Annotated in this window: 44 protein-coding genes (2 of these 44 cut by a window edge); 20 read left to right on the top strand and 24 right to left on the bottom strand. The window is 65.0% G+C overall.

What is annotated here, in order from left to right:
• Both IWX85_RS12930 and IWX85_RS12925 read right to left on the bottom strand, forming a co-directional pair.
• On the bottom strand, positions 1 to 566 hold the start of the coding sequence (locus IWX85_RS12930) for a HAMP domain-containing sensor histidine kinase (protein WP_196870012.1). It extends 805 nt beyond the left edge of the window; only the first 566 of its 1,371 coding nucleotides appear in the window; it begins with the start codon at positions 564 to 566; its stop codon lies off the left edge, out of view.
• On the bottom strand, positions 563 to 1,255 hold the full coding sequence (locus IWX85_RS12925; RefSeq protein WP_196870011.1) for a response regulator: 693 nt from the start codon (positions 1,253 to 1,255) through the stop codon (positions 563 to 565). Before IWX85_RS12925 ends, IWX85_RS12930 begins: the two co-directional genes overlap by 4 nt.
• Positions 1,256 to 1,321: 66 nt before the next feature.
• Between IWX85_RS12925 and IWX85_RS12920 the strand changes: the two genes are divergently transcribed.
• Positions 1,322 to 2,086 (top strand): phosphatase PAP2 family protein, encoded by a 765-nt coding sequence (locus IWX85_RS12920; protein ID WP_231379745.1) that lies wholly within the window; start codon positions 1,322 to 1,324, stop codon positions 2,084 to 2,086.
• Here the strand turns inward: IWX85_RS12920 and IWX85_RS12915 are convergent.
• The 7 genes from IWX85_RS12915 to def form a co-directional block, all read right to left on the bottom strand.
• Positions 2,028 to 2,876, bottom strand: a complete 849-nt coding sequence (locus IWX85_RS12915; RefSeq protein WP_231379744.1) for an alpha/beta hydrolase — start codon at positions 2,874 to 2,876, stop codon at positions 2,028 to 2,030. The two genes, IWX85_RS12920 and IWX85_RS12915, sit on opposite strands and share 59 nt — an antisense overlap.
• A 119-nt stretch (positions 2,877 to 2,995) precedes the next feature.
• Positions 2,996 to 4,429: a pyruvate kinase gene (gene pyk, locus IWX85_RS12910; protein WP_036808080.1), complete on the bottom strand. Its 1,434-nt coding sequence runs from the start codon at positions 4,427 to 4,429 to the stop codon at positions 2,996 to 2,998.
• 213 nt (positions 4,430 to 4,642) lie between these two features.
• Complete coding sequence (locus IWX85_RS12905; protein WP_196870009.1) at positions 4,643 to 5,842, bottom strand: phosphoglycerate kinase; 1,200 nt, start codon at positions 5,840 to 5,842, stop codon at positions 4,643 to 4,645.
• 207 nt (positions 5,843 to 6,049) lie between these two features.
• Entirely contained in the window at positions 6,050 to 6,385 is a 336-nt protein-coding gene (locus IWX85_RS12900; RefSeq protein ID WP_196870008.1) for an AzlD domain-containing protein, read from the bottom strand.
• The gene (locus tag IWX85_RS12895) at positions 6,382 to 7,152 is read right to left on the bottom strand and encodes an AzlC family ABC transporter permease (protein ID WP_370584277.1); all 771 of its coding nucleotides are present in this window, start codon (positions 7,150 to 7,152) and stop codon (positions 6,382 to 6,384) included. The genes IWX85_RS12900 and IWX85_RS12895 overlap by 4 nt, the downstream gene beginning before the upstream one ends.
• Before the next feature lie 6 nt (positions 7,153 to 7,158).
• Positions 7,159 to 8,121, bottom strand: coding sequence for a methionyl-tRNA formyltransferase (fmt, locus tag IWX85_RS12890; RefSeq protein WP_036808071.1), 963 nt, complete (start codon positions 8,119 to 8,121; stop codon positions 7,159 to 7,161).
• Between the two features lie 58 nt (positions 8,122 to 8,179).
• Complete coding sequence (gene def, locus IWX85_RS12885; protein WP_036808068.1) at positions 8,180 to 8,701, bottom strand: peptide deformylase; 522 nt, start codon at positions 8,699 to 8,701, stop codon at positions 8,180 to 8,182.
• Between the two features lie 197 nt (positions 8,702 to 8,898).
• Between def and IWX85_RS12880 the strand changes: the two genes are divergently transcribed.
• The 3 genes from IWX85_RS12880 to IWX85_RS12870 all read left to right on the top strand — a co-directional run bounded on the left by IWX85_RS12880 (position 8,899) and on the right by IWX85_RS12870 (position 11,911).
• Complete coding sequence (locus IWX85_RS12880; protein ID WP_036808065.1) at positions 8,899 to 10,122, top strand: LysM peptidoglycan-binding domain-containing protein; 1,224 nt, start codon at positions 8,899 to 8,901, stop codon at positions 10,120 to 10,122.
• Between the two features lie 88 nt (positions 10,123 to 10,210).
• Positions 10,211 to 11,362: a DNA-processing protein DprA gene (dprA, locus tag IWX85_RS12875; RefSeq protein ID WP_196870007.1), complete on the top strand. Its 1,152-nt coding sequence runs from the start codon at positions 10,211 to 10,213 to the stop codon at positions 11,360 to 11,362.
• A 24-nt stretch (positions 11,363 to 11,386) separates the two neighbouring features.
• Positions 11,387 to 11,911 (top strand): DUF494 domain-containing protein, encoded by a 525-nt coding sequence (locus IWX85_RS12870; RefSeq protein WP_036808059.1) that lies wholly within the window; start codon positions 11,387 to 11,389, stop codon positions 11,909 to 11,911.
• A gap of 87 nt (positions 11,912 to 11,998) precedes the next feature.
• Here the strand turns inward: IWX85_RS12870 and IWX85_RS12865 are convergent, their stop codons facing one another.
• From IWX85_RS12865 to IWX85_RS12845, 5 genes are all read right to left on the bottom strand, one after another.
• Entirely contained in the window at positions 11,999 to 14,230 is a 2,232-nt protein-coding gene (locus IWX85_RS12865; RefSeq protein ID WP_231379752.1) for a DUF1631 family protein, read from the bottom strand.
• A 104-nt stretch (positions 14,231 to 14,334) separates the two neighbouring features.
• Positions 14,335 to 15,288 carry a protein translocase subunit SecF gene (secF, locus tag IWX85_RS12860; protein WP_036808053.1) on the bottom strand — a complete coding sequence of 318 codons (954 nt, stop codon included), beginning with the start codon at positions 15,286 to 15,288 and terminating at the stop codon, positions 14,335 to 14,337.
• 41 nt (positions 15,289 to 15,329) lie between these two features.
• Positions 15,330 to 17,207, bottom strand: coding sequence for a protein translocase subunit SecD (gene secD, locus IWX85_RS12855; RefSeq protein WP_196870005.1), 1,878 nt, complete (start codon positions 17,205 to 17,207; stop codon positions 15,330 to 15,332).
• A gap of 91 nt (positions 17,208 to 17,298) precedes the next feature.
• A complete protein-coding gene (gene yajC, locus IWX85_RS12850) occupies positions 17,299 to 17,643 on the bottom strand; it encodes a preprotein translocase subunit YajC (protein WP_036808049.1) in 345 nt (114 codons plus the stop codon).
• 210 nt (positions 17,644 to 17,853) lie between these two features.
• Complete coding sequence (locus IWX85_RS12845) at positions 17,854 to 21,474, bottom strand: indolepyruvate ferredoxin oxidoreductase family protein (protein ID WP_196870004.1); 3,621 nt, start codon at positions 21,472 to 21,474, stop codon at positions 17,854 to 17,856.
• Positions 21,475 to 22,090: 616 nt separating this feature from the next.
• Between IWX85_RS12845 and IWX85_RS12840 the strand changes: the two genes are divergently transcribed.
• Together IWX85_RS12840 and IWX85_RS12835 are read left to right on the top strand one after the other, a co-directional pair.
• Positions 22,091 to 22,624 carry a hypothetical protein gene (locus tag IWX85_RS12840; RefSeq protein ID WP_231379742.1) on the top strand — a complete coding sequence of 178 codons (534 nt, stop codon included), beginning with the start codon at positions 22,091 to 22,093 and terminating at the stop codon, positions 22,622 to 22,624.
• 37 nt (positions 22,625 to 22,661) lie between these two features.
• Entirely contained in the window at positions 22,662 to 25,364 is a 2,703-nt protein-coding gene (locus IWX85_RS12835; RefSeq protein ID WP_196870002.1) for a YadA-like family protein, read from the top strand.
• 138 nt (positions 25,365 to 25,502) lie between these two features.
• Here IWX85_RS12835 and IWX85_RS12830 read toward each other — a convergent pair whose 3' ends face one another.
• Positions 25,503 to 25,841, bottom strand: coding sequence for a hypothetical protein (locus IWX85_RS12830; protein WP_196870001.1), 339 nt, complete (start codon positions 25,839 to 25,841; stop codon positions 25,503 to 25,505).
• Between IWX85_RS12830 and IWX85_RS12825 the strand changes: the two genes are divergently transcribed.
• A complete protein-coding gene (locus IWX85_RS12825; protein ID WP_196870000.1) occupies positions 25,825 to 26,325 on the top strand; it encodes an Lrp/AsnC family transcriptional regulator in 501 nt (166 codons plus the stop codon). The genes IWX85_RS12830 and IWX85_RS12825 overlap by 17 nt on opposite strands.
• Positions 26,326 to 26,470: 145 nt before the next feature.
• Here IWX85_RS12825 and IWX85_RS12820 read toward each other — a convergent pair whose 3' ends face one another.
• From IWX85_RS12820 to IWX85_RS12810, 3 genes are all read right to left on the bottom strand, one after another.
• Positions 26,471 to 28,438 (bottom strand): PhoX family phosphatase, encoded by a 1,968-nt coding sequence (locus tag IWX85_RS12820; RefSeq protein ID WP_196869999.1) that lies wholly within the window; start codon positions 28,436 to 28,438, stop codon positions 26,471 to 26,473.
• Between the two features lie 128 nt (positions 28,439 to 28,566).
• On the bottom strand, positions 28,567 to 28,920 hold the full coding sequence (locus IWX85_RS12815; RefSeq protein ID WP_036808029.1) for a hypothetical protein: 354 nt from the start codon (positions 28,918 to 28,920) through the stop codon (positions 28,567 to 28,569).
• An 18-nt stretch (positions 28,921 to 28,938) separates the two neighbouring features.
• Complete coding sequence (locus tag IWX85_RS12810) at positions 28,939 to 30,177, bottom strand: murein transglycosylase A (RefSeq protein ID WP_196869998.1); 1,239 nt, start codon at positions 30,175 to 30,177, stop codon at positions 28,939 to 28,941.
• Between IWX85_RS12810 and IWX85_RS12805 the strand changes: the two genes are divergently transcribed.
• Positions 30,125 to 30,271, top strand: coding sequence for a hypothetical protein (locus IWX85_RS12805; RefSeq protein ID WP_196869997.1), 147 nt, complete (start codon positions 30,125 to 30,127; stop codon positions 30,269 to 30,271). The genes IWX85_RS12810 and IWX85_RS12805 overlap by 53 nt on opposite strands.
• 10 nt (positions 30,272 to 30,281) lie before the next feature.
• Here IWX85_RS12805 and IWX85_RS12800 read toward each other — a convergent pair whose 3' ends face one another.
• From IWX85_RS12800 to IWX85_RS12785, 4 genes are read right to left on the bottom strand one after another with little or no spacing between them, the layout of a single operon-like run.
• On the bottom strand, positions 30,282 to 30,908 hold the full coding sequence (locus tag IWX85_RS12800) for a response regulator transcription factor (protein ID WP_196869996.1): 627 nt from the start codon (positions 30,906 to 30,908) through the stop codon (positions 30,282 to 30,284).
• Between the two features lies 1 nt (position 30,909).
• Positions 30,910 to 33,003, bottom strand: coding sequence for a nitrogen regulation protein NR(II) (locus IWX85_RS12795; protein WP_196869995.1), 2,094 nt, complete (start codon positions 33,001 to 33,003; stop codon positions 30,910 to 30,912).
• A gap of 4 nt (positions 33,004 to 33,007) precedes the next feature.
• Complete coding sequence (locus IWX85_RS12790) at positions 33,008 to 33,814, bottom strand: carbon-nitrogen hydrolase family protein (RefSeq protein ID WP_196870025.1); 807 nt, start codon at positions 33,812 to 33,814, stop codon at positions 33,008 to 33,010.
• Between the two features lie 2 nt (positions 33,815 to 33,816).
• Positions 33,817 to 38,022 (bottom strand): YhdP family protein, encoded by a 4,206-nt coding sequence (locus tag IWX85_RS12785; protein ID WP_196869994.1) that lies wholly within the window; start codon positions 38,020 to 38,022, stop codon positions 33,817 to 33,819.
• A 74-nt stretch (positions 38,023 to 38,096) separates the two neighbouring features.
• Between IWX85_RS12785 and glnE the strand changes: the two genes are divergently transcribed.
• The 5 genes from glnE to IWX85_RS12760 all read left to right on the top strand — a co-directional run bounded on the left by glnE (position 38,097) and on the right by IWX85_RS12760 (position 48,782).
• Positions 38,097 to 41,360 (top strand): bifunctional [glutamate--ammonia ligase]-adenylyl-L-tyrosine phosphorylase/[glutamate--ammonia-ligase] adenylyltransferase, encoded by a 3,264-nt coding sequence (gene glnE / locus IWX85_RS12780; protein ID WP_196869993.1) that lies wholly within the window; start codon positions 38,097 to 38,099, stop codon positions 41,358 to 41,360.
• 48 nt (positions 41,361 to 41,408) lie between these two features.
• Positions 41,409 to 42,137, top strand: coding sequence for a CerR family C-terminal domain-containing protein (locus tag IWX85_RS12775; RefSeq protein WP_036808011.1), 729 nt, complete (start codon positions 41,409 to 41,411; stop codon positions 42,135 to 42,137).
• The gene (locus IWX85_RS12770; protein ID WP_196869992.1) at positions 42,134 to 43,708 is read left to right on the top strand and encodes an efflux transporter outer membrane subunit; all 1,575 of its coding nucleotides are present in this window, start codon (positions 42,134 to 42,136) and stop codon (positions 43,706 to 43,708) included. The genes IWX85_RS12775 and IWX85_RS12770 overlap by 4 nt, the downstream gene beginning before the upstream one ends.
• A gap of 31 nt (positions 43,709 to 43,739) precedes the next feature.
• The gene (locus IWX85_RS12765) at positions 43,740 to 44,927 is read left to right on the top strand and encodes an efflux RND transporter periplasmic adaptor subunit (RefSeq protein ID WP_196869991.1); all 1,188 of its coding nucleotides are present in this window, start codon (positions 43,740 to 43,742) and stop codon (positions 44,925 to 44,927) included.
• Positions 44,928 to 45,647: 720 nt separating this feature from the next.
• Positions 45,648 to 48,782: an efflux RND transporter permease subunit gene (locus tag IWX85_RS12760; protein WP_196869990.1), complete on the top strand. Its 3,135-nt coding sequence runs from the start codon at positions 45,648 to 45,650 to the stop codon at positions 48,780 to 48,782.
• An 803-nt stretch (positions 48,783 to 49,585) separates the two neighbouring features.
• Here IWX85_RS12760 and rfaE2 read toward each other — a convergent pair.
• Entirely contained in the window at positions 49,586 to 50,080 is a 495-nt protein-coding gene (rfaE2, locus tag IWX85_RS12755) for a D-glycero-beta-D-manno-heptose 1-phosphate adenylyltransferase (protein WP_196869989.1), read from the bottom strand.
• Positions 50,081 to 50,087: 7 nt separating this feature from the next.
• Entirely contained in the window at positions 50,088 to 50,945 is an 858-nt protein-coding gene (locus IWX85_RS12750) for a ferritin-like domain-containing protein (protein WP_196869988.1), read from the bottom strand.
• A gap of 224 nt (positions 50,946 to 51,169) precedes the next feature.
• On the opposite strand from IWX85_RS12750, the gene IWX85_RS12745 reads away from it, so the two are divergent.
• The 7 genes from IWX85_RS12745 to IWX85_RS12715 all read left to right on the top strand — a co-directional run.
• Positions 51,170 to 51,760 carry a glutathione peroxidase gene (locus IWX85_RS12745; protein ID WP_196869987.1) on the top strand — a complete coding sequence of 197 codons (591 nt, stop codon included), beginning with the start codon at positions 51,170 to 51,172 and terminating at the stop codon, positions 51,758 to 51,760.
• Between the two features lie 289 nt (positions 51,761 to 52,049).
• Positions 52,050 to 53,393, top strand: a complete 1,344-nt coding sequence (locus IWX85_RS12740; protein ID WP_036807961.1) for an NAD(P)/FAD-dependent oxidoreductase — start codon at positions 52,050 to 52,052, stop codon at positions 53,391 to 53,393.
• The gene (locus IWX85_RS12735; RefSeq protein ID WP_196869986.1) at positions 53,390 to 54,175 is read left to right on the top strand and encodes a DUF1365 domain-containing protein; all 786 of its coding nucleotides are present in this window, start codon (positions 53,390 to 53,392) and stop codon (positions 54,173 to 54,175) included. Before IWX85_RS12740 ends, IWX85_RS12735 begins: the two co-directional genes overlap by 4 nt.
• Positions 54,172 to 55,410, top strand: coding sequence for a cyclopropane-fatty-acyl-phospholipid synthase family protein (locus tag IWX85_RS12730; protein WP_196869985.1), 1,239 nt, complete (start codon positions 54,172 to 54,174; stop codon positions 55,408 to 55,410). The genes IWX85_RS12735 and IWX85_RS12730 overlap by 4 nt, the downstream gene beginning before the upstream one ends.
• A gap of 8 nt (positions 55,411 to 55,418) precedes the next feature.
• On the top strand, positions 55,419 to 56,009 hold the full coding sequence (locus IWX85_RS12725; RefSeq protein ID WP_196869984.1) for a chalcone isomerase family protein: 591 nt from the start codon (positions 55,419 to 55,421) through the stop codon (positions 56,007 to 56,009).
• Positions 56,006 to 57,349: an MFS transporter gene (locus IWX85_RS12720; protein ID WP_196869983.1), complete on the top strand. Its 1,344-nt coding sequence runs from the start codon at positions 56,006 to 56,008 to the stop codon at positions 57,347 to 57,349. The genes IWX85_RS12725 and IWX85_RS12720 overlap by 4 nt, the downstream gene beginning before the upstream one ends.
• Positions 57,346 to 57,671, top strand: partial view of a DUF3833 domain-containing protein gene (locus IWX85_RS12715; protein WP_196869982.1) — the 5' portion only. Its footprint extends 244 nt past the window's final position; only the first 326 of its 570 coding nucleotides appear in the window; its start codon is at positions 57,346 to 57,348; the stop codon falls past the right edge of the window. Before IWX85_RS12720 ends, IWX85_RS12715 begins: the two co-directional genes overlap by 4 nt.

Here is a 57,671-nt window from a genome sequence, read left to right as displayed (position 1 = left end):
GCGCCCAGTGCCAGCGCCACCACCGGAAGCAGCCATAAAACGGGCTCGGCGAGCTGGGCGGCCACATCCTCGGCCAGTGCCTCGCGTTCCTCGAACTTCACCAGCACCGTCACCTGCCGGCTGCGCGTGGCATCCCATTGTGAAAAACTGCGCCAGGCCGCAGCCGGGGTTCCCAGCAGCAGGTCGGCAAAACCGTCACGCGGAACAAAGGGAGGCAACGGCGCCTCGCCGGAGCGTGCCAATACATGGCCTGCCGCGTCGCGCACCACCACGCTCAGGGAAAACTGGTAGTCGTGATGTTTCAGGCTGGCCAGCGCCGGCCGGACCATGTTGAGGTTGGCCTGGCGATTCGGCTCCAGGGGACTTTCGATGAAGGGCGGCAAGTCCAGTGTCAGCAACAGCGCCGCCGTTCCCGCCAGATGGCCGTCGGTCAGTTCGCCGGCCTCATGGATACCGGTGCGATGGCCAAAGGCGAAAAATCCGGCCCACACCAGCAGCAGCGCGGCCAGCACGCCCATCACCAGGCGGCGCGTCAGCGAGGCCTGGCGGTCTGCAGGCGGCGTCATGGCGGGTCTTCCCGGGGGATGAAATACCCGACGCCGCGCAGCGTCTGGATCACGCTTTCACCAATCTTGCGGCGCAGGTGATGAACATGGACTTCGACCGCATTGCTGCCCACCGCATCCTGCCAGCTGTAAAGCCGCGCCTCCAGCTGCTGGCGCGACAGCACCCGGCCGCGCGACTCCAGCAGCAGCAGCAGCAGGGCAAACTCGCGCGGCGTCAGCTCCACCGGCTGACCGGCGCGCAGCACGGTGTGCGCCGCCGGGTCGACCACCAGGTCGCCATGCACCAGCAGCGGATGGGCGCGCCCCCCGGCCCGGCGCAGCAGCGCGCGCATGCGGGCTTCCAGCTCGTCCAGGTCAAACGGCTTGACCAGGTAGTCGTCCGCGCCCAGGTTCAGCCCGAGGATACGGTCGGCGACCTGGTCACGGGCGGTCATGATCAGCACCGGCGTCAGGGTGTCGGGCAGGCCGCCTGCGGCTGCGGGCGCCTGCCGGATGCGCTGCACCAGCTGGCTGCCGTCGCCATCGGGCAGGCCCAGGTCCAGCAGCACCAGGTCGAACGCTTCGCTGCGCAGGGCCGCCCACGCGCTGCGCAGCGTGCCGCACACATCGACCGCATAGCCACGCTGCTGCAAACTGGACTTCAGCCCCAGGGCAATGCCCGTGTCATCTTCAACCACCAGGATTCTCATGCGCCTATTGTCACGCCCGTCACTTATTTTTCAGGGCATTGCCGGTCTTTAAGAGTGACTTAAGGCATGTCCGCTACCTTCACAGCACCCGATATGCCTGAAGCCTACATGCCCTACCTGCTGTTTCCTGCGCCCTCCCCCCACACGCACTTTTTACGCTGGACACTGGGCAGCCTGCTGCTGCTGCTGATCTGGGACTTCTCAAGCCTTGACCTGACCATGGCGCACTGGTTCGGCTCTGCCAGCGGCTTTGCGCTGGAAAGCCATTGGCTGTGGCGCAACCTGCTGCACGACGACGTCAGGCTGTGGCCGTGGGTGCTGGAGCTGTATTTGCTGGTCGGCATGTTCCTGCCCCTAGGCAGCCTCAAACGCCTGCCGATGGCGCGGCGGGTGCAACTGGCCTTGACAACGCTGGCCGCGCTGCTGGCCGTCTCGACCATCAAGCTGTACAGCCATACCAGCTGCCCCTGGGACCTGCAGGACTTCGGCGGCGTGGCGACCTATGTGTCGCACTGGGCCTGGGGCACTCGCGATGGCGGCAGCGGCGGCTGCTTTCCGGCCGGCCATGCGTCGGCAGGCTTTGCCTTCATGGGCGGATTTTTTGCCTTCAGGCACGTGCTTCCGAACACTGCCCGGCGCTGGCTGGCCGGGGCGATGCTGGTTGGGTTTGTCTTCGGGCTGGCGCAGCAGGTTCGGGGCGCGCACTACATGAGCCATACCTTCTGGACCGCCTGGCTGTGCTGGACGGTGGCAGCCGGCGTGGATGCAGCGGTCAGCCAGCGGATTGCACAAACCCGGCCACGCGCGCCAGCACCGGCGCCCGGCTTCTGAGGACCTGCGCCATGGACGCCAGCAAGGTGACATGGCTGACGCCGTCGAACAGTTCGGACTCGACCCGAACGCCGCTGGCCCGAAGCCGCGCCGCCATCGCCAGCGTGCTGCGCTGCGGATTGACCACGCTGTCCTCGGCGGGCGCCAGCAGCAGCGCCGGCGGCGAGGCCGGGGACGCATGAATGATCGGCTGGCTGTCGGCGGAGGTCTGTGGCCAGTCGAAGGCCACCCGGGTCTGGGGGTCGCCAATCGGCAGGAAGTCATAAGGGCCGGCCAGCCCGATCCAGCCCGCCAGCCGGGCAGGCGCCAGGCCGACCGCCGCCAGCCAGCGCGCATCCAGGGCGACCATGGCGGCGTTGTAGGCGCCGGCGCTGTGGCCCATGACAAAAATCCGCTGCTCGTCGGCGCCGAATTCAGCCGCATGGTCAACCGCCCAGCGAACCGCACTGGCGCTGTCCTGCACAAAGGCCGGGTAGCGAAACGCCGGACTCAGCCGGTAGTCGGCCACCACCGCCACGATGCCGCGCGACGCCAGCGCCTCGCCGACAAACCGGTAGTCGCCGCGCTCGCCCGACGACCAGCTGCCGCCATAGAAAAACACCACCAACGGTGGGCGGGAAACCCCAGCGGCCGGCTGGTACACGTCAAGCAGCTGGCGCGGGTCGGCGCCATAGGCCAGTCCCTCGGTGCGCCGGTAGCTGTCAGTGGAAACCGTGGCGTTGAGCAGGTCAGCGCCCGAGCAGGCGGTGAGCAGCGCCGGCAGCATGGCGAACCATGCGCGTCTGGGCAATTTTGAAGAAAATGAGGTCATAAGACGCGTGTATACGCACGGCCGGGGCGCATGGATTCAAGCCAGGCCGTGCGCGCATTCGTGCAAGGCTGCACAACCGGTCCGACCCAGCCGCCGCTTCAGGCCACCCGGCAGATCTTGAGCATGTTGGTGCCGCCCGGCGCGCCCATCGGCTCGCCGCAGGTGATGGCGTACACATCGCCGCTCTGCACGATGTCCAGGCGCAGCAGGTGGCCTTCAGCCTGTTCGAGCGCGGTATCGCGGTCGGCGCTGCTGTCCATGAGGATGGGCCGCACGTTGCGGTAAAGCGCCATCTTGCGCTGGGTCTCCAGGCGCGGGGTGAGTGCATAGATGGGCACCCGGATGTCATGGCGGCTCATCCACAGCGCGGTCGAGCCGCTGTCGGTCAGCGCCACAATGGCCTTGGCGCCCAGATGGTGGGCGGTGAACAGCGCGCCCATGGCAATCGACTGGTCGATACGCGCAAAGGTCTTGCCGGAAAAATCGGCGCTCAGCTCCTTGTACTCGGCCTTCTCGGCTTCTTCGCAGATCTTTGCCATTTCCTCGACGGTTTCCAGCGGGAAGCGGCCGGCGGCGGTCTCGGCGCTGAGCATCACGGCATCGGTGCCGTCGAGCACCGCATTGGCCACGTCGCTGACCTCGGCGCGCGTGGGCACCGGATTCAGGATCATGCTCTCCATCATCTGCGTCGCGGTGATGACCACCTTGTCGGCGGCCCGGGCCATCTTGATCATGCGTTTTTGCAGTGCCGGCACGGCGGCATTGCCGACTTCCACGGCCAGGTCGCCGCGCGCGACCATGATGCCGTCGCTGACCTTGAGGATTTCTTCGAGCTTCGGAATCGCCTCGGCGCGCTCGATCTTGGCGATCAGGCCGGGCTTGTGTTTGTAAGGCGCGGCGGCCACGTTGCACAATTGGCGCGCCATTTCCATGTCGGTGGCGTTTTTCGGGAAGCTCACGGCCACGTAGTCGGCCTGGAAACTCATCGCCGTCTTGATGTCGTCCATGTCCTTGGCCGTCAGCGCCGGCGCGGTCAGCCCGCCGCCCTGCTTGTTGATGCCCTTGTTGTTCGACAGCTCGCCGCCGAGTTTGACGGTGGTGTGGACTTCCTCGCCGCGCACCGCATTGACGGTCAGCACGATCAGGCCGTCGTTGAGCAGCAGCACGTCGCCCGCCTTGACATCGCGGGGAAGTTCCTTGTAGTCCAGCCCGACGCCCTTGAGGTCGCCCGGCTCGACGCGGGACGCATCCAGGATGAATTTTTCGCCGGGCACGAGCATCACCTTGCCTTCGGCGAACTTGCCGACGCGGATTTTCGGCCCTTGCAGGTCAGCCATGATGGCGACTTCGCGGCCGGTGCGCTGGGCCACTTCGCGCACCAGGGCGGCCAGGTTGATGTGGTCCTGCGCCTTGCCGTGGCTGAAGTTCAGCCGCACCACGTTGACGCCGGCACGTATCATTTTTTCCAGCAGAACCGGATCACTGGAAGCGGGGCCGAGGGTGGCAACAATTTTGGTGGCGCGACGCGTCATGGGGGATGTCTCCTTGTAATTTAGTTCCCGATTCTCACACGAAATCGGTTACCAAACGGGTACCAAAAAAGCCGCGATTCCGGGCTGAGCGCAGGGTGCAGCGCCAGCTCCACGCCCGGCACGCCAGAAATGTGGTCTGAACTCCTGCTTGCAAGCAAAAAATGCCGTTTGCGCATACTGGACGTGCGCAAGCAGCTATCGAAAACAGAGTATTCAGTGCGCCTCTCCGGCCCGCTTCTGCAAAATCTCGAACGCCGGTAGCGTCTTGCCTTCGAGCACTTCAAGGAAAGCGCCGCCGCCGGTCGAGATATAGCCCACGTCTTTTTCAATGCCGTACTTGGCAATGGCCGCGAGCGTGTCGCCGCCACCGGCAATACTGAAGGCGCTGGACTCGGCAATCGCCCGGGCAATGCCCTCGGTGCCCTTGGAAAAGGCCTCGAATTCAAACACGCCGACCGGGCCGTTCCAGACGATGGTGCCGGCGCGCTTGAGCTGCGCGGCCAGCCGGGCGGTGGTGTCGGGGCCGATGTCGAGGATCAGGTCGTCGTCCTCTACGTCGATCGCCTGCTTGACGGTGGCGGGCGCATCAGAGGCAAAGGTCTTGGCGCACACCACGTCGGTCGGAATCGGTACTTCGGCGCCGCGCGCCTTCATCGCCTCGATCACGGCGCGGGCCTCGGCCAGCAAATCGGGTTCGGCCAGGCTCTTGCCGATATTCAGGCCCTGCGCCAGCATGAAGGTGTTGGCAATGCCGCCGCCGACGATCAGCTGGTCGACGTTCTCGGCCAGGCTTTTCAGGATGGTCAGCTTGGTCGAAACCTTGCTGCCGGCGACGATGGCGACCAGCGGCCGCTTCGGATGGGCAAAAGCCGCCGTGATGGCGTCCATCTCGGCCGCCAGCAGCGGACCGGCGCAGGCCACGGGCGCGTATTGCGCGATGCCGTAGGTCGAGGCCTCGGCGCGGTGCGCCGTGCCGAAGGCGTCATGCACGAAGATGTCGCACAACGCCGCCATCTTGCGCGCCAGCGCTTCGTCGTTTTTCTTCTCGCCCTGGTTCAGCCGGCAGTTTTCCAGCATCATCAGCTGGCCGGGCGCTACCGTCACACCATCGACCCAGTTCGACACCACGGGAATCTCGCGCCGCATCAATTCACCCAGCCGCCGGGCGACCGGCGCCAGCGAATCCGCCGGCTTGAATTTGCCTTCCGTGGGGCGGCCCAGGTGCGACGTGACCATGACCGCCGCACCGGCATCCAGCGCCATCTGCAGGCACGGCACCGAGGCGCGGATGCGCGTGTCCTCGGTGATGGCGCCGCTGGCGTCCTGCGGCACGTTCAGGTCAGCGCGGATGAACACACGCTTGCCAGCCACCTGGCCGCTGGCGCACAAATCGGAAAAACGGATGAAATTCATGGCGACTCGCAAAGTACAAAGGTTGATAAAACCGCCGGCAGGCGGCTGGCTGGAAGAATTGTAGGGGGCGGCCCACGCACGGGGTAACCGCAAAGCGCGTGCCCGCCAACCCAGCAAGGGCCGCGGAACCGGCTTCGCCGGGCCGCAGGCGCAGCGGCCCCCTCGGGGGGCAGCGACCCGCGCAGCGGCGGAGCGTGGGGGCCACATTCACCAGCCCAGGCCAAGGTGCAGCGCCAGGTACACCGCCATGCCGCTCACGATGGTGCCCAGCACACCGCGGCGCCAGAAAAACCAGGCCACGCCGGCCGCCGTGCCGAACAGCCGGGCATCCTGCCAGGTGGCGATGAGGTGGCCCTGCGTCATGACGATTTCGGGGACGATCACCGCCGCCAGTGCGGCAATCGGCGCATAGTCCAGGCCGCGTTTGGCCAGGTCCGGCAAGGTCCAGGGCTTGTCTGACAAAAAGAAAAAACAGCGGGTGATCACCGTCACCCCCGCCATGCCGGCGATGGTCGCGACGGTCCAGAGATCGGTCTCGTTCATGGCGTGTTGCCAGGACCGGCGCCGGGCCCGTGCTGCGGGATCTGCGCAGCCGCGCGCGGGCCGGCCCGTTCAAGTGTCAGGCACACGGCAACCGCCGCCGCGATGGCCACCAGGATGTTGAGCTTGAGCGGTAGCGCAAACGCGGCCACCGCCGCAGCGCCCGCCACCAAGGCCGCGATGATGCGCAGGCGGGTGGTGACCAGCGAGAAAGAGATGCCGAGCAGCGCCAGGATGCCGGCGAAGCCCAGCCCCCAGGCGCTCGGGATGAGATTGGCCAGCGCGATGCCAACCAGGCTGCTGCCCATCCAGTTGACCCAGCACAGCCCGCAATTCCCCGCCAGGTAGGCCTGCTGCGCCAGGCGCTGGCCGGGCTCGTCGCCGGGAGCGGGAAAGCGCTGCACAAACAGCACATAGCTCAGGTCGGTCGTCAGGAAGCCGGTCAGCAGGCGCTGAGCCAGCGGCAGGTGCATCAGGTAGGCGCGCAGGTGCGCGCTGAACACCACGAAGCGCAGGTTGACGCAAAAGGCCGTGGCCAAAATCACCCAGGCCGGCGCGCCCGCGACGAGCAGCGGCATCGCGGCCAGTTGCGCGCTGCCGGCATACACCAGCACCGTCATCAGCGTCGCCTCAATGACGATCATGCCCGACTTGACCATGGCCACGCCGGTCATCAGGCCCCAGGCGGCAAAGCCCGGCGCCACCGCGAACATGTCGCGCGCACCCTGGCGGAATTCAGCGTGGCGGTAATAGGCGGCGCGAAGGAACACCGGCGGTCACTTTCCGAACAGCATGCCGGGCGCCAGTGCAAAGCCGCGCAAGAAGTCGGCGCTGCCCAGGCGCTTGCCGCCAGCGCGCTGCAGTTCGGTGAGCACCAGCACGCCATCGCCGCAAACCACCCGGACGCCATCGGCGTTTGCAGACAAAATCTGGCCTTCCCGCATATCCAGCGGTCGCGAACAGCTATCAATTTCAGAGCGCCATAGCTTCAGGGTGTCTGGCCCCAGCTGCGTGCTGGCGCCGGGAAAAGGCGTCATGGCGCGGATGTGCCGGTCAATGCTGGCGGCCGGCTGCGTCCAGTCCACCGCCGCTTCTGCTTTTTCGATCTTGTGGGCATAGCTCACGCCCTCGGCAGGCTGCCGGACCGGATGCAGTTGGCCGCTGCCAGCGAGTTCCAGCGCCTGCACGACCATCTGCCCGCCCAGCGCCGCCAGCCGGTCATGCAGCGTGCCGGTGGTGTCGGTATCTTGAACCCCCAGTTTCTCCACCAGCAGCATGTCGCCAGTGTCCAGTCCCGCATCCATCTGCATGAGGGTGATACCGGTTTCCCGGTCGCCGGCCTGGATCGCACGGTGGATCGGCGCCGCGCCGCGCCAGCGTGGCAGCAATGAGGCGTGAATGTTCAGGCAACCCAGCCGGGGCAGGTCGAGCACCCACTGCGGCAGGATCAGTCCGTAGGCGGCGACCACCATGGCATCGGCCTGCACCGCTTGCATCGCGTCTCGCGCGGCGGCGGCGTCTTCGGGGTATTTGCCGTCCAGCCGCAAACTTCTGGGCTGGGCGACGGGAATACGGTGGATTTCGGCCCACTGCTTGACGGCGGACGCCTGCAGCTTCAGGCCCCGGCCGGCGGGGCGGTCGGGCTGGCTCAGTACCAGAGGGATTTCAAAACCGGCGCCGTGCAACTCGGCAAGCGCCACACGGGCAAAGTCAGGGGTACCGGCAAAAATAACGCGCATGGGGCGTGATTCTAAAGAGTCGCCGGCATGTCGAAGCGACAACCCCCTCCTCGTCAAGTCAGCGCACCGGTTCGCGTTCCTCGTCTTTTTTCTGTTTGACGAGCTTGGTCCGGATGCGGTTGCGCTTGAGCGGCGACAGGTATTCGACAAACACCTTGCCCATCAGGTGGTCCATTTCATGCTGGATGCAGACCGCCAGCATGCCTTCGGCCGCATGCACCTGGCGCTGGCCGTCGAGGTCCAGCGCCTCGACCTTCACTGCCAGCGAGCGTTCCACGCCGTCGTAGATGCCGGGCACCGACAGGCAGCCTTCGTCGCCGATGCGCTTCTCGGCGCTGGCCCAGACGATTTCAGGATTGATCAGCACCAGCGGCTGGTCGCGGGTTTCGCTCACGTCGATGACCAGCAGCCGTTCATGCACATCGACCTGCGTGGCGGCCAGGCCAATGCCCTCGGCGTCGTACATGGTCTGGAACATGGCGTCGGCCAGTTGGCGCACGCGGTCGTCGATGGAGGCCACCGGCTTGGCCACGGTATGCAGGCGCGGATCGGGATAACGAAGAATGGTGAGTTGGGTCATGGCAGGAATGGGGAGAAGTCGCTATTTTCGCCACTTTTCCTAATTTTCAAAGGCTGCAATCCTCTCAGAATCGTCTAATCATTGCTTAATCAAGGGCTTGGGTACAGAATCGCTGGAAATTTGCGCGGATACAAGCATTGCAAAATGAATTTATTTGTAGCGTAAAGTAAACGCGGACCCTCCCTACAAGCTTCAAGATGCACACAAACTTTGGTCGTTTCCGCACTGTTTCAACGGCCGCTGCCGTCCTGCTGTGCCTGTCAGCCGGCGTGCAGGCCCAGAACTTTCCCGTCACATCGGGCCAGCAGGCCACGGCCGCGCAGGTGGCCCGGACCGGCATTCCCCTGGCCGACCTGATGCCCAATGCGCCTGACAGCTACACCGTCAGGTCGGGCGACACCCTGTGGGCCATCTCGGGCCTGTTTCTTAAAAGCCCCTGGCGCTGGCCCGAACTCTGGGGCATGAACCTGCAAGACATCCGCAATCCGCACCGCATCTATCCCGGCCAGCAGTTGTTTCTCGACAAGCGCGATGGTCGGGCGACCTTGCGCACCCGCCGGGCGGGCAGCGATGGCGCGCCGATGGGCACCGTCCGGGTGTCGCCGCGCACCCGCTACGAGTCACTGGCCGATGCCTCGATTCCCACCCTGGCGCCGCAAGCCATCGAGCCCTTTCTGGCTGAGCCCTTGATTGTCGATGCGCTGGGCTTTTCGCAGGCGCCGCGCATCGTCGCTACCCAGGAAGGCCGGGTGCTGCTCAGCCGTGGTGACCGCGCCTACGCATTGGGCGGCTATGCGGGCGGCGATGGTCCGGGGCGGCCGCTGAGCGACGCGAAGGGGGAGCCGCTGGATTACCGGGTGTTTCGCAATGCCACGGCGCTGAAAGACCCAACCACGCAGGAAATCCTGGGTTATGAAGCGCAATACGTCGGCAAGGCCGAACTGGTACGCGGCGAATACAGCGTCCAGAATCCTGACAAGGACGGCACACTGCAGACTGAACGGGTGCCGGCCACCATCGACATCGTGGCCGCCAAGGAGGAAATGCGGGTTGGCGACCGCCTGATTGCCGAGCCCCCCCGCGAGTTGCGCAGCTATGTGCCGCGCGCGCCTTCGTCGCCCATGGCAGGGCAGATTGTCTCGGTCTACGGCAACGCCGTGGCCTGGGCATCGGAAAACCAGATCGTGGTGATCAACCGGGGAAGCCGCGACGGCCTGGAGCGCGGCCATGTGATGGCCATTCTGAAGGACGGCGAGCGCTTGCGGGACAAGACTGACAGCGCCCGGCCGGACATCAAGCTGCCGAACGAGCGCAACGGCCTGCTGATGGTGTTTCGCACCTTCGACCGGCTGTCGTATGCGCTGATCCTGCAGGCCACGGACGGCATCAAGGTCGGCGACCGTTTCACCAACCCCGATTGAACGGCTTGCGACCGGTTCACGGCGTGCCCATGGTTCTGACCGTGCGCTCCAAGGCACCGGCCCGAAAGGCAGGGTGCTGAGAATGGCCATGGATTCAGATGAACTGCGAGCCTGGCTGCGGCTGGCGCTCACACCCGGCGTGGGCAATGCCACGGCGCGCAAGCTGCTGGCGGCTTTCGGCTCGGCGCAGGCCATCTTCGAGCAAAGCAGTGCAACCCTGCAACAAATCGGTTCTGACAAGCTGGCGAATTCCCTGCGCAGCGAGCCGTCCGGCCTGGCGGTCCAGCGGCAAACCACGATGGACTGGCTCCAGGCCGGAGATGACCGGCGCATCGCGGTGCTGGGTGACCCGGCCTATCCGCCGGTCCTGCTCGACATCGAAGATCCTCCTTTGATGCTTTATATGCTGGGAACGCTTGCCATTTCAATACTTTCTGCTACTGAAAAAATAGCAAAAAGCCTGGCCATCGTTGGCAGCCGCAACCCCACGCCGCAAGGTGAAAGCAATGCCCGGCAGTTTGCCAAGGCATTCGGCGGCGCCGGCATCTGCGTGGTGTCGGGACTGGCACTGGGCATTGACGGCGCCGCCCACGATGGCGCGATGCTCGGCGGTGGCGAGACGATTGCGGTGGTCGGCACCGGGCTGGACCGGGTTTATCCCAAGCGGCACCTGGACCTGGCGCACCGCATTGCCCGGCAGGGCATGATCATCAGCGAATTCCCGCTTGGAACGCCACCGCTGACGGCCAACTTCCCCAAACGCAACCGCATCATTTCTGGCCTGAGCCGGGGAACGCTGGTGGTCGAGGCGGCGCTGCAGTCGGGCTCGCTGATCACCGCCCGGCTGGCGGCCGAGCAGGGAAAGGAAGTCTTTGCCATTCCCGGCTCGATCCATTCGCCGCAGTCGCGCGGCTGCCATGCCCTGATCAAGCAGGGCGCCAAGCTGGTGGAAGTGGCGCAGGATGTGCTCGAAGAGTTGCGGCTGGCCCCCGGCGCTTCCGGCGCAGCGCCTGCGGCCCTGCAGGCGCCGCCCGAAGGCGATGAAGCGGACGAAGCCGCTGGCACCCGTGACGATCCCCTGCTGGCGGCGCTGGGATTCGATGCGGTGAGCCTGGATGCGCTGCAGGCCCGTACCGGCCTGGATACCGCCCATCTGCAGGCTGGATTGCTCGAACTAGAACTCGACGGACAGGTCGTACGCCTGCCTGGCGGACTGTTTCAGCGCATGGCGGCGGGTTGAGCTTATCTGCGTTATATTGAATGCATGTTTGAAGTTCTGGTCTACGTCTACGAAAATTACTGGCAAGGCGCTGCCTGTCCGGAAATCGACAGGCTGGGTCGCAAGCTGATCGCCGCAGGCTTCGAAGCCGAGGAAATCCAGGAAGCGCTGGTCTGGCTCGACGGACTGAACATTGCCGCCAAAGGCACGCAGATCAGCTTGCCGGATGCACCGGATGACCCAGCAGGCGAGATATCGGACACCGGTTCTGTTCCTGGGCGCATGCAGGCGCAGGCCAGCAACAGCCTGCGAATCTACTCCGTTGCCGAACAGACGCACTTGGGCGCGCAAAGCCTGGGATTCGTCTGCTTTCTCGAAACCTCGGGCGTATTACCGCCGCACATGCGCGAAATCGTGATGGACCGGGCCATGGCGGCACCTGGCGACCCCGTGTCGCTTGATGACCTGAAGATCATCATCCTCATGGTGTACTGGAGCTTCGGCGAAGAGCCCGACGCGCTGGTCCTCGATGAATTGTGTGACGACAGCGAAGGCCGCCTCGCGCATTGATCGACGGTTTGGTTGCCAGTGCCTCTGCATTGTGGGCCAGTCCCGCAACCAACCTGTTGCATGGATAACCCCGCCGATGGCCGACGTTTATCCGAAAAGCCGCTCGGGATTGGCGTCCAGCTTGGCCAGGGCATTGCGCGTGGCGCGCACCGTCAGCGCTTCCTCTTCCATAGACACCAGCAGCCCGGCCTGCAGATAGGCGGCCAGCCGGCGCATCTGGATCAGAAAACTGCGACCATCTGCCGCGGCGAACAGGTGCAACTGCTTGCGCTCACTGCACCAGGCGAACTGCACATGGCTGATTTTTCCGTTGTGGTCCAGGTTGAACCAGCTGCCCGGCTGCAATTCCCTGGCCCAGGCGCGCATGGCCTCGGTCGGTTGGCTGCCGCCGTCGGCAATCACCTCGATATGGGCCGAATCGATCCCGATCATCGTGACCAGGCTGTCGGCATCCAGCGGAAAGTCGCCGACATCCTGCTCTGAGAGGTAGTCTTCGAGGTTGGTCAGGCGTCTGGCCATGGCATCAATCTTTTCGACCGGAATCGCATCGGTCTTCGACATGAAGGCGTCCGCCATGGTGGCGCTGATGATCTTCAACTGGGCATCCTGCGCCGCCAGGTCCAGCCCCAGCAGGGTCATGCCCTGGCGCAGCAGCTGCAGCAGCCTGGGCAGCGCGGCAATCACACGCGATCGGTCGCTGCGGTTCGGCTTGGCGCTGGCCGACCAGACCAGATCAGCTGCTGCCTGCTTGAACAGCAGGGTCTGCGCATGCTGTGGGCCATTCTTCATCGCGGCAATCGCCAGCACCTCGGCCCAGATCCTGAACAGAAATTCGCGTGTCTCCTCGCGCACCGGCATGTCATCGAGCATGGTGCGCATCTCGATGGTGTACTGGACGGTCATGGTTTCCTTCTGCTCCAGCTGCTGAGCCAGGCTGACCGCCCGCGCCACGCTGCCCTGCTCGGCAAAGAAGCGGGACAAAAACTTGTCAAATTCTTCGTAGACCAGCTGGAAAACGCGGCGTCCAGTTTCCGGGTACTGCTCGATCACCTGCACGACGCGCTTGATTTCGAGCTCAAGGACATCTCCCGCGACGGTCACATCAAAGCCCAGCGCGCACGATCCCATGCGGTCGATCAACTGACGCGCCGGATGCTCCAGCGAGCTGAAAAACTCCGGCTCGGCGACTGCCACCCGAAGGACCGGCATCTGCAGGCGTGCAAACCAGACCCGAATCTGGGGCGCGATCCGGTCTTCGGCCAGAATGCTCTGGAACATCAGGGCGACGATTTCGATCGTCGCTTTTTCGGCGGAACTGGAAGCCGCCTTTTTCAGCTCGCTGGTCCGCTGGCGCAGTTCCTGAAGCGCCTGGTCGACCTGCGTGCGGGCAAAGTCCACATCCGACTGGCAGGAGTGCCGGGAACCGTCCTGGTTCGCTTCTTCAGCCTGCTGCTGAAGGCGGTCCATGGCGTGTGCCAGTTGCGGAGAGGCCTGGTGTGTGCGAGGCTGGTCAAACCCTTCGATGCGACTCATGAGCATTTGCTTGAGATGCCCGAGGACGCCCTGCGCCTTCATCCGCACGCGGGCCAGCGGCGTGGCAACGGCGGCCGGATCAACGCCTTCGGCCGCCGTCATCCTGCCGGGCGCCGGGGCATTTCGACTGTTCAAAATATCGGCAGAACTTGCTTTGCCAAAACTGCCATCACTTTTCGCAACACTGGCGGTCCTGATGGCATTCACGGCAGATGGCGTTCGCCTGACCAGGGGTCGCAGGTCGATTTCAGCCATGACGCCGCGCTCGATCAGAAACGCATTGGTCGCGTGGTAGATCTCCAGCATCCCGGCCGCCATGTTCTTGTGGATGGTGTCCTGTCCCAGCAACCATGCCGACTGCGGCAAGCCCGCCAGCGTCCACTGTTCGATCAAATGCTGTGCGATCACTTCCGGGCGGAACAGGTCCTGCCGGCTTAATTCGGACAGGCCTTCCAGGCTCTGGATACGCAGGCGCAGGTCATTGAGCTCCCAACTCGCAAAATCAAGCAGCCGCAGGGCAAGGCGCGAGGCAAGAATGCGGTGTTCGACAGTCTCATTGCCGACCAGTTCCATGGTTACAAGCTCCAGCAGCGCCGATGCCGTTGTCTTGGCAGACGGGGAGAAGGGCCTGCGCACGGCGCCAAGCACTCCCTGAACCCAGGCGGCGCTGTTGTTTTGGTAAAGCCTAAGAGCGTCGCGCAGATCCTGCATTTCCCGTGCGTTCCCCGGTCGCAGTGCCAACTCGGACAGCGTGTCCCCAACCGTCTTGGCAAGTTCGGGCACCATCTGCACCACACGCTCGGTGAACAGGACGCGAGCCTGTCCGGCAAGAAAACTTTGCGACGTATTGGAAGACGGCACGGCTGGCGATTGAACGTTGTCGAATCAGACTAGACCATCGCGCCCGTATTGGGATCATTCGGGTCTTCGTCTTTTTTCGACGGCCCCTTGATCAGGTCTTCTCGCTTGATTCCCAGCCACATGGCGATCGCTGCAGCCACGAACACCGACGAATAAATACCGAACAAAATACCAATCGTCAGTGCCAGTGCAAAATAAAACAGCGTGGGCCCGCCAAAGAGCAGCATGGACAGCACCATGATCTGGGTCGAGCCGTGGGTGATGATGGTCCGGCTGATCGTGGAGGTGATGGCGTTGTTGATGATCGCCTCCGTGTTCATCTTGCGGTAGCGGCGGAAATTCTCGCGAATCCGGTCAAAGATCACGACCGATTCGTTCACCGAGTAACCCAGCACTGCCAGCACGGCGGCCAGCACGGCCAGCGAGAACTCCCATTGAAAAAAAGCAAAAAATCCAAGAATTATGACCACGTCATGCAGGTTGGCGATGATGGCTGCGACCGCATACTTCCACTCGAACCGGAACGCCAGGTAGACCATGATGCCTAACACCACCATGGCCAGCGCCTTGAGACCATCCTGGGCCAGCTCTTCGCCGACCTGGGGGCCGACAAATTCAGTGCGGCGCAGCGTCACGTCAGGGCTGGCGGCCTTGAGTGCAGTGATCACGGTGTCACTCTGTTGCGCCGTGCTGACGCCTTTTTGCGCCGGCAAACGGATCATCACGTCACGCGAAGTGCCGAAACTCTGCACCTGGACATCGTTCAGGCCCAGCTTGGCCACCGTGTCGCGAATCTTGCCGACATCGGCAGCCTGGGTGTAGTTCACCTCCATCAGGGTGCCGCCGGTGAACTCGACCGACAGGTGCAGCCCGCGCGAGAACAGGAAAAACACTGCCAGCGCAAAAGTGGCGAAACTGAAGACGTTGAAGATCAGCGCAAACCGCATGAACGGAATGTCACGCCGTATTTTAAAAAATTCCATCTGGGGTCCTTGGAAAGCAGCAGCTCAGGAAAAAGAGGGGGTCATGACTTGGCAAGCGCACCGTCTGACGCCGGGCGCCAGATCGTACCGATCGACACCGCCTTGAGCTTTTTTTGCCGGCCGTACCAGAGGTTGACCAGGCCGCGCGAGAAAAATACCGCAGAGAACATGCTGGTCAGGATGCCGATGCAATGCACCACGGCAAAGCCGCGCACCGGACCGGAGCCAAAGGCCAGCAAGGCAAGCCCGGCAATCAGGGTCGAGATGTTCGAGTCCAGAATCGTCGCCCAGGCCCGTTCGTAGCCTGAATGGATGGCGGCCTGCGGCGAGGCACCACCGCGCAGTTCTTCCCGGATGCGTTCATTGATCAGCACGTTCGAGTCAATCGCCATGCCCAGCGCCAGCGCCATGGCTGCCATGCCCGGCAGCGTCAGGGTGGCCTGCAGCATGGACAGCACCGCCACCAGCAGCAGCAGGTTGACCGCCAGCGCAATGCCCGAGAACAGGCCGAACAGCATGTAGTAAGTCGCCATGAATGCCACGATCACCGCAAAGCCCCATGACACGCTGTGAAAGCCTTTGGTGATGTTTTCGGCGCCCAGCGTGGGGCCGATCGTGCGCTCCTCGATGATGTCCATCGGCGCGGCCAGCGAGCCGGCGCGCAACAGCAGTGCCAGGTCACTGGCTTCTGCAACGCTCATGGATCCGGAAATTTGGAAACGGTTGCCCAGTTCACCCTGGATGACCGGGGCGGTCAGGACCTCGCCCTTGCCTTTTTCAAACAGCAAAATCGCCATGCGTTTCTTGAGGTTCTCACGGCTGGTGTCGCGCATGATGCGACCGCCCTTGGCATCGACCGTCAAGTCGACCTTGGGTTGCTGGTTCTGTGAATCAAAGCCGGGCTGGGCATCGGTCAGGTTTTCGCCGGTGAGGATGACCTGCTTCTTGACGATCACCGCCTGGCCGTTGCGCTCGAAGAAACGCTCGGCGCCGAAGGGCACCGGGCCGTTGTTGTTCTCGGCGGCCCGGGCCTCTGCGCTGTCTTCGACCAGGCGCATTTCCAGCGTGGCGGTACGGCCCAGAATGTCCTTGGCCTTGGCCGTGTCCTGGACACCGGGCAACTGCACCACAATGCGGTCGATGCCCTGCTGCTGGATCACCGGCTCGGCCACGCCCAGTTCGTTGATCCGGTTGTGCAGCGTCACCATGTTCTGCTTGAGCGCCTGGTCCTGGATGCGGCGCGCGGCCTCTGGCTTGATGGTCGCGGTCAGCTTGTAGTCGGTGCCGTCGTGTGCTTCAGCCATCTGAAGATCGGGGATCTGGTCCTGGATCAGGTTTTTGGCCGCCTGCAGGGCGGCGCCGTCACGAAAGCGGATCTCGATCGCCTGGCCATTGCGGGCAATGCCGCCGTGCCGGATGTTCTTTTCACGCAGCGACAGGCGAATGTCGCCGGCCAGCGATTCGGCGCGCTTGGTCAGTGCTGCCTGCATGTCCACCTGCAGCATGAAATGCACCCCGCCGCGCAAGTCCAGCCCGAGGTACATCGGGTTGGCATTGAGCGAGGTCAACCAGGCCGGCGAGCGGGACAGCAGGTTGAGTGCCACCACATAGACCGGATTCGCAGGATCGGGCGCGAGCGCCTTTTGGATTGCATCCTTGGCCTTGAGCTGGGTGTCGGTGTCGTTGAAACGGGCCTTGATTGAGCCAGCTTCCATCGTGATGGCGTTGGCTGTGATGCTTGCATCCTTGAGCGCCTGCTCTACTCTGGCCAAGGTGACCGTGTCCACCTTGGCGGTGGACTTGCTGCTGGAAACCTGCACCGCAGGCGCTTCACCGAAGAAATTGGGCAGCGTGTAGAGTGCTGCAATCAGCAGCATCACCGCCATGATGGCGTACTTCCAGGCCGGATAACGATTCATGAGAGGACTGTTCCTGGTGAACGGAAAACAAAAGGCACACTGGACGGCCCAGTGTTGCTGGCTGTACCGTCTTTTCTACTGCAGTATTGCCTTATTTGGCGCTGTTGATGGCGCCCTTGGGCAACACCTGGACAATGGCGCTGCGTTGCAGCTGCACTTCGACGCCGGAGGCGATTTCCAGCGTCAGGTAGCCTTCGCCCAAGCGCGTGACCCGGCCCAGCAGGCCGCCAGCTGTTGCGACTTCGTCCCCCTTGGTCAGTGCCTCGATCATGGTACGGTGCTCTTTCTGCTTCCTCATCTGCGGACGGATCATCACGAAATACAGCACCACGAACATCAGCACCAATGGCAGCATGCCGGTCAGGGTGGACATCATGTCACTGCCGCCGGCTGCGGCAGCAGGGGCAGTCTGGGCAAAAGCTGAAGAAATAAACAAGGCTGACTCCACATTTTTAAAGAAACACTGGCAAGCGCCCAGGCCAGAAAGGCCGGAGCATGGCCGGTGGATTGTATGCGTCGTGGCGCAGGCGCTAAATTCAACTTCCGCGTGTGCGGCTATTTAGGCCAGCCCCTGTGAAGGACTGATGCCTGAAACACGCTGCCTCAAAAAGGCAGCAAGTCCAAGGCAGCAGCCAGCCGCGCCGGTTCAGGCCGCCACAACCTCCCGAACCCGCTGCGGCTGGCAAAACGCCTGCATCAATGCCGTCCATTGCGGCCGGGCAGCAGCCAGATGACGTGCCTTGACATGGCCGTAGCCCTTGATCAGCTCAGGAATCCGGGCGATTTCTACTGCCGTGGCATGGTTTTCAAGCGTCAGGCCAGCCAGCACTTCTTCAATGCTCGCCCGGTACTCGGCAATCAGCGCGCGCTCTTCCTTGCGTTCTTCGCTGTGGCCAAACACGTCGAACGGCGTTCCGCGCAGCCCCTTGAGCTTGGCCAGCAACCTGAAGCCGGTCAGCATCCAGGGGCCGAACGCCTGCTTTTGCAACTCGCCCTTGTCGTTCTTCTTCGCCAGCAGCGGCGGCGCCAGGTGGTAGTTGAGCTTGAAGTCGCCTTCGAACATGGCGTTGACCTTGTTCAGGAAGCCGGCATCCGTGTGCAGCCGCGCCACTTCATACTCGTCCTTGTAGGCCATGAGTTTGAAAAGGTAACGAGTCACTGCCTCGGTCAGCGTGGTTTTGCCCAGCGGCGCCTCCACCGCGCGCACTTTTTCCACGAAGGCCTGATAGGTCTGTGCGTAGGCAGCATTCTGATAAGCCGTCAGAAAAGCCACCCGCTTGGTCAGCATTTCGGTCTGCGATGGCTTTTTGACGAATTCAATCACCTGTGCCGTCTTGAACAACGCCTGGACCGACGCCAGGTCATGCGCGCAGCGACGACCCCATTCAAACGCCGCCTTGTTGTTGTCCACCTGCACCGCGTTGAGTTCGATGGCCCGCATGAGCGCCGCATGCGACAGCGGTACCCGGCCTTTTTGCCAGGCAAAGCCCAAAATCAGCGGGTTGGTGTAGATCGAATCGCCAATCAACTGCACCGCGACCTGTTCGGCATCAAAGCTTGCCATGCCTTCTGTGCCCACGGCCGCCTGCACCGCGCTTTCGCAGTTGCCGCCTGGAAATTGCCAGCCAGGATTGGTGACAAACGCCGCCGTCGGCGCGCCGTGCGAGTTCATGGCGACAAACGTGCGGCCCGGCTGCATGGTGGCCAGCGTGTACGGGCTGGCGGTCACGATCGGGTCGCAGCCGATCACCAGGTCAGCCTTCGCGGTATCGACCTTGGTGGTGTAGATAGACTCCGGCCGATTCGCAATCTGGATGTGGCTCCAGGTGGCGCCGCCTTTTTGCGCCAGGCCGCCCGCGTCCTGCGTCACCACGCCCTTGCCTTCAAGATGCGCGGCCATGCCCAGCAACTGGCCGATGGTGATGACGCCGGTACCGCCGACGCCGCCGACGACAATGCCCCAGGCATTTTCGGCCACCGGCAGCACCGGCTCGGGAATCGGCGGCAGGCTGCTCAGGTCGCCCTTCTTCTCTTTCTTCGGCTTCTTGAGCTGGCCACCTTCAACGGTCACGAAGCTCGGGCAAAAGCCCTTGACGCAGGAGTAGTCCTTGTTGCATGTGTTCTGGTTGATGCGGCGCTTGCGGCCGAATTCGGTTTCCAGCGGCTCGACCGACAGGCAGTTGGACTGCACCGAGCAGTCGCCGCAGCCTTCGCACACCAGCTCGTTGATGACGACGCGCTTGGCCGGGTCCACCAGCGTGCCGCGCTTGCGACGGCGGCGCTTTTCCGTCGCGCAGGTCTGGTCGTAAATGATGGCCGTGCAGCCCTTGAGCTCGCGGAACTCGCGCTGGAGCTTGTCGAGTTCGTCGCGGTGAAACACCTCGACGCCAGTCGGCAAGTCGTTGAGCAGCTCGGTGTGGCTGGCGCGCGCGGCACTGGCGTCCTGGGTGTGGGTGCGGCCGTGGTATTTCTCGGGCTCATCGGTGACCACGATCAGCTTGACCACGCCCTCAGCCCGCAGGCTGTGCGCGATTTGCGCCACCGAATGGCCTTCCGGCCGCTCGCCGACCTGCTGGCCGCCGGTCATGGCCACTGCGTCGTTGTACAAAATCTTGTAGGTGATGTTGACCCCGGCGGCAATGCTCTGGCGAATCGCCAGCAGCCCGCTGTGAAAGTAGGTGCCGTCGCCCAGGTTGGCAAACACATGCGCATCGGTCGTGAACGGCGCCTGGCCAACCCAGCTCACGCCCTCGCCGCCCATCTGCGTGAAGGTCGAGGTGCTGCGGTCCATCCACGTCGCCATGTAATGGCAGCCAATGCCGGCCACGGCGCGCGAGCCTTCGGGCACGCGGGTGCTGGTGTTGTGCGGGCAGCCGCTGCAAAACCACGGCGCGCGTTCGCCGGTGTCCAGCTTGGTCTCGACCAGCGCTCGTTCGCGGGCGTCAATCACCGCCAGTCGCGACTGCATGCGCGCCACGATGTCGGCGGACACGCCCAGCTTCTTCAGGCGCTTGGCAATCGCCTTGGCAATGATGGCCGGCGTCAGGTCGGCCTTGGCGCGCAGCAGCCAGTTGTCGCTCGGGTTGGCGCGGCCCCATTCGCCGCCTGACTGGTCGCCTTCGGGTTCGTCGAACTTGCCGAGCACGTTGGGCCGAACGTCGGCGCGCCAGTTGTAGAGTTCTTCCTTGATCTGGTATTCGATGACCTGGCGTTTTTCCTCGACTACCAAAATTTCCTGCAGCCCCTGCGCAAAGTCGCGGGTGATGGTGGCTTCCAGCGGCCACACCACGTTGACCTTGTGCAGCCGGATGCCGAGCTGATGGCAGGTGTCTTCGTCCAGTCCCAGGTCGTTCAGCGCCTGGCGCGTGTCGTTGAAGGCCTTGCCGCTGGCAATCAGGCCAAAGCGGTCGTTCGGCCCGGAAATGACGTTGTAGTTGAGCTTGTTGGCGCGCACATAGCTAAGGGCGGCATACCATTTGTAGTCCATCAGCCGCGCTTCCTGCTCCAGCGGCGCGTCAGGCCAGCGAATGTGCAGGCCGCCCGGCGGCATCTGGAAGTCCTCGGGAATGATGATCTTGACCCGGTCCGGGTCCACCGACACCGAACTCGACGACTCGACCACTTCCTGAATCGTCTTCATGCCTGACCAGACGCCCGAAAAGCGGCTCATGGCAAACGCATGCAGCCCCATGTCAAGGATTTCCTGCACGCTCGACGGAAAGAACACCGGCAGGCCGCAGGCCTTGAAGATGTGGTCACTCTGGTGCGGTGCGGTCGAGCTTTTGGAAATATGGTCGTCACCGGCAATCGCGATGACGCCGCCATGTTTCGCCGTGCCGGCCATGTTGGCATGCTTGAACACGTCCGAACAGCGGTCCACACCCGGCCCCTTGCCGTACCAGATGCCGAACACGCCGTCGAATTTTTTGCTTTGCGGGTACAGGTCAAGCTGCTGCGTGCCCCAGACGGCGGTGGCACCGAGTTCCTCGTTCACGCCAGGCTGGAAAACAATGTTTTGTGCCGCCAGATGCTTTTTGGCCGCCCACAACGCCTGGTCATAGCCGCCCAGCGGCGAGCCCCGGTAGCCGCTGATGAAGCCGGCAGTATTCAAACCGTCGATGGCATCACGCGTGCGCTGCAGCATCGGCAAGCGCACCAGCGCTTGCACCCCGCTCATGAAGGCGCGTCCGTGGTCGATGGAATATTTGTCGTCCAGCGTGACGGTTTCCAGCGCTTTGCGGATGTGCTCGGGCAGCGGTGCATTCATGGTGTTTGTCTCCGGATGGTTGTCTTGACCCGCCTTGTGGGCAGTTGGGTTTGCCAGCGTCCGGCCCGGTCGGGCCGGCGCTTTGACTTCAGGCAAAAGTGTATGTCCGGCCTTCTGATATGTCTTTGCTTTTTTTGCCTGATTCTGGCCGGCTGAAGAAAGATTCTTGCTGTGACACCCTAAAAATTGAAACATTCAAGAATGTTTGTCCTCGCCATGCTGAATGCTTTGCACCGCGCAGCAGCCGACCCACAAGAAAACGGTCGCGCTGGAGGAGGCGCTGCGCAAGAGGTTCGAAGTGGGCTGCGGCCGCAACCCAGCAGCAGCAGCAGCGGGATCAGTGATGGACTAACGCCGTGGTGTCGGGTGCGGCTCGCGCTTTTCTGGCATTCAGGCAAGGCACCGCATTGGCCATTCAGGCGGTGAAAAGTTTGCCATGTCTGCATCTGGCAGACCGTCGTGAAAAATACACAGAAGCGCCTGGGTCGACCTTTTGAAAATCACACATCATGTTTAATTTGATAAAAATAAGTAATTTTTTAATTTGAAATGTAATAATTGTATTTACAACCTCAATACGTTAAAAATGTTCGCCCCAAATTCACAGCTCGATGACTTGAAGCGCCACTGTCTCGCCATGGCAGCGCTGGCAGCTGCGCTGCTGCTGCATGCGCCCCTGCGTGCCCAGGAAGCCGCCAAGCCGGTGCCCACCCAGGCCAGCCGGGGCGCCAACAACGTGACCCAGGCCGCCGTGGCGCAGGGTGTGCTCAATTGCGCCGCGCGCATCAACCAGGTCAGCAGCTTCGTCGGCTACACCGCCCAGGCAGGGGCTTTGCTGATGATCCCGCCCGCCCAGCCCGACCAGCGCCTGATTCCACTGGCGCTGGAAGTTCCCTCGGAAAACGGCTCCGCTTACGTATCAGCCGCCTTTGCGCCGAACCAAGCCAACGGCTGCGGCGCTGCTTACGACGCCGTGGTGTATTGGCCGCAAAGGTGTGAAGCCGTGGCGAACCGACAGTTTGCCGGCCTGAAGCGGGTTGGCTTATTAAAAACGAGCATCACCGTGCTCGACGGTGGCGAATCCACCAAGGTTTTCTTGATGCCAGCTGGCAGCGGCTGCGTGTCGATCAAGAAAGAAGTCGTTCTGTAATCCCGTCCATCAACCTCAATTCCCTGGTGAATCATTCATGAAACAAACAATAAACAAGACCGCCCTGGCGATCGCCATCGGCTCGATTTTTGTCTCTTCCGCCGCATTTTCAGCAGATGCGATCGATGTCAGTTCCGCTACTGCTACCAGCCTGAATACGACGGGGACTACTGGTACCACGATAGGGAACAGTGGCGCCAATGTCAATATTAGTGCCACCACCACCACTGTAAGCGGTGCCCTGCAAGTGAATGGCGCCATCACCGGCGCATCGCTGACTGACGGTACAGCAACGCTCAGTGCTGGCAATCTGTCCGGCGTGTCTATGCTGACCGCGACCACGGTCAACGCAGCGGACGTGAATGCAACGACTGGCAACTTCGCAACGGTCAACGCAGCGAACGTAAGCGCCACCAACGCAGCAGTCTCTGGCGCCCTGGGCAGCACCACCGCCGCCATCACCGGCGCATCGGCAAATATTATCAACAATGCCACCGTGGGCGGCACACTGGGCGTGACTGGCTTGGCCACCACCACCGGCATCGCCAACACCGGCGCCTTGATGCAAACCGGCGTGACGGCCTTGAATGGCGCGACCACCGTGGGCGGCACACTGGGCGTGACTGGCTTGGCCACCACCACCGGCATCACCAACACCGGCGCCTTGATGCAAACCGGCGTGACGGCCTTGAATGGCGCGACCACCGTGGGCGGCACACTGGGCGTGACTGGCTTGGCCACCACCACCGGCATCACCAACACCGGCGCTTTGACGCAAACCGGTGTGTCGACCCTGACCGGCGCGACCACCGTGGGCGGCACACTGGGCGTGACTGGCTTGGCCACCACCACCGGCATCACCAACACCGGCGCTTTGACGCAAACCGGCGTGACGGCCTTGAATGGCGCGACCACCGTGGACGGCACACTGGGCGTGACTGGCTTGGCCACCACCACCGGCATCACCAACGCGGGCACCATCGCCAACACCGGCGCCTTGACGCAAACCGGCGTGACGGCCTTGAATGGCGCGACCACCGTGGGCGGCACACTGGGCGTGACTGGCTTGGCCACCACCACCGGCATCACCAACGCGGGCACCATCGCCAACACCGGCGCCTTCACGCAAACCGGTGTGTCGACCCTGACCGGCGCGACCACCGTGGACGGCACACTGGGCGTGACTGGCTTGGCCACCACCACCGGCATCACCAACACCGGCGCTTTGACGCAAACCGGTGTGTCGACCCTGACCGGCGCGACCACCGTGGACGGCACACTGGGCGTGACTGGCTTGGCCACCACCACCGGCATCGCCAACACCGGCGCCTTGACGCAAACCGGCGTGACGGCCTTGAATGGCGCGACCACCGTGGGCGGCACACTGGGCGTGACTGGCTTGGCCACCACCACCGGCATCACCAACGCGGGCACCATCGCCAACACCGGCGCCTTCACGCAAACCGGTGTGTCGACCCTGACCGGCGCGACCACCGTGGGCGGCACACTGGGCGTGACTGGCTTGGCCACCACCACCGGCATCGCCAACACCGGCGCCTTGACGCAAACCGGCGTGACGGCCTTGAATGGCGCGACCACCGTGGGCGGCACACTGGGCGTGACTGGCTTGGCCACCACCACCGGCATCACAAACGCGGGCACCATCGCCAACACCGGAGCCTTCACGCAAACCGGTGTTTCGACCCTGACCGGCGCGACCAGCATCAACACTGCCGGCACCGCATCCACCGTTATTGGCAACGCGTTCAACACCACGAGCATCAACAGCGCCACCAACAACATTGGCGTCAACGCGTTTGCCACGACCAACAACATGGGCACCAACAGCGCGGCGGCCAGCACCAATGTGATCGGCAATTCCAATTTCGGAACGACGGTTACCTCTCGCGCTGGTGCAAGCTACGTCACACTGAACAACACCCAGGCCACCCTAGGGACGAGCACGGGCGGCGGCTACACGGCTTACGCCACCAGCCAGTCCACCGGCACCGGCACCATTGGCGGCGTTGTGGACAACAAGTCGTACACCAACAAGCTCAGCGGCAACACCTACGTGGACGGCAACGTCTATGTCAACGGTACGCTGGACTATGTGTCGAGCAACTCGGCCAACACCTCGGTGATCGGCGCCACTTCGGCAACCAGCAACCTGGCGGGTGCCACGACCGCCACCACGGGCGGCACGGCCATTGTGATGAAGGGCGCCACCGGCACCCAGACGGTGGTGGATGCCAACGGCAAGCTGACCAATGTCACCGGCACTGCAGCACAATCGACCGCTGCAATCACCCTAACCAACGGCATTGGCAACACACACGGCCTGGTGGTCACGGAAACGCAGGCCAGTTTGTCGGGCGGTGCGAATTCCAGCACGCTGACCCTGAACGACAACGGCGCCAATTTCAGCAATTCGGCCACTGGCGCGCCGGTACAGTTGCATGGCGTGAACGACGGCTCCTCAAACTTTGACGCGGTCAACGTGCGCCAGTTTTCCAGTGCCATTGCATCGGTGACGGCCATGGCCAACATTCCCCAGGTGGACCAGGACAAGACCTATGCCATGGGCGTGGGCGTCGGCAACTTCATGGGCAAGACCGCACTGGCCTTGGGTGCCACCTACCGCTTCACCCGCAACGGTGTTGTGAAGGGCAGCATCTCGTCAGCCATGAACAGCAGCAAGAGCACCACTGTGGGTGTGGGCGCTGCCTGGTCTTACTAAGCAAGACTGAAGTGCTGCCAGGGGTTGGGCCGGTCCAGCGCCAAGACCTCCTGGTTTGATTTCTCGCCGTTCTGCAAAGACACGGCCTGCACTACCACTACGCCGCGTTCACCCCACAGGTGAACGCGGCGTAGCCGTTCATGCGTGGCGCACCTGGCTGCTGCCTTGGTTGCTGGCTGCGGCAGTCGCTGGACAATGAACAGCCCCGTTCACGAACTTGTGCGGGAAGTTCACAGCAACCGGCCAGCGCGGCAGGCAGGCTGCCTGTCGTTTTTGCGCGTTGCGCCTACCCGTTTCTGGCAGCGCCGACACCCCTCTTGCCACGAAAACCTTCTTTGACTTAGCGCCAACGTTTGCTAGCTTCGATGCATTCAGCAGCAGATCTATTTTTGGCGACACACCTTGCTTTTTGCCCATCCAGCAGGTTCTTACGAAAGATTCTTGCTGCAAAATACGAAAAATGGAAACATTGGACAAGTTTGACATCGCCATCCTGAACGAGTTGCAGCGCGAAGCGCGCCTGACCAACACCGAACTGGCGTCGCGCGTCGGGCTGTCGGCCGCGCCCTGCTGGCGGCGCGTGCGGGCACTTGAAGAAGCCGGCTTCATCACCGGCTACCGCGCCGAGATCAACCGCCACAAGATCGGCTTGGGCGTGCTGGCCTTCGTGCGGCTCGACGCGGCTCGCAACAGCGGCGACGTGCTGCAGTCGCTGGAAGACGCGATCCGCACCATTCCGGAAGTCGTCAGCTGCCACTACATCAGCGGCACCGGCACCTTCGAGCTGCAGGTGGTCAGCCGCGACCTGAACAGCTTCAGCCAGTTCGCGCGCGACGTGCTGATCAACCTGCCCAATGTGAAAGACCTGCACACCAGCTTTTCGCTCGGCGAGGTCAAGGCCAGCGGCGCGCTGCCGCTGGGGCATTTGATGCCCGCTCCAGCCGGAATTTCAAGCAAATAGGGGTGTTTGCGCATGCTGGACGGGCGCAAGCAACTATCAATTTAATTTCATAAAAACGAAAAAGCCCGGCCTCCGCAGGAGACCGGGCAACCGGCTGGGCCGGAAGTGGCGCTGTTATTTTTTCAGTGCCTGCCCGTTCAACGCATCAGGCCTTGCTCAGCTTCATTTGGGCCGGCTCGCAGGTCAGGTAGCCCACGGCGGCGCCAAACTTGTCCTTGTAGTTTGCTTTGATCAGCGGATCGAGCGTGGCCTTGACGACGCTGTGGATGCTGCCCCAGTCGCCGGCATGCTGGAAGTTGCTCATGATGTAGGTCCAGCCGTTCAGCTCGTCCACCGCGTGCAGGCCGGTCGATTCGCCGCCTGCAGGGATCGACATGATGCGCGACAGCACCTTGGTGTCGATGTGGTAGGCCCACAGGAAGTTGTTGACGTGCTGGCCGCTGTCCTCGCCGATGAACAGCGTGCGCATTTTCTCGGAAAACTTCAGGTTGTCGGGGTTGGCGATTTTGTTCGGGTTGGCGGTGTTGCCCAGCGCGTCGGACGCGATGTCCTCGCCGGCCAGCAGGGCCTTGGTGTCCACCGGCATCCACTCGCTGGAGATGACTGCGCCCTTGTCGTCTTTCTGGCCACCCTTGAGGTTCAGGGCCATCACGGCGCCCGCCACCAGCGCCTTGGGCACCGAGATGCCGTTGCCGGGCACATTGGCTTTGTCGCCCGCCACCATGGACGCCTGGATGTTCTGCAGGGCCGAGTAGGCCACCTTGTCCTTGATGTTGACAGTGGTGCCTTCCATCTTCGTGAAGCCCAGGCTGGCGCCCACATAAGCGGCGTAACGGTGGGTTTCGAGAAAGGCGGCGGCTTTTTCCATGCCAGACCTGACCTTGATCCACTCGGTCTTGCCATTGGAAACCACTTTTTTGAACGTCGCGTCCACCGGGTCGGTGCTGCGCACGTCCATGATGTCGGTGGGCTTGATGCCGCCGTCGACCAAAGCACGAACTTCAGCGCTGGTGGCGCTGCCCAGCTTGATCCAGGTCAGCGCGGCGGCCGCATCGCCCGGAACGATGGAAAATCCCGTTCCCACCTTGGCAACGTACAGCGAGCCGGCGGACAAATCCTTTTCCTTGTCGGCCACGAACACGAAGTAACCACTGTTGGTGGCATCGTCACCCATGAACACGGTGCGGTTGTCGGGCATGACCTGCACCAGTTCGTGCGAGATGCGGCCCAGGTTGTAGTGCTTCTTGATGGAGGCGGTGCCGTCAAGGTTGACGGTCACCTCAGGCAGATGGCCATAGTTATAGGGGTTGGCCTCGGCCGCGTCGCCGTACAGGTTCTTGCTGAAGTCGTCCATGAAATTGCTGGCGCGCGAAGCGAAAGCATTGGGTTCGTACTCCTCGCTTGACAGGTGGGTGCCCCAAGGCGAGAGGCTGGCGCCGCAGGTGATCCACAGGCCGTTGACGCCGGACGTATCCACGTTGTGGTACTTCACCAGCGACAGCTTGCCGGTGGTGGGATTCTGGTCGAGCGTCAGCACCGCGATGGGTGACGGCAGCTTGCCATACATGCCGGTGGTGCCATCCTGGGCGCTACTGGTGTACTCGAACTGGACCACGGCAAACACGGTATTGCCCGTGACACCGGCAACCTTGGCACCCGGCACCGTCAGCAGCGACGTGCCATCAGGCGAGTCAGAGAAAAACTGGCGCTCCTTGCCCGCTACGGTGTTGTCCATGATGGGCTTGTTGTTGATGTCCACATAGCCACCCGCCAAAATTTTTCCACCCTTGCCATCGGCCACCAAGTCGCCGGTGACAAAGAAAGGCTGGTAGGCCAGTTTGAAATCGACCTTGCTGCTGTCACTGTAGTTGACCGTCATCGTCGAGCCGACGGTGGTCGTGGCCATGGCGTCGGCGTCGGCCAGCGCAGGCGCTGGCATGGAAGAAAAGCTCACGCCGCTATAGCTTGCCACCGGAGCGGCCATCGCATCATCGCCACCGCCGCAGCCGGCCAGCAGAAAGCTTCCGGCAAAGGTGGTCGACAAGGGCAGCATGGGGGCACCCGCAAAGAATTGCAGGGCACGGCGGCGGGACAGGGTGGCAACAGGTTTCATGGGTTTTCGCTCCGGACAAATAAGGCTGCGCGCGGCGAAAAGGGTCGGCGTCAGCGGGATCAATCACCCGCCTACTGTCGCCTGTCCATGTTTCAACTTGATGACACCCCGCCGTGCCCGGCGCGCATTCAGTCGCGCACGCAGCGCGCCACCAGCGGCGGCGGCTGCAGATACTGCAGCGCCGCCTCGCGTCCGCCCGCGCCCAGACCAAATTCGGCGCGCAGCCGGGGGTTGCTGTAGACCGTCTGCGTGCCCTGGCCGCCGGCATCGCGCAGCAGCACATCGTCGCCGCGCGCGCCTTTCAGCACCGCCGTGTTGTTGACGAACCTGACCGTGAACTGCAGACCCTGCTCACAGCGGTACACCGGGGCCGATGAGGCAGCCGACGGCCCGCCGCCTGTCAGGCCGGCACAACCGGCCAGTGCCGCTGCGCCTGCCAGCAGCATCCATGACGCCATGCGTTTGCCGAGAAGTTTGTTCATGTTCCTGTCTTTCAATGTCTATTTGGGCCACAGTGCCCACAGCCGAAGCGGCTGGTTGACGCGCGAGGCCAGCAGGCCGGCATCGATGCCGGTGCCGGCAAAATAATCGGCCCGCACGGCGCCGACGATGGCGCTGCCGGTGTCCTGCGCCAGCACCAGCTTTTGCAGGTTGGCCGCGCCGCCGCGCGAGGCCAGCCAGACCGGCGTGCCATAGGGAATGCTGCCCGGATCGACGGCGATCGAGCGGCCCGGCGTCAGCGGCACGCCCTGCGCGCCCTTGGGTCCAAAGGCGGCGTCGAATTCACTCAGGGGCTGCTCCTGGAAAAAGGTGTAGCGCGGGTTGCTCCAGAGCATTTGCTGCACGCGCTGGGGATTTTTATAGGCCCAAACCTTCGTCGACTCGACCCAGGGCGCGAGCATCTTGCCCTCGCCCTGCTCAAACAGCCATTGGGTGACGCTGCGAAAAGGCTGCTCGTTCGAGCCGGCATACGCCACCCGCACGACACGCTGTGAGCCGTCAGGCTCGGTGATGTTCAGCCTGCCCGAGCCCTGGATATGCAGCGACATCACCTCGACCGGGTTGTCCACCCAGGCAATCTCGCGCCCCTGCAGGGCCGCCCGGGCTTCGGGCAGGGTGTCGATTTCCTGGCGAGAAAACCACGGTTTGCGGTTGCCCAGGGTGGCCGGCGTGCGGTAAACCGGCACCTCATAGCCCCCGCCGGGACGGCGGCTGGCCCGGAGCACCGGCTCGTAGTAGCTGGTCAGCAAGCCATCTGCGCTGCCCTGCAGGGATTCGACCCGGTAGGGCTGGAGCCGGGCGACCATCCAGTCGCGCTGCTCCTGCGCCGAGGCAATGCTCAGACGCCGCACTTCGCCGCACAGGGGGGCGAACACCGGACCGGGCCGCTCGCAGCTCTTGATCCAGGCGTTCCAGGCTTCAAACAGCGAATCTTCCTCAAAGCCCGGCAATTCCGACCAGTGAACCGCAATCCAGCGGCTTTTCCCCAGGAGCCGGGGCGGTGGCAGTGGCCCGGCATCGCCTGGCCGCACGCCCGCCGGAACGGGCGCGGCGCCTGGCATGGACGCTGGCGGCAAAGGCACGCTGGTGCAGCCGGCCAGGAATCCGGCAATGGCGATAATCGACACCTTGCGCCATGACGGCCTTAACCGCTTCAGGCTTGCTGCCGCTTTCCAGGAACCAATCATGGCCTTACTTTTACTCGAAGCGCTGGGTGCGCTGCTGCTGCTGGTGTTCATTGTGTGGTGGACGATGTTTTCGGGCCGTCAAAAAGGCGAACTGAAGGATGAATCGGCGCGCGCGGCGCCAGACCCGGAGAAAGAAAGGAAATAAGCCGCATCGGCTACAGATTGCGTAGCAGATTGGCCAGCTCGACCGCCGACTTGATGCCCATTTTCTCAAAAACCCGGGCGCGGTGCACTTCGACGGTTCGCACACTGATGTCGAGCTGGTCGGCTACCAGCTTGTTCGGCAGTCCTTCGACCACCAGCTGCATCACCGCGCGCTCGCGCTCGGTCAGGCTGTCAAGCTGGGCGCGCAGGCCGGTGGTCTGGCTGTGCTGGACCAGCGCGGCGGCCGACAGGCTGAGCGCCTGCTCGATGCGGTCGACCAGCGCATTGTCGGAAAACGGTTTTTCGAAAAAATCGAAGGCGCCGCGCTTGACCGAATCGACGGCGGTCGGCACATCGGCATGGCCGGTCAAAAAAATCACCGGCAGGGTCGGCAGCAGGCCGTAGGCAATCAGCTTTTCAAACATCGCCAGTCCGCTGAGCCCGTTCATGCGCACATCGAGCAGCACGCACGATGGCGAGCGCACCTCGAAGCCCTGCGACACCCGGTCGTCAAAGGCTTCGCCGCTGGCAAACGACTCGCTGGGCAGCCGCCGGGAGCGCAGCAGCCAGGCCAGCGCGTCGCGCACGCCCTTGTCGTCGTCAACGATATAAACGGTGGCATTGTGGATCGGTTCCATGTCAGCTTTCTCCGGGCATGTTCTGCATTGCGGCCCCGGATGCCGGCAGAGCAGCGGCCACCGGCAGGGTAAAGCTGAAAATAGTACCCTGCGGCTGGACGCTTTCATAACCGAGAAAACCGCCATGCTGCTCGATCACCGTGCGACACAGGCTCAGGCCCAGGCCCATGCCTTCCTTCTTGGTCGTGAAAAAAGGCGTGAACAGTTGCCGGGCCACCTCGCCGGAGATGCCTTCACCCTGGTCCATCACGGCAAACTCGACCCACTGGCTGTGCGCATTCGAGGCGGCCGGCCGGATGCGCAAGGTCAGCACCTTGCCCAAAGGTGCTAGGGTCGGCGGGCTGGTTTCGTCGCTGCTTTGCATGGCCTGCATGCCGTTGCGCGCCAGGTTCAGCAGCACCTGCTCGACCATGGTGCGGTCGCACAGCACCGGCGGGCAGGTTTCATCGACTTGCAGGCTGATGCGCATGCCGAGCTTGCGTGCCTGCAGGATCACCAGCGGCATGATGGCGTCCAGCAGCGCGCGCGGCGCGACCGCCTCGCGCACCCGCTCGCTGCGGCGCACAAAATCATGCACGCTCTTGATCACCTTGCCGGCGCGCTCGGCCTGCTCGGCAATGCGGCCCATCGCCAGCCGCAGGTCATCGGACAAGGCCAGCGCATCGGGGGCCTGGTCGTCCGATGACGCATGCGCCAGAAGATTGAGCGAGCCGGTGGCGTAGCTTGAAATGGCCGCCAGTGGCTGGTTCAGTTCATGGCTGAGCAAGGACGCCATTTCTCCGACCATGGCCAGCCGGGCGCTGGCCTGCAAACGGTCCTGGCTGGCGCGCGAAACTTCTTCCGTGCGGCGCTGCTCGCTGACATCGAGAATGGCGCTCATCCAGCCGGTGTGCTTGCCCACGGCGTTGATCAGCGGCGCTTCCATGATCAACACCGCAAACCGGGTCCCGTCTTTTCGCATGAACACCGATTCATGGCCTTCGCGGGTCAGGTGATTGCCCGCCAGGCGCATTTCCTGACGGCGCTGGTAGACGCCCGCCAGTTCAGGCGGCCAATAGGGCGAAGGCATGCTCTGGTTGAGCAGCTCCTGCGCGTCAACACCGACCATCTTGCAAAAAGCCGGGTTGACATAGGTGATGCGCCCCTGCAGGTCCCGGGCGCGCAGGCCCGTCAGCAGCGAGTCCTCCATGGCTTTGCGAAAGGCCAGCGCTTCGCCCAGGTCGCTCTCGACCTGCAGGCGCCGCCGCATGTCGCGGCCCAGCAGGAACAGCACGACCAGCAAAGCCAGCGCCATGGCGGCGACCAGCGCCGTCAGGACATTGGGAAAAAGGGCCGGGGTGCCGAGCCGGCTTTCCATTCTGACCACCATCGTGCTGCCCGGCAGGTCGAGCAAGTGCTGAGCCACGAAAATCCGGCTGCCGCGTGAAGGTATGCCGTACAGCGCCAGGCGCGTGCCGTCCGCCTCGGTCAGCGACAGGCCGACGCCTTGCGACAGTGGCTTGCTGACCAGTTCGCTGAGCAGGGTATGCAGCGAATAGGTGGCCACCGCGTAGCCGGTCACGCGGCCTGCGTCCGTCAGGGGCAGGCACATGTCGGAAACTTCCGTGCCCAGCCCGTCGGTTTGCGGTAAAAAGTAGCTGGCCGAATAGGCCGGACCGCTCATCCGGCGGGCCGCGGTGCAGACCAGGCTCACATCGGCCTGCAGGCTGGTACGGTCGAGCTGCTCAAACACCGACTTGCGAAAAGGCGTCTCGACAAAGCCCAGCATGCCGAGCGTTTCGTTGCGCCACTCCAGCCGCAGGATTTCCCGGTGCTCGTGCAGCAGGTGGGCTGCGGGCACCTGCCAGGCCTGCGCATTGTGCTGTCGGGCATGCAGTGCCTGGACCGCCTGTAGATTGCGGTTCAGGCCCGAGCGGATGTCGGTCACGGCAAGCGCCGCATGGTCTTCCAGCCGGCTTTGCACCAGGCTGGACTCGTAGCGTCCAGCCAGCCAGACCAACAGGCCCAGCAGGGCCACCACCAGCGCCAGCAGCAGCAACCACAGGGAACCGCGCCGGCTGGCCCAGCCGGCAAGCTGGGGGAACTTCAGCACCATCGGGTCACAGCACCCTGTGGTTCAGGGCGGGCAGCCGCTGGCGAACCTCCTGCAGCCGGCTGGCCTGCACCTCGCTCATGACCACGCCCGGGCCCTCGGACTGCTCGGCCAGAATCTCCCCCCAGGGACCGACCACCATGCTGTGGCCCCAGGTGCGGCGGCCGTTCTCGTGCACGCCGCCCTGCGCGGCCGCCACCACGTAGGCCAGGTTTTCAATTGCCCGGGCGCGCAGCAGCAGTTCCCAGTGCGCCTGGCCGGTGATCCAGGTAAAAGCGCTGGGCACCAGCAGCACATCGGCCTTCAGGGCGCGGTACAGCTCCGGAAAGCGCAGGTCGTAGCAGACGCTCAGGCCGATGGTGTAGATGTGGCCGTCGCGCGAGGCCAGCTCGAAGCGCACTGGCTGCTTGCCCGGGTCGAGCACGCGGGTTTCGTCATGCGCCTCCTCGCCCTGGGCAAACCTGAACAAATGGATCTTGTCGTAGCGCGCGATGCAGGCGCCCGAGGGTGCATAGGCCAGCGAGCTGTTGTGCGCGCGGCCGGCATTGCCGGTGGCCGTGGGCAGCGTGCCGCCGACGATCCAAAGGCCCAGCTCGCGCGCTGTGCGGCTCAGGAAGTCCTGGATCAGGCCGCTGCCGGCCTGTTCCCGGACCTTGAGCTTGTCGGTGTCGTGCAGGCCCATGATGCAGAAATACTCGGGCAGCACGGCCATTTCGGCGCCCTGCTCCGCCGCCTGGGCCAGCAGCAGGCGCGCTGCGTCCAGGTTGGCGTGAACGCTGGTGCCCGACACCATCTGGATGGCCGCTATTTTCATGGTCAACGTGTCTCCCCTGTGGTTTCGCCCGCCTGGGCTTTTGCCCGCGCCTTGCGGTCGACTTTGGAGATTATCGGGTCGTACCAGCTTCCATCAATCTGGAATTCCTGCGTCGCCGCCTCCATCAGCGGACGGCGCAGGAACATCTGCGCCAGAAAGCTGCCCAGGCCCACCACCGGATTGATGGCCGTCGCAATCAGCGAAGCGGTTCCGGCATTGATCTCGGGCACCACGACCACTTTGAGGCTCTGCGTTTCATCGGCAAGGCTGGCCCGGCCTTCCATCAGCACGGCGGCATTGACGCCGCTCATCTGCAGGTTGTTGGTGTGCGCCACGCCTTGGCGCACCGTCACGTCGCCGCGAACGAAGTCAAAGGCAAACCCCTGCGAGAACACATCGCGGAAATCCAGCGTCAGCCGGCGCGGCAAGGATTGCAGGCTGAGCACGCCCAGCAGCTTGGCGATGCCCGGGTCGGCTTTCATGAACTGGCCCGATGCCACGTTCACATGGAACTCCCCGTTCAGGCTTGGATAGTCCAGGCTCAGGGGCGAACCCATCCAGGCGACCTGCCCTTGCAGCGTTCCCTTGCCGCGCCGGATCACGCCGTTCATGCCGAAACGCCCGAGCAGCTCGCCCGAGTCGGCAATGTCCAGTTTGAAGTCCATGCTGGCCCGGCGGCGCTCGTTCAGGGGCCGTGCGGCCGGGGGGCCAGCGGGCACGGCTGCCCAGTTGCCGGTCGCGGTCAGCACGGCCTCGGGCAGGGTGACATTGAACTTGTTCAGCCGCCACTCGCGCACGCCGCCCTCGGCCTGCGCACCGCCCCGGTTGATCGCCTCGATCTCGACCCGCCCCAGCTTCTTGCCACGCAATTCCAGGTCTTCGACCACGATGTCGAGCGCCGGAATGCTGGCAGGCTGCTCGTCCAGGATCGCCTCAACCTCGCTGGCCTCGCTGGCGGCCAGGCTCAGGCGCGAAAGCCGCGCATAGACGCGTCCGGCGCCCTGCGCGCCGGGCTGGCGAAACTCCAGGTAGCCGTCCAGTTCGGCGGCATCGATATTGGCGCGCCAGTTCGGGCCGTCCCGGGTGGCGCCCACCACCACGTTGTTCAGGCGACGCCCCTGCACCTTCAGCTGCCTGGCGCGTATCGCCATCACGTTGGGCAGGTAGCGCATGGCGTCGGCCAGCCCGGCCGGCGCGCTGGCGGCCGGCGGCGCCACACTGGCGCTGTTGGGCTGGCCCAGAAGGCTTTCCCAGGCGTCCAGGTCCAGCGCCGCCAGGTTGACATGGGCGCCCACGCCGGTTTCCGGCGCCGGGGTCGATTCGCCAGCCTCCAGCCCCACCGCGATGCTGCCCCGGACCACGCGGGCATCGTTGCCGCTGAGGTCGCGCAGGTAGGCGATGGTCGCCACCCGCCCGATGCTGAGCGACAACTGGTCCTGCAGCGTCTGGCCGGCGTCCATCGAGCCGGGCACCAGCTGGTTTTCAAAGCGCAGCGGCAAGGCCGTCTCGGCCGTCTTGGCCAGCGGTGCCGGCAGGTTCAGCGCCATGCCCTGCAGGCTGCTGGACACCATGACCTCGGGGACGGGCACGCCCTGCCTGAACTGCAGCGTGGCGCTGTAGGCGGTGCTGCCGCTGAGGTGCGCGGCCAGGCGTGACGCCAGCCCGAGTTCCGTTGCCTGGCGCAGCCCGTCGGCGGTGACCGTGCCCTGCGCCTTGAAGGCGACGCTGGTCCTGGCACCGGCGGCAGGCGTCAGCGGCCGTGTTCCGCCATCGATCCGGACCTCGCCACCGAGCAGCCGCGCCTGCGCGCCGGCCACGCTGAACCCCTGGTCGGTCACGTTCACCACGCCCTTGAGCTGGCCCAGCAGCGGTGCCTGGGCCAGGAACTTCAGGTCATTGCCCGGCAGCGTCACCGTGCCCTGGACCGTCGATTTGTCGATGTCGTCGATCGGCAGGCGCAGGCGAAACCGGTAGTCGGCCACACCGCTCGCCGTGGCGTCCGCCAGGGCATGCTCTGTCATGGCGCCAAGGGGCGAGGTGTTGACAAACCCCAGCGCGTCCGACAGGGCGCCCCTGACCTCCAGTGCCACCTCCACCGCCGGCTGGTGTTCAAGGTTTGCGATGCGGGCCTCGCTCTTGAGCAGTTGCAGGCCCGGCAGGCTGGCAACCTTGCCGCTGGCAACTTTGACGTCCAGCGAAGCCCGGTTGAACAGCAGTTCGCCATTCAGCTCGGTCAGCGCCGGCCAGGGCGCGGCACCGGGTGGCTGCAAGGCTTTGGGAACATAGACGAAATGCCCGTTGCGCACTTTCGCCGAGACCTGGAAATCTCCGAGCGCCGGATCGGCAAACGGCAGGTGCCAGACCGGTCCCTTAACCTTGAACTTCACGTCGCTGACCTGGCCGTTGATGACGGCATCGCGCACATAGTGGCGAACCTCTGGGTCCAGCAGCAGCGGCAGGTAGCGGTGCACCCGGCTGGCGTCGCCCCGGCTCAGGCTGCCCTGCAGGTCCAGGATGCCGGGGAAACGGCGATCAGCCGCTTCGCCGGCTTCGGCCGGGCCGGCGGCGGCGTCATCGGTGCGCCAGCGGACCTGCGCCTGGCCCTGGGCATCGGCATTTTCAAACTTCAGGTCGCGCAACTGCAGGTCGATCTTTTCGCCCGCGCGTTTCCACTGCGCCTGCACCGAGAGGTGGTCCAGCGGCAGCCGGGATTCTTCAAAAATTCCCGGCAGGTCCAGCGTGCCCTTGGTCATCTTCACGCTGGCCTGGCCGCCGTCCTGCGTGAGGTTGAAGTCCACCGTGGCGCCGCTCAAACCAGGCCGGCCGGGAACCGCTTGCGCGCCGCTGTCCGCCGTTCTGCCAGACACCGGGGTTGTGGCCGGCAGTGCGGCAATGCTCAAATCGGCCACGCGGCCCCTGGCGGCAAAGGCCGACGGGCCATCGAGCGGCCCCTGCCAGCGGGCATCCAGCGTTTGCACCAGACCGTGCGGCGCCAGGGAGGCCACCAGCGCGTGCGTGGACGGCTCAAGCGGCAGGCGGCTGGCAATTCGGGCCAGCGCGGCCAGGTCCAGCCTGTCGGCCTTGAGCGTGGTGTGGGCAGGCGAGCCACGTGACGCGCTGGCATGCACCAGCGCCAGGTTGCCGCCCGGCCACTGCAGGCCCTCCCGGGTGCTGAACTGCAGGCCCTCGGTGCTGACGTCGAAGCCGCCGGCATGCTGGCTTGCCGCCACGCGCCCGGCCAGGGTGTTGAAGGCCAGCGGCTGCAAATCGGCACCCAGCCGGGCATCGACATCCTGCAGCGCGGCATCGACCAGCGCGCCGGTGACTTTTCCCTGGCTGACGTCGGACCAGGCGCGCAGCGCGCCCTGCCCGCGGTTCAGCGCGATGCCGAGCTTTTCCAGGCCGGCGTACTGCTGGACGCGGGACACGTCGACCCGGGAAAACTCGCCATACACCTGGCCGCTCCAGTTCAGGAAATCGCCGCTGCGCCGCGACAGCAGCGGCTGCCGGAAAATCGCCCGCAGGCTGAAGCGCTCGCCCCATTCGGCCGGCGGCGTTGCGTCCAGCCGCATCAAATGGCGTTGCCGGCCGTTGCGCAGCACCGCGTCCACCTGGCCCAGGGCCAGCGGCGGCGCCGGCCGCATCTCGTCGGTCCAGCGCAGGGTGCCGCCGCGCACGACAAATTCGGTCTGCGAGAACAACCAGTCGGCGACCGCGCTGTGGCCGGTATCGGTGTCTTTCGAGACATCCAGGCCGCCGACAAAGATCTTGCCGTCGGCAGCGCGGCGGATGTCGACTTCGGGCCGCTCGATCACCAGTTGCTCGAAGCCAAGTCCCCACAGGGAGGAAGGGGAAAGCGCGCCCAGCACATGCGGCAGGCGCACCGCCTCGCGCCCCTGGGCATCGAGCAGGACCACGTCATGCAACTCGAAGGACGGGATCGCGCCCAGCGACCTGCCGGTGATGCGGCCAATGCGCACCGGCACGCCCAGCGCCCGGCTGGCCTGGGCTTGCAGCTGCGGACGGAACTCGGCAATTCGCGGCACAATCCAGCCGTGGAGCACCCCCCAGCTCAGGCCGAACAGCAGCCAGGCCGTGGCCACCAGCCAGAGCAGGCCGCGCACGGCCACGGCGATCCATCGCAGGCGCCGGGACGGCGGGGATGGCAGGGCGGGTGAAGCGGACGGGCTGATGGGGAGGGGCTCCATTGACCGGAGAATTATGACCGCCGACGGTTTGACCGGCCGGCGCAGAACCACGAAGTTTGTGAAGTAGTGTTGTGATGACTGATTCCTCGACTGGCTGTGCAGTAACTCCCGCTCCCGCAGGGCCAACCCCTCCTGATGCCTCGCCGGATGCCTCGTCCTATTCGCGCTTCGTCCAGCGCATTCGCCGGCGCTATGCCGAGCAGATGCCGCTGCTGGCCACCGGCGCGCCGCTGCGCCCGGCAATGCAGTCCGCGCTTGATGCGCTGCTGTCCAGCGGCTTGGACACCGGCGCAGCACTGCGCGTGCTGCGCCAGCTGGTGCTGGAACGGCTGGCGGTGCTGGACTGTAGCCCCCACGCTCCGCCGCTTTGCGGGTCGCTGCCCCCCGGGGGGGCCACTGCGCCTGCGGCCTGGCAAAGCCAGTTCCGCGGCCCTGGCTTGCAGGGGGATGGCCCCCACGCTCTGCCGCTTCGCGGGTCGCTGCCCCCCGGGGGGGCCACTGCGCCTGCGGCCTGCGCTACGCATGATTCGCAGCCTGGCGTTCCGCTGCAGGTGGTGACCCGCGCCATGACCGAGCTGGCCGAACTGGCGCTTGACGTGGCCATGCAGCACTCCCGGGCCGCACTCGATGAACAGCACGGCGCGCCCCAGGCCACCGGCGGCGGGCCGGCGCGGATGTGGGTGGTCGGCATGGGCAAGCTGGGCGCGCGCGAACTCAATGTGTCCAGCGACATCGACCTGATCTATGTGTATGACCACGACGGCGATACCGCCGGCCGCCCGGATGGCCGGGGACAGGTTTCCAACCACGAGTATTTCGCGCGCCAGGTCCGGGCGGTGTTCAGCCTGATTGGCGAGGCCACCGAGCACGGCTTTGTGTTCCGGGTGGACCTGGCGCTGCGGCCAAACGGCAATTCGGGTCCGGCCGCCGTCTCGCTCAGCGCGCTGGAGGAATACTTCCAGGCGCAGGGCCGCGAATGGGAGCGCTTTGCCTGGCTCAAGAGCCGGGTCGTGGCGCCGCTCGAATGCATCGGGAACGGCTCGGCGCAGGCCTTGCGCGGCGCGGTGCTGCCCTTCGTCTTTCGCCGCTACCTCGACTACAGCGTGTTTGACGCACTGCGGGTGTTGCACCGGCAGATCCGCGAGCATGCGGCCAAGCGTTGCGCCGGCCACCCGGAACGCGCCAACGACGTGAAGATGTCGCGCGGCGGCATCCGCGAGATTGAATTCACCGTGCAGGTGCTGCAGGTGGTGCGCGGCGGGCAGTTCCCCGAGTTGCGCACCCGCTCCACGCTGGAAGCGCTGCAGCGCGTGGCGCATGCCGGCCTGATGCCGCAGGACACTGCCGACGCCATGGCCCGGGCTTACGAATTCCTGCGCCGCGTCGAGCACCGCATCCAGTACCTGGACGACCAGCAGACCCATGTGCTGCCGACCCGCGACGATGACCTGGCCTGGATTGCCGCCACGATGGGTTACGCCAACGGCTGCCTGTTCCTGCATGACCTGGACACGCACCGTGAACTGGTCGCCGGCGAATTCGACATCCTGCTCGGCGGCCAGCCCGAATGCAAGGGCAAGGGTTGCCGGCCGGGCGCCTCGCCGGCGCAGCAGCTCGACGACCTGCTGGAGCAGCTGCCGCCCGACTGGCCGGTGCTGTTCCGAAGCCGGCTGGCCGCGTGGCACCAGCATCCGCGCATCCTGTCGCTGCGCGAGGATTCGCGTGCGCGCCTGAGCCGCCTGGTGCAGCGGACCGCCCAGTGGCTGATGGAAGGTCAGGTGAGCGAAGAGGCGGCGCTGCGGCTGATCGACTGGATCGAGCCGCTGCTGCGGCGCGAGAGCTACCTGGCGCTGCTGATGGAGCGCCCGTCGGTGCATGAGCGGCTGCTCGGGCTGCTCGGCGCGGCCCGGTGGCCGGCCCGCTACCTGATGCAGCACCCCGGCGTGATCGACGAACTCGCCAGCGACGAGCTGATGCATGAGCGCTTTGACGCCGCCGCCTTTTCCCGCGATTTGCAGCAGCGCCTGGCTTCGCTGCGGCGCACCGGCGAGGATGACGAGGAAACCTGCCTGAACCTGTTGCGCCGCGCCCACCACGTCGAGGTGTTCCGTACCCTGGCGCGCGATGTCGAGGGCGTACTCACCGTCGAGCAGGTTGCCGACGACCTGAGCGCCCTGGCCGAGGTGATCCTGGACATCACCGTGCAATGGTGCTGGCAGCACCTGAAAAACCGGCACCGCGAGACCCCCTGCTTCGGCATCATTGCCTACGGCAAGCTGGGCGGCAAGGAACTGGGCTACGGCAGCGACCTGGACATTGTCTTTGTCTACGACGACGACGACGAACGCGCGCCCGAGGTGTATGCCAGCTTCGTGCGCAAGCTGATCAATTGGCTGACCCTGAAGACCGCCGAAGGCGACCTGTACGAGATTGACACCGCGCTGCGGCCCAACGGCAATTCCGGCCTGCTGGTCACGCCGTTCGAGGCATTTGCCAACTACCAGCAGCGGCGCGGCAGCAACACCGCCTGGACATGGGAGCACCAGGCGATGACGCGCGCCCGGTGTGTGGTGGCCCCCACGCTCCCCGCTGCGTGTGGGTCGCTGCAGGAATGTAGCCCCCACGCTCCGCCGCTTCGCGGGTCGCTGCCCCCCGAGGGGGCGCTGCGCCTGCGGCCCGGCGAAGCCGGTTCCGCGGCCCCTGCTGGCTTGGAAAGTTCAGCCCCCACGCTCCCCGCTGCGTGTGGGTCGCTGCCCCCCGAGGGGGCGCTGCGCCTGCGGCCCGGCGAAGCCGGTTCCGCGGCCCCTGCTGGTTTGGAAAGTTCAGCCCCTACGCGCGCCGAGGGGGTTGTTCCGCCTGAGGGCGGCCCGTCGGCGGAACCTGCGCCTTCGCTGCGCCAGCGCTTTGACGAGGTGCGCCGGGCGGTGATCACGGCGCCGCGCGACCCCCGGGCGCTGAGCCGTGAAATTGTCGAGATGCGCCAGAAAGTGCGCGGCGCACACCCGGTCCGGGGCGGCAAGTTCGACGTCAAGCACAGCGTTGGCGGCATGGTCGATGCCGAATTCGCGGTGCAGTTCCTGGTGTTGTCGCAGGCCGGGCAGCACCCCGAACTGGTCGACAACGTCGGCAACATCGCGCTGCTGCAGCGCGCGGAAACGGCCGGCCTGCTGCCCGACGGCGTCGGCCAGCGCGCCGCCATTGCCTACCGCGAACTGCGACGCGTGCAGCACCGTGCGCGCCTGAACGAAGAACCGACGCAGGTCACGCCGCCCGCCTTGCAGGCCGAGCAGGGTGCCATTCAGGCGCTGTGGGACGCCTGCTTCAAGTCAAACGATTGATTTAACTAAATCAATCGTTTGATTGATTTATGTGCTGTAATCCGGCGCATGATTTCAAGCGACCCCACACCACCCGCTGCCGAGCCGCGCAAGCAGCGCGCCGATGGTGCCGAAGCCCGGCTGCTGCTGCTGCACGCGGCGCTGCGGCTGTTTGCCGAAAAAGGCTTTGCCAAGACCTCGACGCGCGAGATTGCCCTGGCCGCCGGCGCCAACCTTGCCGCCATCAGCTACTACTTCGGCGACAAGGCCGGGCTGTACCGCGCCGCCTTCACCGAACCGATGGGCTGCACCGAAAGCGACCTGACGCTGCTCGACCAGCCGGATTTGAGCCTGCGCCAGTCGCTGCACGGCTTCATGGCGAATTTTTTGGCCCCGATGAAACAGGGCGAACTGGTGCAGCAATGCACCCGCCTGCACTTTCGCGAAATGCTCGAACCCACCGGCGTCTGGGCCGAGGAGATCGACAACGGCATCAAGCCGGCGCATGCGGCGCTGGTGGCCCTGCTGGGTCGGCGCCTGGGCTTGCCGCAAGCCGATGATGGCCTGCACCGGCTGGCCTTCAGCATCACCGGCCTGGCCGTGCAGCTGTTCGTCACGCGCGACATCGTGCAGGCCATCCGTCCCCGGCTGCTCGACCCCGAAGGCATCGACGCCTGGCTCGACCAGATGGTGAATTACGCCGAAGCCATGGTGAACATCGAGGCGGCGCAGCGCAGCGCCGCCCCTGCGCAGGCCTCCCTGCCCCCCCACAGCAACGCCAGCCAGGCCGCCGCATGAAACCCCACACCGTCCTTTTTTGCGTCCTCCTGCCGCTGGGGCTGGGCGCTTGCGCCACGGCCAACGTTCCGGGCGCGGTGTCGGCCCCCGTGCCGGCGCAGTGGTCCGCGTCCTTGCCGCCGCAAGCCAGTCACTCAGGCAATGACGGGCTGCCGGAAAAACCACACCAGGGCAGCTTGACCGGCCTGACGCAGTGGTGGCAGCAGCAGGGTGACCCGTTGCTGGTCGAGCTGATTGCCGCCGCGCAGGCCGTCAGCCCGACGGTGGCAACGGCACGCTCGCGCATCGAGCAGTCGCGCGCCACGCGGGTCGCGGCCGGCGCCGCCCTGGGGCCGTCGCTCGAGGCCTCGGCCAGCGTCAACCGGGGGCGTTCGCTGCAAAGCGGCGTCGGGTCCGACCCAGCGCCCATCGTCACGACCACGCAGGGCGGCTTGCAGGCCAGCTGGGAAATCGATGTGTTCGGCGGCCACCGCGCCAGCCGCAATGCCGCCGATGAACGCTTGGCGGGCGCAGAGGCGCAATGGCACGATGCCCGGGTGTCGGTGGCAGCCGAAGTAGCGAGTCAGTATTACAGCCTGCGCAGCTGCGGCCAGCTGGCACAGGTGACGCGCAGCGACGCCGCCTCGCGCCAGGAAACCGCGCGCTTGTCCGGCCTGAGCACCCGCGCCGGCTTCACCGCGCCGGCCACCGATGCGCTGGCCCGCGCCAGTGCCGCCGAAGCCAGCGGCCGCGCCACGCAGCAAAGCGCCCAGTGCGAACTGGACCTCAAGGCGCTGGTCGCCCTGACCGGCCTGCCGGAGCCTGATTTAAAGCAAAAAGTGGTTCTAGCGCAATACCCGCCTGCGCAAGCAGCTATTTTTTCAATAGCAAGCGTGCCGGCTGACGCGCTGGCGCAGCGGCCCGACGTGTTCAGCGCCGCACGCGACGTGGCCGCGGCCAGCGCCGACGTGGGCAGCGCCGACGCCCAGCGCTACCCGCGCCTGAGTTTGGGCGGCGCGATTGGCGCGTCAAACTTTCGCAGCAGCGGCCTGTCGGCCAGCCTGACAACCTGGTCCATCGGCCCGCTAGCGCTGAGCGTGCCGCTGTTCGACGGCGGGCGCCGCGCCGCCGACGTGCAGGCCGCGCAGGCGCGCTACGACGAAGCCGCTGCGCTCTACCGCGCCAAGGTGCGCCAGGCGGTGCGCGAGGTTGAAGAAGCGCTGGTCAGCCTGCAAAGCACCGCCGCGCGCGCAGGCGATGCGCAAACCGCGGTGGCCGGCTACCGCGCCGCGTTCACCGGTACCGAAGCGCGCTTTCAGAGCGGCCTGGCCAGCCTGGTCGAACTGGAAGACGCGCGCCGCAGCCAGCTGGCCGCGCAGACCACGCAGGTCTTGCTGCAGCGCGAGCGCCGGTCCGCCTGGGTCGCGCTGTACCGCGCCATAGGCGGCGGCTGGACGCCCGCGCTGGCTGGCCCCGAGAAGCGTGCCAACGCCAACGCCATCGCCGGCGTGGCTGCCACCGCCATGATCGCGCCCTCCCTCACGCCCGCCGCGTCCATCGAAGCATTTACCGCCGTGCCCGCCAGCCGCTGAACCTGCCCATCGTTCCGATCCTCCTCACGCCATGCAAAAATTCAAACTCAAGCCCGTCATCGTGATCACTTTTGTTGTGGTCGCCGTGGCGACCGGCGCGTTCTTTTACTTTTCCGCGCCCAAGACCACTGCGGCGGCCGCCGGCGTTCAGACCGCGCCCAAGCCGGCGCTGACCGTCACGGCTGCCTTGCCCGAAACCACCCGCCTGGCGATCCGGCTGTCGGCCAACGGCAACATCGCCGCCTGGCAGGAGGCCGTCATCGGCGCTGAATCCACCGGCCTGCGGCTGACCGAGGTGCGCGTCAACGTCGGTGACGTGGTCAAGGCCGGCCAGGTGCTGGCGACGTTCTCCACCGACAGCGTGCAGGCCGACGTGGCGCAGGCGCGCGCCAGCCTGCTCGAAGCCCAGGCCAACGCCGCCGATGCCGCCGCCAACGCCGAGCGGGCGCGCAGCCTGCAAAGCTCGGGCGCGCTGAGCACGCAGCAGATCAACCAGTATTTAACAACCGAAAAGACCGCCAGGGCGCGCGCCGAAGCCGCGCAGTCGGTGCTCGGTGCGCAGCAGTTGCGCGGCCGGCAAACGCAGGTGCTGGCGCCCGACAGCGGCGTGATTTCGGCGCGCACCGCCACCGTCGGTTCGGTGGTCGGCAGCGGCGCGGAATTGTTTCGCCTGATCCGTCAGGGCCGGCTGGAGTGGCGCGCCGAAGTCACATCGGCCGAACTGGGCCGCATTGCCGTCGGCACGCCGGTCAGCGTGGTGCCAGCCAGCGGCGGCGAGCTGCGCGGCCGGGTGCGCATGGTCGCGCCCAGCGTCGATCCGCAGACGCGCGCGGCGCTGGTGTATGTCGATCTGCCGGCATCAGGCAAAACGTCAACCGCCAAGGCCGGCATGTTCGCCCGTGGCGAATTCGAACTCGGCGCCACCGACGCGCTGACCGTTCCACAGCGCGCGCTGGTGGTGCGCGACGGCTTCAACTACCTGTTCCACCTGGGCGAAGGCAACCGCGTCAGCCAGCTCAAGGTGCAGACCGGCCGGCTGGCAGGCGATCGCGTCGAGGTGGTTTCAGGCTTGCCAGCGGACGCCCGCATCGTCGTCAATGGCGCCGGTTTCCTGAACGACGGCGACCTGGTGCGTGTGGGCCAGGAATCCGAATCCGATACGGCTCCTGCGCAGGCTGCATCTGCGCCAGCAACTATTAAAACAGGAGCAAAACCATGAAGGCTCCGTTTCACGCCGTCCAAATTCCGCAACAGAACAACTTTCCCAACCGGGCCTCGCGTTTACTCCCTCTCCCTCCGGGAGAGGGCGGGGGTGAGGGCTCCCCGACCCCGCTTTTTGGCGGCGGCTTCCCCTTGCCAGCACCCTCACCCCAACCCTCTCCCACAAGTGGGAGAGGGAGCAAGAAAACGCTTCAAACCAAGTGCGCCTGCGCCTGCCCCCTCCGGGAAAAGCGCCCCATTGGGAACCCTGGCACGCAGGTAAACCTATGGACTGCGAACGGCCCGCATTTCAAGCCAAATCAGCCTCCAGCGCTCTTAACCTATGCGCCAACAGCTATCAAAGCAGGAGCAAAACCATGAACGCTCCGTTTCACGCCGTCCAAATTCCGCAACGGAACAACTTTCCCAACCGGGCCTCGCGTTTACGCCCTCTCCCTCCGGGAGAGGGCGGGGGTGAGGGCTCCCCGACCCCGCTTTTTGGCGGCGGCTTCCCCTTGCCAGCACCCTCACCCCAACCCTCTCCCACAGGTGGGAGAGGGAGCAAGAAAACGCTTCAAACGATGTGCACCTGCGCCTGCCCCCTCCGTGAAAAGTGTCCCACGGGAAACCCTGGCGCGCAGGTGAACCTATGGCTCGCACAAGTCCCAAAATTCAAGCCAAATAAGCCTTTAGCGCTTTCATCCTATGCGCCAACAGCTATCAAAGCAGGAGCAACGCCATGAACGTCTCCTCCTGGTCGATCAAGAACCCGATTCCGGCGGTGATGCTGTTCGTGCTGCTCACCTTCGGCGGCATCCTGTCCTTCAACGCCATGAAGGTGCAGAACTTTCCCGACATTGACGTGCCCACCGTCAGCGTCTCGGCGTCATTGCCCGGCGCAGCACCCGCGCAGCTGGAAACCGAGGTCGCCCGCAAGCTCGAAAACTCGATTGCCACGGTGCAGGGCCTGAAGCACATCATGACCAAGGTGCAGGACGGCGGCGTCAGCATCACCGCCGAGTTCCGCCTGGAAAAGCCGGTGCAGGAAGCGGTGGACGATGTGCGTTCGGCCGTGGCGCGGGTGCGCTCGGACCTGCCCGCCGACGTGCGCGACCCGGTGGTCACCAAGGTCGATCTGGCCGGCCAGCCGATCCTGGCCTTCACCATTGCCTCCAGCCGCTTGGACGCCGAGGCGCTGTCGTGGTTTGTCGACAACGACATTTCACGCAAGCTGCTGGCGGTGCGCGGCGTGGGCGCGGTGAGCCGCGTCGGCGGCGTGACGCGCGAAGTGCGCGTGGCGCTGGACGCGTCCAGGCTGCAGGCGCTGGGTGCGTCGGCATCGGACATTTCGCGCCAGCTCAAGCAAGTGCAGACGGAAAGCGCCGGCGGCCGCACCGACCTGGGCGGCAGCGAGCAGCCGGTGCGCACGCTGGCCACGGTCAAGTCGGCGCAGGCACTGGGCGAACTCGAATTGGCGCTGAGCGACGGCCGCAAAATCCGCCTGAACGACGTGGCCACGGTCAGCGACACCGTGTCCGACCCGCGTTCGGCCGCGCTGCTCGACGGCAAGCCAGTGGTCGGTTTTGAAGTCGCCCGCAGCCGGGGCGAGAGCGAAGTCGCCGTCGGCGCGGCGGTGCAGGTGGCGCTCACGGAGCTTCAGCGCCAGCACCCCGACCTGCAACTCACCGAAGCCTTCAATTTCGTCAAGCCGGTCGAGGAAGAATACGACGGCTCGATGCACCTGCTGTACGAAGGCGGCATTCTGGCGGTGCTGGTGGTGTGGCTGTTTTTGCGCGACTGGCGCGCCACCTTTGTCTCGGCCGTGGCGCTGCCGCTGTCGGTGATTCCGGCCTTCATCGGCATGCAGCTGCTGGGCTTTTCAATCAACATCATCAGCCTGCTGGCGCTGTCGCTGGTCATCGGCATCCTGGTTGACGACGCGATTGTCGAGGTCGAGAACATCGTGCGGCACCTGCGCATGGGCAAGACGCCGTACCAGGCGGCGATGGAAGCGGCCGACGAGATTGGCCTGGCGGTGGTCGCCACCACCTTCACGCTGGTCGCGGTGTTCTTGCCGACGGCCTTCATGAGCGGCATTGCGGGCAAGTTCTTCAAGCAGTTCGGCTGGACGGCGGCGCTGGCCGTCACCGCCTCGCTGATCGTGGCGCGGGTGCTGACGCCGATGATGGCGGCGTATATGCTGAAACCCATCGTCGGCGACCACCAGGAACCCGGCTGGCTGAAGGCCTACATGCGCGCCGCCGCCTGGTGCCTGAAGCACCGCGTCGTCACCATGGTCGCGGCGACGCTGTTTTTTGTCGGCTCGGTTGCGCTGATTCCGCTGCTGCCCACCGGCTTCATTCCGCCCGACGACAACTCGCAAACCCAGGTTTACCTGGAGTTGCAGCCTGGCAGCAGCCTGAAGCAGACCGAAGCCGCCGCCGAGCAGGCGCGGCTGTTGATTGCCAAGGTCGAGCATGTGCGCAGCATCTACACCACGATTGGCGGCGGCACGGCAGGCAGCGACCCGTTTGCCGGCTCCGGCGCGGCGGAAACCCGCAAGGCCACGCTGACCGTGCTGCTGGCCGAGCGCGGCGACCGGCCGCGCAAGCAGGGCATCGAGAACAAGATGCGCACCGCGCTCGAATCCCTGCCCGGCGTGCGCAGCAAGGTCGGCCTGGGCGGCTCGGGTGAAAAATACATCCTGGTGCTGACCAGCGAAGACCCGCTGGCACTCAGTTCCGCCGCGCGTGCCGTCGAAAAAGACCTGCGCTCCATTCCAGGCCTGGGCAGCGTGGCGTCGAGCGCCAGTTTGATTCGCCCCGAGATTGCCGTGCGGCCCGACTTTGCCCGCGCCGCCGACCTGGGCGTGACCAGCGCCGCCATCGGCGAAACCCTGCGCATCGCCACGCTGGGCGACTACGACGTGGCGCTGCCCAAGCTCAACCTGTCCGAGCGCCAGGTGCCGATCGTCGTCAAGCTGGCCGATGCCGCGCGCCAGGATTTGAGCGTGCTGGAGCGCCTCTCGGTGCCGGGCAGCAAGGGCCCGGTGATGCTCGGCCAGGTCGCCACGCTGGAGATGGCCAGCGGCCCGGCCATCATCGACCGCTACGACCGCTCGCGCAACGTCAACTTCGAGATTGAGCTGTCAGGCCTGCCACTGGGCGACGTGACCAAGGCGGTGAAGGCGCTGCCCGCCGTCAGAAACCTGCCGCCGGGTGTGAAGGTGGTGGAAATTGGCGACGCCGAGGTCATGGGCGAGCTGTTCGCCAGTTTTGGCCTGGCGATGCTGACCGGCGTGCTGTGCATCTACATCGTGCTGGTGCTGCTGTTCAAGGACTTCTTGCACCCGGTGACGATTCTGGCCGCCTTGCCCTTGTCTTTGGGTGGCGCGTTTGTCGGCCTGTTGATCGCCGACAAGAGCTTTTCCATGCCGTCGCTGATCGGCCTGATCATGCTGATGGGCATTGCCACCAAGAACTCGATTTTGCTGGTCGAGTACGCCATCGTGGCCCGGCGCGGGCATGACGGCAGCGACGGCCGGCCGGCGGTACCTAGCATGAGCCGCTGGGATGCGCTGCTGGACGCCTGCCACAAACGCGCCCGGCCGATCATCATGACGACGCTGGCGATGGGTGCGGGCATGCTGCCGATTGCGCTGGGCTTTGGGACGGCCGATTCGAGCTTTCGCTCGCCGATGGCGGTGGCGGTGATTGGCGGGCTGATCACCTCGACGGTATTGAGTCTGCTGGTGGTGCCGGCGGTGTTCACCTATATGGATGATCTGGAGCAGTTCATTCGGCGCATGGCGGGGCGGGTGCGGGGCAAGCCGGTGGAGGGGGCGGCTGTGCGGGTTGGGGATGTGGGGCGTTGAGCTTGCGGCCGCAGTGGCTGCTTGCGCTGCATGCTATTGGATTCGTAGCGTATTTAGCGCTTCGGGATTTTGCTGGCCGGGGGTAGCCCGGCGGCTACTCACTTTCTTTGCTTCGCCAAAGAAAGTAAGCAAAGAAAGGCGACCCCTGCTGTCCGCGACCCCTTCGCTTCGCTGCGGGGCACCCTGCGGTACTCGCTTCAGGCGGGGTCCGCGCAAACTCGCCTGCGGCTCAAACAGCGCGCGGCCCTGATCCGCCTGAAGCTCCGTTCCTCAGCGCGGACAGAAGGGGTGGGAAATGGAATACGAAAACAAATACCAGCAGCCGAACAGCCGAACAGCCGAACAGCCGAACAGCCGAACAGCCGAACAGCCGAACAGCCGAACAGCCGAAGTCAAACAGACATCGCCCCCAATAAATAAAAAATACTACAAATTTAATAGCTGCTTGGGCACGCGCCACCTGCGCAAAGGGCACTTTTGACTCCGAATGCGCTCCCGAATCCCCTCCCCACCCCGTTCTGGCTGGGCCTGTGATGGGTGACAAAAACGGGATCAGGGCCGCGCGCTGTTTGAGCCGAAGGCGAGTTTGCGCGGACCCCCGCTTTTGTCGCTCATCACAGGTTGCCCGAAGCGAAGCGCAGGGACCCAGACAGTCGGGTCGCCTTTTCTTTGGTGACTTTCTTTTGGCGAAGCAAAAGACAAGTTACTTGCCGCCGGGCAACCCCCGGCCAGCAAATCCAGGCAAAGCAAACCACGCTACGAATTCAACAGCCGGCGATCCAAGCCTTGAATGAAAGCCAGGTTCAAGCCCCAGAAGACCCCGCGCGAATCTTCTTCACCAGCGCCGTCGTCGAATACCCCTCAACGAACGCAATCGCCAGCGCCCGGCCGCCATAAGCCTTCACCACCGCCGTCTCGGCCAGCGTGTCCATGTCGTAATCGCCGCCCTTGACCAGCACGTCGGGCTTGAGTTCGGCAATCAATTCCAGCGGCGTGTCCTCGTCAAACCACGTCACCAAACTGACCGATTCCAGCGCCGCCATCAGCACCGCCCGGTCGTCCTGCGGGTTCAGCGGCCGGTCCGGGCCTTTGCCCAGTCGCCGGGCCGAAGCGTCGGTGTTGAGTGCCACCACCAAACTGGCACCGAGCTGGCGCGCCTGCGCCAGGTAAGTCGCGTGGCCGCAGTGCAGCACATCGAACACGCCATTGGTGAACACCACCGGCCGGGGCAGCGCGGCCAGACGATCGGCGGCGTCGTTGCGGTTGACGATCTTGTTCAAAAAGGCAGGCGGCTTCATAGGGCTTTCAGGCAGGGTCCGGCGCGTGGACCGCCGCGAGCTGGCGACCCAGTTCCTTGCGGTAGTGGTTGAGCTGCTGGACGGTCTTGAACGGCTGGCCCAGCAAAAGCCCCAGATTGTGCAGGATGCGCTCGACAACTTTAGTTTCCCACACCGCGTCGAAGCGGATCTGCGTGTCGAGCCAGTGCGCCAGCCACTCGGGGTCGGGCAGGCGGCTCTGGATGGTGTCATGCGGAAACAAGGCCTTGTTGACATGCAGGTTGGTCGGGTGCAGCGCCTGCGCGGTGCGCCGGGCGCTGGCCATCAGCACGCCGACCTTGGCAAAGGCCGTCCTGGCGTCGTCGCCGGATGTGGCGATGGCGCGCTTCATGTAGCGCAAATAGGCGCCACCGTGGCGCGCCTCGTCCTGGCTGAGGCGGGTGTAGATCTGCTGAATGACCGGCTCGGTATGCCACTGGCTGGCGCAGCGGTACCAATGGTTCAGGCGGATTTCGCCACAAAAGTGCAGCATCAGCGTTTCCAGCGGCGGCGCAGGCTCGAACTCGAAGCGCACCGCGTGCAACTCGGCCTCGGTCGGCACCAGCTCGGGCCTGAAACGCCGCAAATAGTCCATCAGCACCAGCGAATGCTTTTGCTCCTCGAAAAACCAGATCGACATGAAGGCCGAAAAATCGCTGTCGCCCCGGTTGTCGCGCAGGAACATTTCGGTCGCCGGCAGTGCCGACCATTCGGTGATTGCGTTCATGCGGATGGTCTGGGCCTGCTCGTCGGTCAGCAGTGACGCATCGAACGTGGACCAGGGAATATCGGTTTCCATATTCCAGCGGACAGCTTCGAGCTGTTTGAACAATTCAGGGTAAAGCATGGGGGCTCCTAGGTCAGTCGGTACGCGCTGTGGCGCGTACCGGATGGGGTCTGGCCGGATTGTTATTGATTTCAGCAAAACACCATCGCGGCCAGTGCTTTCAGGGCCATGGACGCCTCCCTTGGCCCGGACGGAAAAACCGGGCGCGCCATCCCAAAAAAATTTGAATCCATGTGCTGAGCTGGTGCGTATAAGCTCAAACCCTTTTTTGTTGAGAACAAGCCATGCAAGCCTTTTCCCTCGTTCCCCTGACCCTGGCGCTGTTGGCCGGCGTGGCATCGGCCGCTTCTCCGGCCAGGTCAGCAGCGCCCGAAGCGCCGGCTCAGGCGCAAACCTGCCCTGCCGTTTTGCAACAAAACGTGCTGCGCCTGCAGGACGAAAAACCGCAGTCGCTGTGCCAGTACAGCGGCAAGGTGGTGGTGGTCGTCAACACGGCCAGCTTTTGCGGCTTCACGCCGCAGTACCAGGGCCTGGAAGCGTTGTACAACAAATACCAGGGACGCGGGCTGGTGGTGCTCGGCTTTCCGTCGAATGATTTTTCGCAGGAATCCGGCAGCAACAAGGATATTGCCGAATTTTGCGAGAGCACCTTCGGCGTGAAATTTCCCATGTTCACCAAGACCACCGTGAGCGGCAAGGACGCCAGCCCGCTGTTCAGGCAACTGTCCGCCGCCAGCGGCACGCCCGTGCGCTGGAACTTCTACAAGTACATCGTTTCGCGCGACGGCCTGGCCGTGACCGCCTTCAACGCGATGACCGATCCTGGCAGCCCCAAGTTCGTCGCTGAAATCGAAAAGCAGCTGGCCCGGCCATGAACACGGCAGGCGCCTGCGCAAAAGCCGCCAGCGGCTTAACAAAACTTTACCGACCGACAATCCGGCGCAGGGGAACTCGCTTAGGCTCCGGGAACTCCTACAGCCTGCCTTGCTCGGGTGGCGAATCAGCGCCGGACCAAGGCCACCACAGTTTCATTGTTGCGAAGCCTTTCCGGCCCTCCAGGCCGGCCTGTACACCCGGGGCGGTTTTACTCCTCCCTCACTCCCTTGTTCGCACCGGGGCGCTTCGCAGCATTTTTATATTTCCCTCTGACCCGGGAGCGCAGGCATGAGCCTTTCCCTCCCCAAGGTGGCCATCGTCGGCTCGGGCATTTCGGGTCTGGCGGCGGCGCATGCCCTGAAGGGCCGGGCGCGCATCACCCTGTTCGAGGCGGGCGACTATTTCGGCGGCCACACGCACACCGTCGATGTCACGCTGCCCACGCCGAATGGCCCGGTCAGCCACGGCGTGGACACCGGTTTTCTGGTGTTCAACGAACGCACCTACCCGAACCTGATTGCACTGTTTGCCGAACTGGGTGTTGAAACCGCCCGCTCGGACATGTCGTTTTCGGTGAAGGCGCCCGGCGCGACGGGCGGACGGGCGCTGGAATGGAGCGGCTCCAGCCTGAACAGCGTGTTTGCCCAGCGCGGCAACCTGGTCAGCTGGAAATTCCTGCGCATGCTGCGCGACATCGTTCGCTTCAACCGCATCACCACCGCGCTGGCGCTGTCGGACGCCGAGGCCGCCATGGTCCAGCCGCTGGGCGATTTTTTGCGTGATCAGGAATTTTCGACCGAGTTTCGCGACTGGTATTTTTTGCCGATGATGGGCTGCATCTGGTCCTGCCCGACCGACCAGATGCTGCAGTTTCCGGTGGCCACCATGGTCCGCTTTTGCCACAACCACGGCTTGATCCAGGTCACCGACCGGCCGCAGTGGTGGACGGTCAGGGGCGGTGCGCGCCACTATGTCGAAAAAATCGTCGCCGGCATTGCCGACAAGCGGCTGAACACGCCGGTAGAGCGCATTGAGCGCGATGCCGGGGCGCTGCGCGGCGGCGTGCGCATCGTCACGCCCAACGCCATCGAGCATTTCGACAAGGTGGTGCTGGCCACGCATTCCGACCAGTCGCTGGCGCTGCTGCCGGACGCCAGCAGTGCCGAGCGCAGGGTGCTGGGCGCCATCCGTTACCAGGCCAACCGCGCCGTGCTGCACACCGACAGCACCGTGCTGCCGCGCAAAAAGATCGCCTGGGCGGCCTGGAACTACGAACGCGCCGCCGGCATGGACCGCGAATCGTCCGGCGTGTGCCTGCATTACCTGCTCAACCTGCTGCAGCCGCTGCCCTTTGCCCAGCCGCTGCTGGTGTCGCTCAATCCGCTGCAGGCGATTGCGCCGGCCCATATCCTGGGCGAATACGACTACATGCACCCGGTGTTCGACCAGGCCGCGATCCAGGCGCAGCAACTGCTGCCGGCATTGCAGGGCCGGCAGCACAGCTACTTCTGCGGCGCCTGGACCGGCTACGGCTTTCACGAAGACGGCCTGAAGTCGGGCATGAACGCCGCCCGGTTGCTGCTGGCGCAGCACGCGCACGCGGCGCCGGCCCTGCAAGGCGAGCCGGCATGACCCGCCCGCCGGTGCACGACGTGCCGCTGATCGGCTTCGGCCAGGTCATGCACAAACGCCTGCGCCCGGTGGCCAACGCCTTCAACTACCCCACTTATTTCCTGATGCTGCCGATGCGCAGCCTGCAGCGCCACGGCAGCGGCGCGCTGGCGTACAACCGGCGTGGCGCGCTGAGTTTCTTCGACTGCGACCATGGCGATGGCGGCCACAACGCGCTGGCCTGGCTCGACGCCCTGATGCTGCGCGAAGGCGTGCAAGACGCGGGCGGCGAAGCCTGGCTGCACACCTATCCGCGCGTGCTCGGCTACACCTTCAAGCCGGTCAGCTTCTGGTATTGCCACCGGCCGGACGGCAGCCTGCGCGCCATCGTCGTCGAGGTGAACAACACCTTTGGCGAGCGCCATTGCTACCTGCTGGACGCACCCCGGTACGGCCAGGAACTCAGCGCCGACAAGGTGTTCCATGTCTCGCCGTTTTGCACGCTGGCCGGCGGCTACCGCTTTCGTTTCCTGCGCAGCGACAGCCATGGCGTGCAGAAAACCGTCGCCCGCATCGACTACCACGACAACCTGGACGACCCGTCCGGCGCGCTGCTGCAGACCAGCGTCAGCGGCACGCTGGAGCCGGTGACCCGTGCCAGCCTGCGCAAGGCGCTGTGGCGCTACCCGGCCATGACGCTGGGCGTGATGGCGCGCATCCACTGGCAAGCCTTCAGGCTGTGGCGCAAACGCATTCCCTTCGTCAGCAAACCCGAGCTTCCCAAAAATACCGTGACGCGATGACCACTCTCAACCCGACCTCTGCTCCCGCCATCCAGCCCATCCCTCGCGACGCGCCCGGCGCCGCGCGTACCGCCCTGAAGATGCTGCGGCGCCTGAAGCACGGCACGCTCACGCTGCAACTGCCCGATGGCGCGCTGCAGCGTTTTGGCTCGGGCACGGCGCCCATGGCCAGCCTGCATTTGCACAACTGGAAACCATGCAGCGCCGCACTGCGCTCGGGCGACATCGGTTTTGCCGAAAGCTATATCGCCGGCGACTGGACCACGCCGCACCTGGCCGACCTGCTCGAACTGCTGATCATCAACCGCCAGGAAGTCGAAAGTGCGATTTACGGCAGCTGGCTGGGCCGCCTGGCCTACCGCGTCAAGCACCTGCTGAACCGCAACACCAAGGCCAACAGCCAGAAGAACATCCATGCCCATTACGACCTGGGCAATGCCTTTTATGCGCTGTGGCTGGACAGCACCATGAACTATTCGTCGGCGATTTTCGAGTCGCCTGAAACCACGATGGTTGACGGCCAGCATGCCAAGGTGCGCCGCGCGCTGACCCTGGCGCAGGTCAAGCCCGGTGACCGGGTGCTCGAAATCGGCTGCGGCTGGGGCGCGCTGGCGGAAATGGCGACCTGCGAATTCGGCGCCTCCGTCGTCGGCGTCACGCTGAGCACCGAGCAGCTCGACTGGGCTAGGGAGCGCATGGCCCGCCTGGGAGCGTCCGACGAAGCTGACTTGCGATTACAGGACTACCGCGATATTGGCAAGACCACGCCGGACGAGCCCTTCGACGCGATCTGCTCGATCGAGATGGTCGAGGCGGTCGGCCGCGAATACTGGCCTGAATACTTCAAGACCGTGGCGCGCCTGCTCAAGCCCGGCGGCCATGCCTGCATCCAGAGCATCGTGATTGACGACGCGCTGTTCGAGCGTTACATCGGCTCGACTGACTTTATCCAGCAGTACATCTTTCCGGGCGGCTGCCTGCCGTGTCCGCGCGAATTCCGGGTGCAGGCCGAGGCGGCGGGTTTTGACATCGTTGACGAGTTTTCGTTTGGCCAGGACTATGCGCGCACGCTGCGGCTCTGGCGCGACGACTTCCTGGCACAGGAGCAACGCGTGCTGCAACTCGGTTTTGACAAAAGGTTCATCCGCATCTGGGAGTTCTACCTAGCCTACTGCGAGGCGGCCTTTGCGCAGGGCAACACCAGCGTGATGCAGTTCACGCTGCGCAAGCGCTGACGCCGGCCATGAAGCACGCGCTGCTTGCCGGTTTCGCCGCGTTGCTGTGGTCCGGTGCGGCGCTGGCGCAACCGGCGGCACCGCCCGCCGCGCCCGAGCGGGCTGCCAGCCCTGTCAGCGCGCCGTCATCGCGGCCCGAGTTGGGCGCCCTGCCCCGAGCCAGACTCATCGGGCAGGCGCGGCTGACGGTCTGGGGATTCGACATCTATGACGCCCGCCTGTGGGCGCCCGCCCCTTTCAGCGCCGACAGCGTTGCCGCATCGGCGCTGGCGCTGGAACTGAACTACCTGCGCAATTTCCAGGCGGCCGACATTGCCGAGCGCTCCTTGAAGGAAATGCGCCGCAGCCAGCCGGTCAGCGACGCGCAAGCCGCGCTGTGGACAGCCGAACTGCTGCGGGTGATTCCGGACGTGCGCAAGGGCGACCGCATCACGGCCGTGCACCGGCCCGGGCAGGGCGCGGCCTTCTGGGTCAATGGCCGGGCCAGCGGCGAGGTGCTTGATACCGACTTTGCCCGGCGGTTCTTCGGCATCTGGCTGTCGCCCGACACCTCCGAGCCCCGGATGCGCGAAGCCCTGCTGGCAGGCAGCGGCGAATGAGCGGGGCGGCGGCTTCGCAGGCCACGCCTTCGCCGGCGACTGCGCCGTCGAAGCTTGAGGCCGAGCCCGAGACTTTTTCGGCCCGCAACGGCCTGGCCTACGGCCTGCTGGGCCTGCCGCTGGCCTTCGTGGCGCTGCCGCTCTACGTCATCCTGCCCAACCACTATGCGCGCGAATTCGGCATGCCGCTGGCGCTGCTGGGCGCAATATTGCTCGGTGCCCGGTTGTTTGACGCGCTAATCGACCCGCTGCTGGGCCGGCTCAGCGACCGGCTGTTTGCGCGCTCTCCCGCCTCGGTGCTGCGCCTGGGCGCACTGGCGGCGGTGGCGCTGGCGCTGGGCTTTACCCTGCTGTTCTTTCCGCTGCAGACGGTGCAGGATTCGCCGTTCGCACTGGCCGCCTGGGCCGGCGCCAGCCTGGTGCTGACCTATGCGGCCTACAGCGCGCTCAGCGTGTCGCACCAGTCCTGGGGCGCGATGCTGGGCGGCAACGAGGCGCAGCGCAGCCGCATCGTCGCCTGGCGTGAAGGACTTGGCCTGGTCGGCGTGGTCTTGGCATCCATTACGCCGGTAGCGCTTGGCCTGCCTGCGACCACAGCTCTCTTTTTTGTAGCGCTGCTGGCCGGCTGGCTGGCCTGGCGCCGGGCGCCCGTGCCAATGGCGCGGCGCACCGGCCAGGCGCCAGCGGCCGGCGCGCTGTGGCTGCCCTGGCGCTCGCGCGCCTTTCGCCGGCTGCTGGCGGTGTTCATGCTGAACGGCATTGCCAGCGCGGTGCCGGCCACGCTGGTGCTGTTTTTCATCCAGGACCGGCTGCAGGCGCCGGCCAGCATGGAGCCGCTGTTCCTGGGCAGCTATTTTCTGGCGGCGGCGCTGTCAATTCCGCTCTGGCTGGTGGTCGTCAAGCGGCTGGGGTTGGCGCGCACCTGGCTGGTCGGCATGGCGCTGGCAATTGCCGTATTTGCCTGGGCCTCGCAGCTGGGCGCTGGTCAGACCGTCGCCTTTGCGCTGGTCTGCGCGCTGTCGGGCGTGGCGCTGGGCACCGACCTAGCGCTGCCCGGCGCATTGCTGGCCGGCGTGATCCAGGCCGATGGCCAGTCCGGCCAGGCCGAAGGCGCTTACTTCGGCTGGTGGAATTTCGCCACCAAGCTCAACCTGGCGCTGGCCGCCGGGCTGGCGCTGCCGCTGCTCGGGGCGTTTGGCTATGCGCCCGGCAGCCGCGACGCCGCCGCGCTGGACGCGCTGGTGGTAGCCTATTGCGTGCTGCCCTGCCTCTTGAAGTTGCTGGCGGCGGCCAGCGCCTGGTTTTTCCTGATCCACCCTTCTGAAAGCGTCCCCGCATGACCTTCATCCCCACACCCAACCGGCTTCTCAAGGGCGCCTTGCCGGCGCTCCTGCTGTCGCTGACGCTGCTGGCGGGCTGCGCCGGCCCGAAAGTCGCCGACTACGCGGCCGAGCAGCCGGTGCTGGACATGCGCCAGTACTTCAACGGCACGCTGGACGCCTACGGCATCTTCACCGACCGCTCGGGCAAGGTCGTCAAGCGCTTCACCGTCGTCATGACCTGCAGCTGGAGCGGCCCGCCCGGCGCAGAGACCGGCGTGCTGGATGAAAACTTCACCTATTCCGACGGCACCAAGGACCGCCGCGTCTGGACGCTCAAGCG

This window comes from Polaromonas sp. CG_9.11 (genome assembly GCF_015752225.1).
Lineage (GTDB): Bacteria > Pseudomonadota > Gammaproteobacteria > Burkholderiales > Burkholderiaceae_C > Polaromonas.
Note: the sequence above shows the minus strand (reverse complement) of the source record. Positions and strands in the feature narration are given on the sequence as shown.

Excerpts from the sequence above, each read along its gene's own strand:
- IWX85_RS12925 (WP_196870011.1), bottom strand. The coding sequence starts at position 1,255 with ATGAGAATCCTGGTGGTTGAAGATGACACGGGCATTGCCCTGGGGCTG.
- IWX85_RS12845 (WP_196870004.1), bottom strand. The coding sequence starts at position 21,474 with ATGAATGCACCGCTGCCCGAGCACATCCGCAAAGCGCTGGAAACCGTC.
- fmt (WP_036808071.1), bottom strand. The coding sequence starts at position 8,121 with ATGCGCGTTATTTTTGCCGGTACCCCTGACTTTGCCCGTGTGGCGCTT.
- IWX85_RS12730 (WP_196869985.1), top strand. The coding sequence starts at position 54,172 with ATGACCACTCTCAACCCGACCTCTGCTCCCGCCATCCAGCCCATCCCT.
- def (WP_036808068.1), bottom strand. The coding sequence starts at position 8,701 with ATGACCCAACTCACCATTCTTCGTTATCCCGATCCGCGCCTGCATACC.
- IWX85_RS12905 (WP_196870009.1), bottom strand. The coding sequence starts at position 5,842 with ATGAATTTCATCCGTTTTTCCGATTTGTGCGCCAGCGGCCAGGTGGCT.
- IWX85_RS12870 (WP_036808059.1), top strand. The coding sequence starts at position 11,387 with ATGTTTGAAGTTCTGGTCTACGTCTACGAAAATTACTGGCAAGGCGCT.
- IWX85_RS12880 (WP_036808065.1), top strand. The coding sequence starts at position 8,899 with ATGCACACAAACTTTGGTCGTTTCCGCACTGTTTCAACGGCCGCTGCC.
- IWX85_RS12775 (WP_036808011.1), top strand. The coding sequence starts at position 41,409 with ATGATTTCAAGCGACCCCACACCACCCGCTGCCGAGCCGCGCAAGCAG.
- glnE (WP_196869993.1), top strand. The coding sequence starts at position 38,097 with ATGACTGATTCCTCGACTGGCTGTGCAGTAACTCCCGCTCCCGCAGGG.
- IWX85_RS12835 (WP_196870002.1), top strand. The coding sequence starts at position 22,662 with ATGAAACAAACAATAAACAAGACCGCCCTGGCGATCGCCATCGGCTCG.
- rfaE2 (WP_196869989.1), bottom strand. The coding sequence starts at position 50,080 with ATGAAGCCGCCTGCCTTTTTGAACAAGATCGTCAACCGCAACGACGCC.
- IWX85_RS12800 (WP_196869996.1), bottom strand. The coding sequence starts at position 30,908 with ATGGAACCGATCCACAATGCCACCGTTTATATCGTTGACGACGACAAG.
- IWX85_RS12750 (WP_196869988.1), bottom strand. The coding sequence starts at position 50,945 with ATGCTTTACCCTGAATTGTTCAAACAGCTCGAAGCTGTCCGCTGGAAT.
- IWX85_RS12745 (WP_196869987.1), top strand. The coding sequence starts at position 51,170 with ATGCAAGCCTTTTCCCTCGTTCCCCTGACCCTGGCGCTGTTGGCCGGC.
- IWX85_RS12785 (WP_196869994.1), bottom strand. The coding sequence starts at position 38,022 with ATGGAGCCCCTCCCCATCAGCCCGTCCGCTTCACCCGCCCTGCCATCC.
- IWX85_RS12735 (WP_196869986.1), top strand. The coding sequence starts at position 53,390 with ATGACCCGCCCGCCGGTGCACGACGTGCCGCTGATCGGCTTCGGCCAG.
- IWX85_RS12740 (WP_036807961.1), top strand. The coding sequence starts at position 52,050 with ATGAGCCTTTCCCTCCCCAAGGTGGCCATCGTCGGCTCGGGCATTTCG.
- IWX85_RS12805 (WP_196869997.1), top strand. The coding sequence starts at position 30,125 with ATGGCCTTACTTTTACTCGAAGCGCTGGGTGCGCTGCTGCTGCTGGTG.
- IWX85_RS12770 (WP_196869992.1), top strand. The coding sequence starts at position 42,134 with ATGAAACCCCACACCGTCCTTTTTTGCGTCCTCCTGCCGCTGGGGCTG.
- secF (WP_036808053.1), bottom strand. The coding sequence starts at position 15,288 with ATGGAATTTTTTAAAATACGGCGTGACATTCCGTTCATGCGGTTTGCG.
- IWX85_RS12810 (WP_196869998.1), bottom strand. The coding sequence starts at position 30,177 with ATGAACACCAGCAGCAGCAGCGCACCCAGCGCTTCGAGTAAAAGTAAG.
- IWX85_RS12765 (WP_196869991.1), top strand. The coding sequence starts at position 43,740 with ATGCAAAAATTCAAACTCAAGCCCGTCATCGTGATCACTTTTGTTGTG.
- IWX85_RS12865 (WP_231379752.1), bottom strand. The coding sequence starts at position 14,230 with ATGGTGCCCGAACTTGCCAAGACGGTTGGGGACACGCTGTCCGAGTTG.
- secD (WP_196870005.1), bottom strand. The coding sequence starts at position 17,207 with ATGAATCGTTATCCGGCCTGGAAGTACGCCATCATGGCGGTGATGCTG.
- pyk (WP_036808080.1), bottom strand. The coding sequence starts at position 4,429 with ATGACGCGTCGCGCCACCAAAATTGTTGCCACCCTCGGCCCCGCTTCC.
- IWX85_RS12920 (WP_231379745.1), top strand. The coding sequence starts at position 1,322 with ATGTCCGCTACCTTCACAGCACCCGATATGCCTGAAGCCTACATGCCC.
- IWX85_RS12815 (WP_036808029.1), bottom strand. The coding sequence starts at position 28,920 with ATGAACAAACTTCTCGGCAAACGCATGGCGTCATGGATGCTGCTGGCA.
- IWX85_RS12725 (WP_196869984.1), top strand. The coding sequence starts at position 55,419 with ATGAAGCACGCGCTGCTTGCCGGTTTCGCCGCGTTGCTGTGGTCCGGT.
- IWX85_RS12900 (WP_196870008.1), bottom strand. The coding sequence starts at position 6,385 with ATGAACGAGACCGATCTCTGGACCGTCGCGACCATCGCCGGCATGGCG.
- IWX85_RS12820 (WP_196869999.1), bottom strand. The coding sequence starts at position 28,438 with ATGAAACCTGTTGCCACCCTGTCCCGCCGCCGTGCCCTGCAATTCTTT.
- IWX85_RS12790 (WP_196870025.1), bottom strand. The coding sequence starts at position 33,814 with ATGAAAATAGCGGCCATCCAGATGGTGTCGGGCACCAGCGTTCACGCC.
- IWX85_RS12825 (WP_196870000.1), top strand. The coding sequence starts at position 25,825 with ATGGAAACATTGGACAAGTTTGACATCGCCATCCTGAACGAGTTGCAG.
- dprA (WP_196870007.1), top strand. The coding sequence starts at position 10,211 with ATGGATTCAGATGAACTGCGAGCCTGGCTGCGGCTGGCGCTCACACCC.
- IWX85_RS12795 (WP_196869995.1), bottom strand. The coding sequence starts at position 33,003 with ATGGTGCTGAAGTTCCCCCAGCTTGCCGGCTGGGCCAGCCGGCGCGGT.
- IWX85_RS12760 (WP_196869990.1), top strand. The coding sequence starts at position 45,648 with ATGAACGTCTCCTCCTGGTCGATCAAGAACCCGATTCCGGCGGTGATG.
- IWX85_RS12720 (WP_196869983.1), top strand. The coding sequence starts at position 56,006 with ATGAGCGGGGCGGCGGCTTCGCAGGCCACGCCTTCGCCGGCGACTGCG.